At 43.1% G+C, this 57671-nt stretch carries 45 protein-coding genes (2 of these 45 running past the window's edge); 34 read left to right on the plus strand and 11 right to left on the minus strand.

The annotated features are described in order from the left end of the window. The 28 genes from A3CY_RS0114855 to A3CY_RS0115000 all read left to right on the plus strand — a co-directional run. Positions 1-346: the 3' portion of a hypothetical protein gene (locus A3CY_RS0114855; RefSeq protein ID WP_018338724.1), read on the plus strand. 146 nt of this gene lie to the left of the window's left edge; only the last 346 of its 492 coding nucleotides appear in the window; its start codon lies beyond the left edge, outside the window; its stop codon occupies positions 344-346. A gap of 390 nt (positions 347-736) precedes the next feature. Then, on the plus strand, positions 737-2860 hold the full coding sequence (locus tag A3CY_RS23345) for an RHS repeat-associated core domain-containing protein (RefSeq protein ID WP_018338726.1): 2124 nt from the start codon (positions 737-739) through the stop codon (positions 2858-2860). 4 nt (positions 2861-2864) lie between these two features. After that, on the plus strand, positions 2865-3350 hold the full coding sequence (locus A3CY_RS0114870; protein WP_018338727.1) for a hypothetical protein: 486 nt from the start codon (positions 2865-2867) through the stop codon (positions 3348-3350). A 204-nt stretch (positions 3351-3554) separates the two neighbouring features. Beyond that, complete coding sequence (locus A3CY_RS21190; protein WP_240388164.1) at positions 3555-4430, plus strand: RHS repeat domain-containing protein; 876 nt, start codon at positions 3555-3557, stop codon at positions 4428-4430. Between the two features lie 107 nt (positions 4431-4537). Then, positions 4538-4939, plus strand: coding sequence for an AHH domain-containing protein (locus tag A3CY_RS21195; RefSeq protein ID WP_205619918.1), 402 nt, complete (start codon positions 4538-4540; stop codon positions 4937-4939). 10 nt (positions 4940-4949) lie between these two features. Further along, positions 4950-5555, plus strand: a complete 606-nt coding sequence (locus A3CY_RS0114885) for an imm11 family protein (RefSeq protein WP_018338730.1) — start codon at positions 4950-4952, stop codon at positions 5553-5555. 393 nt (positions 5556-5948) lie between these two features. Further along, positions 5949-6815, plus strand: coding sequence for a M23 family metallopeptidase (locus A3CY_RS0114890; protein ID WP_018338731.1), 867 nt, complete (start codon positions 5949-5951; stop codon positions 6813-6815). Between the two features lie 26 nt (positions 6816-6841). After that, complete coding sequence (locus A3CY_RS0114895) at positions 6842-7993, plus strand: 1-deoxy-D-xylulose-5-phosphate reductoisomerase (RefSeq protein ID WP_018338732.1); 1152 nt, start codon at positions 6842-6844, stop codon at positions 7991-7993. Between the two features lie 32 nt (positions 7994-8025). Then, entirely contained in the window at positions 8026-9366 is a 1341-nt protein-coding gene (gene rseP, locus A3CY_RS0114900; RefSeq protein ID WP_018338733.1) for an RIP metalloprotease RseP, read from the plus strand. Between the two features lie 7 nt (positions 9367-9373). After that, positions 9374-9718, plus strand: coding sequence for a carboxymuconolactone decarboxylase family protein (locus A3CY_RS0114905; RefSeq protein WP_018338734.1), 345 nt, complete (start codon positions 9374-9376; stop codon positions 9716-9718). A gap of 93 nt (positions 9719-9811) precedes the next feature. After that, complete coding sequence (locus A3CY_RS0114910) at positions 9812-12916, plus strand: ATP-binding protein (RefSeq protein ID WP_018338735.1); 3105 nt, start codon at positions 9812-9814, stop codon at positions 12914-12916. A gap of 1 nt (position 12917) precedes the next feature. Next, positions 12918-13940 (plus strand): endonuclease/exonuclease/phosphatase family protein, encoded by a 1023-nt coding sequence (locus A3CY_RS0114915; protein WP_018338736.1) that lies wholly within the window; start codon positions 12918-12920, stop codon positions 13938-13940. Positions 13941-14089: 149 nt separating this feature from the next. Then, positions 14090-15016, plus strand: coding sequence for a magnesium transporter CorA family protein (locus tag A3CY_RS0114920; protein WP_018338737.1), 927 nt, complete (start codon positions 14090-14092; stop codon positions 15014-15016). Positions 15017-15161: 145 nt separating this feature from the next. Further along, positions 15162-16241, plus strand: a complete 1080-nt coding sequence (locus tag A3CY_RS0114925) for an efflux RND transporter periplasmic adaptor subunit (RefSeq protein ID WP_018338738.1) — start codon at positions 15162-15164, stop codon at positions 16239-16241. Between the two features lie 21 nt (positions 16242-16262). Continuing rightward, the gene (locus tag A3CY_RS0114930; protein WP_018338739.1) at positions 16263-19316 is read left to right on the plus strand and encodes an efflux RND transporter permease subunit; all 3054 of its coding nucleotides are present in this window, start codon (positions 16263-16265) and stop codon (positions 19314-19316) included. Between the two features lie 75 nt (positions 19317-19391). Continuing rightward, positions 19392-20720, plus strand: coding sequence for a TolC family protein (locus tag A3CY_RS0114935; protein ID WP_240388165.1), 1329 nt, complete (start codon positions 19392-19394; stop codon positions 20718-20720). 120 nt (positions 20721-20840) lie between these two features. Continuing rightward, the gene (locus A3CY_RS0114940; RefSeq protein ID WP_018338741.1) at positions 20841-21962 is read left to right on the plus strand and encodes an ATP-binding protein; all 1122 of its coding nucleotides are present in this window, start codon (positions 20841-20843) and stop codon (positions 21960-21962) included. A gap of 5 nt (positions 21963-21967) precedes the next feature. After that, entirely contained in the window at positions 21968-22924 is a 957-nt protein-coding gene (locus tag A3CY_RS0114945; protein WP_018338742.1) for a FecR family protein, read from the plus strand. Positions 22925-23336: 412 nt separating this feature from the next. Continuing rightward, entirely contained in the window at positions 23337-23921 is a 585-nt protein-coding gene (locus tag A3CY_RS0114955; RefSeq protein ID WP_240388166.1) for an RNA polymerase sigma factor, read from the plus strand. A gap of 127 nt (positions 23922-24048) precedes the next feature. Beyond that, the gene (locus A3CY_RS21200; protein ID WP_018338745.1) at positions 24049-25224 is read left to right on the plus strand and encodes a FecR family protein; all 1176 of its coding nucleotides are present in this window, start codon (positions 24049-24051) and stop codon (positions 25222-25224) included. Between the two features lie 156 nt (positions 25225-25380). Then, positions 25381-28731, plus strand: a complete 3351-nt coding sequence (locus A3CY_RS0114965) for a SusC/RagA family TonB-linked outer membrane protein (protein WP_051082737.1) — start codon at positions 25381-25383, stop codon at positions 28729-28731. A gap of 34 nt (positions 28732-28765) precedes the next feature. Further along, positions 28766-30226 (plus strand): RagB/SusD family nutrient uptake outer membrane protein, encoded by a 1461-nt coding sequence (locus A3CY_RS21205; RefSeq protein ID WP_018338747.1) that lies wholly within the window; start codon positions 28766-28768, stop codon positions 30224-30226. 14 nt (positions 30227-30240) lie between these two features. Beyond that, complete coding sequence (locus tag A3CY_RS0114975) at positions 30241-30969, plus strand: DUF4843 domain-containing protein (RefSeq protein ID WP_081619476.1); 729 nt, start codon at positions 30241-30243, stop codon at positions 30967-30969. Between the two features lie 20 nt (positions 30970-30989). After that, positions 30990-32609 (plus strand): PKD-like family lipoprotein, encoded by a 1620-nt coding sequence (locus tag A3CY_RS0114980; protein WP_018338749.1) that lies wholly within the window; start codon positions 30990-30992, stop codon positions 32607-32609. A gap of 97 nt (positions 32610-32706) precedes the next feature. After that, positions 32707-33639: an ABC transporter ATP-binding protein gene (locus tag A3CY_RS0114985; protein ID WP_018338750.1), complete on the plus strand. Its 933-nt coding sequence runs from the start codon at positions 32707-32709 to the stop codon at positions 33637-33639. A gap of 6 nt (positions 33640-33645) precedes the next feature. Beyond that, positions 33646-35961 carry a Gldg family protein gene (locus tag A3CY_RS0114990; RefSeq protein WP_018338751.1) on the plus strand — a complete coding sequence of 772 codons (2316 nt, stop codon included), beginning with the start codon at positions 33646-33648 and terminating at the stop codon, positions 35959-35961. A 10-nt stretch (positions 35962-35971) separates the two neighbouring features. Further along, complete coding sequence (locus A3CY_RS0114995; protein WP_018338752.1) at positions 35972-36901, plus strand: ABC transporter ATP-binding protein; 930 nt, start codon at positions 35972-35974, stop codon at positions 36899-36901. A gap of 12 nt (positions 36902-36913) precedes the next feature. Next, positions 36914-39211 (plus strand): Gldg family protein, encoded by a 2298-nt coding sequence (locus tag A3CY_RS0115000; protein WP_026207721.1) that lies wholly within the window; start codon positions 36914-36916, stop codon positions 39209-39211. A gap of 175 nt (positions 39212-39386) precedes the next feature. Here A3CY_RS0115000 and A3CY_RS0115005 read toward each other — a convergent pair whose 3' ends face one another. The 11 genes from A3CY_RS0115005 to A3CY_RS23510 all read right to left on the minus strand — a co-directional run bounded on the left by A3CY_RS0115005 (position 39387) and on the right by A3CY_RS23510 (position 48922). Next, the gene (locus A3CY_RS0115005) at positions 39387-39896 is read right to left on the minus strand and encodes an imm68 putative immunity domain-containing protein (protein ID WP_018338754.1); all 510 of its coding nucleotides are present in this window, start codon (positions 39894-39896) and stop codon (positions 39387-39389) included. Between the two features lie 70 nt (positions 39897-39966). Then, a complete protein-coding gene (locus tag A3CY_RS0115010) occupies positions 39967-40461 on the minus strand; it encodes a hypothetical protein (RefSeq protein WP_018338755.1) in 495 nt (164 codons plus the stop codon). 29 nt (positions 40462-40490) lie between these two features. Then, positions 40491-40922: a DUF6756 family protein gene (locus A3CY_RS0115015; RefSeq protein ID WP_018338756.1), complete on the minus strand. Its 432-nt coding sequence runs from the start codon at positions 40920-40922 to the stop codon at positions 40491-40493. A 100-nt stretch (positions 40923-41022) separates the two neighbouring features. Then, a complete protein-coding gene (locus tag A3CY_RS0115020; protein WP_018338757.1) occupies positions 41023-41307 on the minus strand; it encodes a hypothetical protein in 285 nt (94 codons plus the stop codon). Between the two features lie 61 nt (positions 41308-41368). Further along, positions 41369-41917: a hypothetical protein gene (locus A3CY_RS0115025; RefSeq protein ID WP_018338758.1), complete on the minus strand. Its 549-nt coding sequence runs from the start codon at positions 41915-41917 to the stop codon at positions 41369-41371. A gap of 87 nt (positions 41918-42004) precedes the next feature. After that, a complete protein-coding gene (locus tag A3CY_RS0115030; RefSeq protein WP_018338759.1) occupies positions 42005-42538 on the minus strand; it encodes an SMI1/KNR4 family protein in 534 nt (177 codons plus the stop codon). A 211-nt stretch (positions 42539-42749) separates the two neighbouring features. After that, positions 42750-43583 (minus strand): carboxymuconolactone decarboxylase family protein, encoded by an 834-nt coding sequence (locus tag A3CY_RS23350; protein ID WP_026207722.1) that lies wholly within the window; start codon positions 43581-43583, stop codon positions 42750-42752. Between the two features lie 33 nt (positions 43584-43616). Beyond that, positions 43617-44027 carry a cupin domain-containing protein gene (locus A3CY_RS23355; RefSeq protein WP_051082744.1) on the minus strand — a complete coding sequence of 137 codons (411 nt, stop codon included), beginning with the start codon at positions 44025-44027 and terminating at the stop codon, positions 43617-43619. 287 nt (positions 44028-44314) lie between these two features. Continuing rightward, complete coding sequence (locus A3CY_RS0115045; RefSeq protein WP_018338762.1) at positions 44315-47638, minus strand: golvesin C-terminal-like domain-containing protein; 3324 nt, start codon at positions 47636-47638, stop codon at positions 44315-44317. 22 nt (positions 47639-47660) lie between these two features. Then, positions 47661-47999 (minus strand): carboxypeptidase-like regulatory domain-containing protein, encoded by a 339-nt coding sequence (locus tag A3CY_RS0115050; protein ID WP_018338763.1) that lies wholly within the window; start codon positions 47997-47999, stop codon positions 47661-47663. Between the two features lie 200 nt (positions 48000-48199). Next, positions 48200-48922, minus strand: a complete 723-nt coding sequence (locus tag A3CY_RS23510) for a CPBP family glutamic-type intramembrane protease (protein ID WP_018338764.1) — start codon at positions 48920-48922, stop codon at positions 48200-48202. A gap of 379 nt (positions 48923-49301) precedes the next feature. Here A3CY_RS23510 and A3CY_RS0115060 point away from each other — a divergent pair, with 379 nt between their 5' ends. From A3CY_RS0115060 to A3CY_RS0115085, 6 genes are all read left to right on the plus strand, one after another. After that, positions 49302-49943 (plus strand): DUF6266 family protein, encoded by a 642-nt coding sequence (locus A3CY_RS0115060; RefSeq protein WP_018338765.1) that lies wholly within the window; start codon positions 49302-49304, stop codon positions 49941-49943. A gap of 12 nt (positions 49944-49955) precedes the next feature. Continuing rightward, positions 49956-50585 (plus strand): DUF6266 family protein, encoded by a 630-nt coding sequence (locus tag A3CY_RS22160; protein ID WP_018338766.1) that lies wholly within the window; start codon positions 49956-49958, stop codon positions 50583-50585. Between the two features lie 33 nt (positions 50586-50618). Continuing rightward, positions 50619-51203 (plus strand): RNA polymerase sigma-70 factor, encoded by a 585-nt coding sequence (locus A3CY_RS0115070; protein WP_018338767.1) that lies wholly within the window; start codon positions 50619-50621, stop codon positions 51201-51203. Positions 51204-51260: 57 nt separating this feature from the next. Next, a complete protein-coding gene (locus A3CY_RS0115075; protein ID WP_018338768.1) occupies positions 51261-52433 on the plus strand; it encodes a FecR family protein in 1173 nt (390 codons plus the stop codon). A gap of 85 nt (positions 52434-52518) precedes the next feature. After that, positions 52519-56202, plus strand: coding sequence for a SusC/RagA family TonB-linked outer membrane protein (locus A3CY_RS0115080; RefSeq protein ID WP_018338769.1), 3684 nt, complete (start codon positions 52519-52521; stop codon positions 56200-56202). A 12-nt stretch (positions 56203-56214) separates the two neighbouring features. Continuing rightward, a protein-coding gene (locus tag A3CY_RS0115085) for a RagB/SusD family nutrient uptake outer membrane protein (RefSeq protein WP_081619477.1) crosses the window boundary here: on the plus strand, positions 56215-57671 show its 5' portion. The gene runs 13 nt beyond the window's last position; the window shows 1457 of its 1470 coding nt (coding positions 1-1457); its start codon is at positions 56215-56217; its stop codon lies off the right edge, out of view.

Raw genomic sequence — 57671 nt, forward strand, 5'->3', positions numbered from 1 at the left:
AATATCATCTTTAAAGTCGATCATAAGTATAACTTACAAAATTCTTTTTTGGGAAGAAGATATTAAGATTGAAAAATTTTTAGAATTGAATTTCCCAAATAAAAGATATGAAAAGGTTTTATCTTATAAAAATGGAAAGCGAGCAGGGGTTATTTTTATAGACGATAGAATCTTAGATGAATCTTTTTTGAAATCAGTATTAGATAATCATTTTAATTTTGAGATGGCAAAAGAACCATCTCAAAATTTAAGGGTTCAGATTTGTGTCAATTTGAATAATATTATTATGTTATTAGATATTTATGATGATAGAGGTTTTGATATTTATTATGTCCCTTTGCATTGAGTTTACATTGTATAATCCTAAAAAAGTTTACAGGGTAAATTAGTTAGAGAACCTTTATCTGGTTGGCAAAATCTAGGTTATTATACCGGTATTGTATACCCTGAAAAAAGTTTACTTGTACCGATAACTTTAGGCTGTATACTGAAAGTTTGAAATATCAAGGAGGAAAAAACAGAAACCTTCTCAATATTTATTTTGTTTGGGTTGGCATTATTTTAGAAAGGTGTCACGACAACTTACTGACTCAACGTCTCGGGGAAGGTCATGATAACGGGAACGGTGAAGAGTTGCGTGGCGTTACAAGGGGCGGTGACGGCGAGTGATAACTACATCCCGACGGGGAGTTGCGCTCCCTTGTAATACACGCTGTGTGACAGTTACACGGGTACGGTGGATGTGCTCGTTCTCCTCTTCGAGGCGACGGGAGGGTACGCCACGGGGTATCATAACCTGGTCGCCGGCCTGGTGACGAGCGTGAGGACGAAGGTACTGGGAGTAAACCCGGTGAAATGGTTGACGGTGACGACGTATTACGACGACCGTTGCCGTGTAATCCAGACGGTGAGCGATAACCTGGAGGGCGGTTTGAGCCGTGTGGACATGAAGTACGATTTCGTCGGTAACGTGGTGAAGCAGCGGGAGAGCCATTTTGTTGGGGGGCGGACTGACGTGCTGGAAACGGAGAACACGTATGACGACCGTGGTCGGTTGTTGTCCTCGACGGTGAAGTTGAACAACGGGAGCCCGGCGACGACGAGCTACACGTACGACGCGGTGGGACGGTTGGTGAAAAAGAAACACGGTACGGTGGAGGAAACGCTCTCTTACAACACCCGTGGTTGGTTGACAAGCAAGGAGAGTGTCCCGTTCAAGATGAAGTTACGGTACGAGAACCCGGCGGGAGGCGCGGACGCTTGCTGGAACGGTAACATCAGCGAGTGGGAGTGGCAACACGGGACGGGTGCCGCCTTGATGTACGGTTTCTCGTATGACGGCGTGAACCGGTTGACGGGCACGGTGCAGAAGCAGAAGAGCGGGACAACGTGGTCGGCGTTGACAGGGAGTTATCTTGAAAAGGGAATCACTTATGACCGTAACGGGAATATCAAGACGTTGCAGCGTACGGCTAACGGTACCACGGTGGATGACCTAGTTTACAGTTACACGGGGAACCAATTGACGGGTTTGACGGAGAATGTTCGAACCTCTCCCTCCGGTGATGTTTACTCGTCGGGAAGTGCCGCCGCGGGTAGTTACGTCTATGACAAGAACGGTAACATGATAAATGATAGCCGTCGTGCTTTGAATTTATCTTATAATGTATTAAATTTGTTGAGAGAAGTCAAGACCGGCAGCACGGTGAAGGCGAGTTACGGTTACCTCGCTGACGGTACGAAGTTGCGGGTACGTGACGCGGGGAGCAACGGTTTTGACTACGTGGGTTCTTTGACATACAAGAGTGGGAGTGGCGGTTTGCAACTGGAGTCGGCGAGTTTCGGTGATGGCGTGATCCTGGCGGGCACGGGCGGACAGGAGGTGAATTACTTCCTGACAGATCACTTGGGTAGTGTCCGGGTGATCGTGGACGGCAGTGGCGTGGTGAAGGAGCGGAACGATTACTATCCGTTTGGGGCAAGGCACACGAGGGCGGATTACCCTCAACTAGCTACTAACAGGTTCAAGTTTAACGGCAAGGAGGAGCAGGTAACAGGAGACTTGGGTTACCTGGATCATGGGGCGAGGATGTATGATAGTGGGGTGGGAAGATGGTTTTCGGGAGATCCATTGCAGGAAAGTTATTATCCTTTATCGCCTTGCAGTTATTGTTCTGGAAATCCCGTTAAATTTGTGGACATCGAGGGAATGTGGATAGATAATTACCAGTTGATGGCTGATGGCTCTATTGTATTTCTGGAAAAAACGGATGATGTTTATGATGTTTTATACGCTTCGAACTCGGCTAAAAAGGGAGATGTAAATGTAAATGAATTTGTCACGATTTATGATAGAACAATATTACCTTCTTTAAGTGGTAAGCCTACAAGTTTTGGAACTCATTATGCTTTTACTCGTAATGCCATTGACGCATTCAATTTATTTAAATTTGCGGCAGATAATTCAAATGTTGAATGGGGGTTAAATGGGTTTATGCATGATGGTAAAGAGATTTATTCTATACGAACGAATAATAATGATAGATTCGTTCGTATGGTTTATTATCAATATAAAGAATCTAATATAACATTTAGTTTACATAGTCATCCTTGGGGAGGGAATGAAACACAGAAAGCTTCAGGTTTTTATAAAGATGGATATTTGGGAGATATGGCCACGGTTGCTAGAAGGTATAATGAATTTAAGACAACTGGTAAGAGATATCCGGAAGATTTTCCTCAGCATTATATATATCACAAGGAAAGTCAGAATTTATATAAATATACCCCTTGGAATCCGAGTATTTTTATTCTAAAAGTCCGTTCAGGAAAAATATTGAAAAACAGTATAAAAAAATAGTAAAATGAGAAAATACGTATTTTACATGTTATTCACAACATTGTGTTGTTTCGCTTGTAAACGGCATTCAAGTCTTGATGAAAATAATGGAGGAGCAGAAGCGTTTGCTTTTGTGTTAAAAGATAAAATAGAGGATTTTATTTCTTATGTAGATTCAATTTCTCCTTATAAAAATAAGAATGAATTTTTTTATGTTTTTTTTGCTGAAGAAAATGACAAAATGTTTGTGTTTGTGGGAACAGATTTCTTTTATCGAAAAAACAAAATTAAAGGTTATGCTTTCGTGAATGGAAGACTTGTTGTGTATAATGGTAATGATAGCGATCGAAAGCAATATCTCGTGGATACAACTAAGTTAATCCAATTTGTAGATACAATTCCAGGTTTTTGGAGTGATGATGCTGATTTCCATATGGATTACGAAGTGTTAAGGCGAGAGTTCGTGATACATGGTAAGGATAGTTTAACCTTGACGAATCTCGGATATTAATATGTTTTGTTAAGAGTGTCTTATTCGGAAAAATTGACTCTTAATTTAGTGTATTATTCTAAAAAGGTTTACTCTAAAGTTACTTTAGATATTAGTATGAAATGTAAAAATCATCGAGGAGGAAAAAAATGAAGAACCTCCTCGATTTTTATTTTATGACGGGTCTGGTGAACGAAGGGCTGAGTATGGGTAAAGTTGATGGGTTTGACAGAGAACGTTGCTTCCGTGTTGGCGGACGATGTTTATTCTCATGGAAACGTGGCAAGCGGTAGTTACGGTTATGACAAGAACGGTAACATGATAAATGATAGCCGCCGTGCTTTGAATTTATCTTATAATGTCTTAAATTTGTTGAGTGGAGTCAAGACCGGCAGTACGGTGAAGGCGAGTTACGGTTACCTGGCTGACGGAACGAAGTTGAGGGTACGTGACGCGGGGAACAACGGTTTTGACTACGTGGGTTCTTTGACATACAAGAGTGGCGGTGGCGGTTTGCAACTGGAGTCGGCGAGTTTCGGTGATGGCGTGATCCTGACGGGCACGGGCGGACAGGAGGTGAATTACTTCCTGACGGATCACCTGGGTAGTGTTCGGGTGATTGTTGACGGTAGCGGGGTGGTGAAGGAGCGGAACGATTACTACCCTTTCGGGGCAAGGCACGCGAGATCGGATTACCCCCAGCAGGCGGCGAACCGTTTCAAGTACAACGGGAAGGAGGAGCAGGTAACGGGTGATCTGGGTTACCTTGATTACGGGGCGAGGATGTATGATGGTGCAATTGGAAGGTGGTTCGGTGTAGATCCCCTGCAAGAGAGTTTTCTCTCTCTTTCACCTTACAATTATTGTTCTAGTAACCCGGTCATCTTTATTGATCCCAACGGGGCGCTCAGGACTCATTACGTTGACGAGAATTACAACACGATATTGCAAACAAATGATGGCAGTGATGATGTCGTCATGGTTCCCAACGAGCACGTGGGACTTTTAAAAGTTTCGCGACTTTTTATCAAGACCCGAGTGTTCGGTCTTATTATGATGACGAGAGATGGAATCGTTACTGGAAAAATCAATTTGGATTAGCCGAGCGCCAATTAACGGAGGTAGAGCTGGCGATTAGTAACTGGTACAAGAGTGAAAATGGCAAAAATGAAGCGATAAAGCTCTTCTTGAGTCACAAGGGAAGTCACATGCTGAAGGCCGCTTGGAGCGAAGCTAGTTATCACTTGTTTAGTGTAGAGTCGTGGGCGGATGGGCTTTCTATGACTTTTTGGGTAAAGGGATTGTTCAAGAATTTTGGACAAAAAATGATGAAAACACAAATTCATCATTTTGCAACCAATAAACATAGTTTTTACACAAAAGAGATGGATAAAATAGCGAAACAATTTGGGTTGGATTTGGATGGTGCATGGAATAAGGCTAAAATGCCTCATTCTGGAAGGCATACTCACAATTATCATGAATTTGTATTAGAATATATGCTCAAAGCAGCACGAGAAGCTGGAGGAAGTCAAGTTAAATTCTTACAACTTTTTGACAAGTATGTAAAACAACCAGTACTTAATAATCCCAAACTATTACAACAATAAAAATGATAATATGAATAAATATTTTTTATTTACCCCTAAAAACGCATCTAACATAACAAGTGCGTTCGCTCCAGAAGAAACTAAATTATCTTATGAATTAATTCCAGAGTTAGTTTCTTGTAACAAATTACCTTTTGAATTGAAATTAGTAAAAATAACAATTGGGAAAAAAGGTATAATTACAAGTGATGATTTAACAGGAGTGGAAAATCTTTGGTTTGATTGTGAGTCAAGTAGTCTTGCTTGGCCATTGATGTCAGAACGTTTGAAAGCATTAATTGAAAGTTATTTAACAGGAAAAGAGGGGGTTGATTGGATTCAGGCTATTGTGAAGTATAATGAAGAAAGACAAAAATATTATATTATGCGATTTGCAAAAATGCTAGATGTTCTTGATATGCAAAAAACTCTTTTTAGAGAAGGAACAACAGACGTGCTTCGTCCTGTATTTTCTTTGACTAAAATACGAGATTACGCTGTTTTTTCTCGTCCGACTTCCTATGATTTTTGGAGAATTCCATCGGGAATTTATATGAACGAATCTTTAAAAAGAGCTATACAGAAGGCAAAACTAACGGGAACTTATTTTAAAGAAGTTTTAGTGAAAAAACTTTAGAATTTGTCCTAAAAAATTAGAATAGAGTGTATTTTATTATCGAGGAGGAGTTTTGTATTCCTCTTCGATATAAAAGTAAAAGGTAAACAAGTTCTTTTCAATTTAAGTAAATCACGAAATGTATTCCCCAGAACAGTGCTTACTTGTGCTTATAATTTTAGGCTGTATATTGAAAGTTTGAAATATCGAGGAGGAAAAAACAGAAACTTCCTCGATATTTATTTTGTTAAGTTTGACATTATTCTGATAAAGATGTCATGATAATTGTACTCGGATAACACGGGGAAAGTGTTGCTTGTTAGAACGGTAACATGATAAATCTGAAACTTTCTAAACCTTCGGGGTGGGAAAATAGGATTTTTGTACTATTTTTGAAGGCTTAAAAATAGTCGGATGAAGAGTAAGAAACGGAAATACTGGAATAAATTAAAAAATCGCTACAAGTTGACCATTTTTAATGAGTCTACTTACGAGGAGGTTATGCATCTTCGACTGTCTCCTTTGCAGGTGTTGACGGCGCTGAGTTCGTTGGCGGTAATATTGATTATTTTGACGATCATGTTGATCGCTTTCACGAACCTGAAAGAGTTTATTCCCGGTTACCCGAGCCAGCAATTGAGGCGGCAACTTACCCAAAATGCTTTGCGGGTAGATTCATTACTCAATGAAGTGCAGAAAAAAGATCGTTTCCTGCATTCAATACAGATGATTTTAAGGGATGAAGAGTTAGACACCACGCGTTACGTGGTATCTGCCGAGGATATAAAAGCGAATTATGATACGACGATGCTGGGCGTGTCCCCGGAAGAAGCGGGTTTCCGCGAGACGATGGAGAGGGAGGAACGGTATAATTTGTCGTTGGGACAGGTCAGTTCTTCGGATGATGATTTCTATCATTTCTTTTCACCGTTAAGTGGCATCGTGACGAATCATTTTGACGAGGGAACACGCCACTATGGCGTCGATCTTGTTGCCAAACAGAATTCCAATGTCTTGTCCGTTTTGGATGGAGTGGTGATTTTCACGGATTGGACGATTAAGACGGGATACGTGATACAAGTACAGCATAATGGAAATTTGGTTTCAATGTATAAACACAATTCGGTATTGTTGAAGAAGCAGGGGGATTTCGTGCGTGCGGGAGAGGCTATTGCGGTGGTTGGAAACACGGGGGAGGAAACAACGGGTCCGCACTTGCATTTCGAGTTGTGGCAGGCTGGAAAGCCTTTGAATCCGGAGACGTTTATTAAGTTTAAGTAAGTAGGTGTTTTTACGAGTAGAATTTGATGAAAAATATAGCAATATTAGGATCAACCGGGTCTATCGGGACACAAACGTTGCAAGTGATCGAGGCAAATCCGGAACGGTTTCGCGTGGAAGTGCTCACGGCAAATAATCAGGTGGAGTTGTTGGCGCGGCAGGCGAAACAATTTAAACCGAATATGGTGGTGATTGGGAATGAGGAGAAGTTGGGTGAGTTGCGGGATTTGTTGCAGGATGAAGATATAAAAGTGTACGCGGGAAGCGATGCGATAGCACAGGTCGTGCAGACCTCCACGATTGACGTGGTGGTGACTGCCATGGTGGGATATAGCGGTTTGCTTCCGACGATAAATGCGATAAAGGCGGGGAAGACGATCGCTTTGGCAAACAAGGAAACGTTGGTGGTGGCGGGAGATCTGATTAACCGCCTCGTGGAGGAATATAAAGTTGCCATATTGCCCGTGGATTCAGAACATTCTGCTATCTTCCAGTGTTTAGTGGGAGAACACAATAATCCGATTGAAAAAATATTGTTGACTGCTTCCGGGGGACCTTTCCGGGGGAAAGATTACAACTACCTGAAGACGGTAACGGCGGCACAGGCTTTGAAACACCCCAATTGGCACATGGGGGCGAAGGTGACTATCGATTCGGCTTCCATGATGAATAAGGGGTTTGAGGCAATTGAGGCAAAATGGCTGTTCGGGGTGCAACCTTCGCAGATTGAAGTGTTGGTGCACCCGCAATCTCTGGTACATTCCATGGTGCAGTTTCAGGACGGTAACGTGAAAGCACAACTTGGGGTTCCCGATATGCGCTTGCCGATACAATATGCTTTGACTTACCCGGAGCGGGTACATAGCGATATTCCCCGTTTGGATTTCGGGGGTTGTTCCAGCCTGACGTTCGAGAAACCGGACGTGAAGACATTCCGTAACCTGGGATTAGCTTACGAGGCAATGAACCGGGGTGGAAATGCCCCCTGCGTGTTGAATGCGGCGAACGAGGTAATGGTTGCGGCTTTCTTGCAAGGAGAGATTTCTTTCACGGCGATGTCTGACGTGATCGAGGCAACCTTGGATAAAGTCGATTTCATCCAGCAGCCAACGTTGGAGGATTATATCGCGACCGACCGGGAGGGAAGGAGAATAGCAGAGCAATTGAAAATGAAGTAATCACAGGATAATAATAAATCTAAAATTAGAACATGGATGTATTAGTAAAGATATTGCAGTTTTTGTTGAGCCTCTCCATTCTGGTGATGTTGCACGAGATGGGGCATTTCTTCATGGCGAAGCTTTTCAAGGTGCGGGTAGAGAAGTTTTTTATTTTCTTTAATCCCTGGTTTTCCATATTCCGTTTCAAGAAAGGGGAAACGGAGTATGGGATGGGATGGCTGCCTTTGGGCGGATACGTGAAAATTGCGGGAATGATCGACGAGTCGATGGATTTGGAACAGATGAAGGAACCGCCAAAGCCTTATGAATTTCGTTCCAAGCCGGCGTGGCAAAGGCTGTTGATTATGGTCGGGGGGGTGCTGGTCAATTTCTTACTGGCATTCTTTATATACATTATGGTGCTTTACACGTGGGGTGAGGAATATTTGCCCGCGGAGAACGTGAAGTACGGTGTCGTGTGTGATAGTATCATGCTGGATGCGGGAATGCGTAACGGGGATATTGTCTTGTCGTTCGACAACAAGAAAATCGAGCGGTTTTCCGATATCATGACCCATCTTTTGCTGGAAGAACCGAAGACCATGCAAGTGTTGCGGAATGGGCAGATGGTGAATATAAATATTCCTCCTACTCTGGTGAAGGCAATTCTGGGACATTCGTCCAATAGTATCAACCCGAAGAACTTGCTGGCACTTCGTTACAAGTACGAGGGTGCTATCGAGGCATTTCCCGAGGCTTCCCTCGCGAAGGATGCCGGGATGTTGGCGGGAGATACGATTATCGAGGTGGACGGACAGGGATTTACCTACTATGATGAGTTCCAGAGTCTCGTGCAGAATCATCGGGACAGCGTGTTAACCGCGAGAGTGTTGCGGGGGCAGGATACGTTGACCGTGTTTATCGGAATGGGTGATGCCAAGTTTATCGGGATTTACCCGAAGCTTGTTTTTGATTTTGAGTTTGCGGTGAAGAAATATTCGTTCTTTGCTTCGATTCCCGCTGGTATTGACATGGGGTTGGATAAAATCAGCTCTTACCTGAAACAGTTTAAATTGTTCAAGAATCCGGAAGCGATCAAGTCGCTCGGTGGTTTTGTTTCTATCGGGAATGTTTTCCCCAGCGTGTGGGATTGGAATGCGTTCTGGAATCTGACAGCTTTCTTGTCGTTGATTCTGGGAGTGATGAACTTGTTGCCAATTCCGGCTTTGGATGGGGGACACGTGATGTTCCTCCTGTATGAGGTGATTACCCGCCGCAAGCCCAACGAGAAGTTCATGGAGAATGCCCAGATAGGCGGGATGTTTTTCTTGATATTCCTGTTGTTGTTCGCTAATATAAATGATATTCTGAAACTGGTTGGTTTTTATTAAAAGAGTTATGAGTGAAATGGTTGAGCAATTCCGGGCGTACCGGGAGAAAATGAACGAGAAAATTCTTGCCGCTGACAATAAGGTGATAAAGCGTATCTATAATCTGGATACGAATACATACATGGACGGGGCGTTATCCGCTAAAGTGAAGGAGATGATGGGTTTGGCGACTTCTATGGTGTTGCGTTGCGATGATTGTATCAAATATCATCTGGAGAAATGTTACCAACATGGAGTGACCACGGAGGAGTTGTTCGAGATCTTCTCTGTGGCGAACCTGGTGGGTGGTACAATCGTGATTCCGCACACCCGAAGGGCTTTGGAGTACTGGGAAGAATTGCATATTCATTGAGTAGAATATTTTTTTCTTTAGGTTGATTTTAAATTGTTTGTTTAAGGTATATTTTTGTACCTTTGCACAGTTTATGGATAAAGGCTAGTGTGTATGTTGTGGAATAAAATACTTAAAATCAGCTTGCTGGGAATTTGTTTCCTTGTCGTTTTTTCGGTTAGGGGGAATGTACGTGATCGAGGATACGTATTGGTGATTAATTCTTACACGGACGGCACGATATGGTCGAATTATGCCATTGACAGTATTAGGAAAGATCTTACCGTTAAGGAAGATATTGTAGTGGAGTCTCTTAACACGCTGTTGTTTGAAGATGAAAATAGCTTACAGGAAAGAAAAGATTACATCTTGGAAAAATACCCCGAGCAGCCGAGGGCAATCGTTTTACTTGGGAGTAGCGCATGGAGTTTCTTTGAGGAGGAAGTGCGTGGAATATGGAAAGATATACCAGTGATCCTTTGCGTGCAGGCTGATTATGTGGGGTCAGTAAAGTCTGTGCTGGGAAAAGGTGAAATAGTTCCGGGAGAGGTTATTCCTTTGGAGAAATCATTGTTCCGTGATAATGTTACGGTCATCGAGTGCCCGGTTTATGTTCGGGAAACCATAGAGGAAATGAAGACTTTGCTCCCGAAGATGGAGAAGATCGTGTTGATTTCCGACTACCGTTACGTCAGTACTCAAGTGCGTTATAAGTTTCAGCAAGAATGCCAAGAGTATTTTCCAGAACTTAAGGTTGCGTATTTCACAGAGGGGAAGATTACTTTGGATCAGATGCTTGATTCTATAGCGTCTTATGATATAGAAAAAGTCGGTTTACTTTATTTTTCATGGATACAGCGAGAGGAGATGGCTGGTAGCAAATATCTGACGTCTAATAATCACAAAACGATTTGTACGTTTGATAATCATCCGATTTTTTGCCTTGAAGATGTGGGTGTTGCCGACGGGGAGATGGCGGGTGGTTATTTTTATCTTGGAAAAGATTTCGGGCATACAGTTGCAAAGACTCTAAGGAAGGTCATAGGGGGAACAGACGTGAAGGATATTCCTTGGCAAAAGGCAGGAAAACCGGGCTACTATTTGTGTTATAATGTATTGCAGAAAGCGGGGATTGCTTCTTCCTTGTATCCTGATAATGCAATTTATTTCTTTGCACCGGAAACATTTTGGGCTAAATACAAGTATTTATTATTCGTGATTATAGGATTAGTACTTTTGCTTTACGTGTTGTTGGTTCGTATACGTTTGTTGAAGAAGGAGAGGGCATTGCATGATAAGGAATTTTCGTTGTTGAAAAAATACGAAACTCTTTTCAATAATATGCCTATTGCTTACATGAAACACCAGCTGATATATAACGCCAAAGGGGAGTTGGAAGATTATCGGGTTCAGGATATAAACCCGATGTTCAAGAAATATTTCGTGCAGGGGGATGTATTTATCGGAAAGAAGGGAAGCGAGATACCGTCAAGTAGTTATAAGGAATATCTCGTCCTGTATAAAAGAATGCTTGCGGAAAAGAAATCTTTGACAATAGAATATTATCATAAACGAACACAAAGGTATTACGAAGTATTGTTTATGATTTCGGCAGAAAAAGATATGATGGATATTTTCTGTGTGGATATCACGGATCTTCGAAAAACGAAATCTATGCTGGAATCTGTTAATTACAAGCTGGCAATGGCTTTGGATGTGGCGAGTATAACGCCATGGCGTTGGGATTTGGAGAAAAAGACGATGTTGTGTGACGTGAATCGCCCGATTGAATTAAAGCATTTTGGAGGTGATGAAGATGCCCTGGCAGTTCCGGAAGAACAATATTTCGCGAAAATTCATAAAGACGACCGGGAGAGGGTGAAGGCTGCTTATATATCATTGATAGAGGGAAAAGTATCGAAAATAAAGGAAGAATACCGTGTCCTGGATAAAAGTGATCATCATTATTCATTCGAATGGGTTGAGGCACAAGCTACCGTGGATAAAAAAGACAAGAACGGAAAAGTGGTGTCTTTAGTCGGGTCTTCCGTGGTGATAACCAAGCGCAAGCGAATGGAGTTGGATTTGAGGGAGGCTAAGGAGCATGCGGAAGAATCGAATCGGTTGAAGTCTGCATTTTTGGCTAACATGAGCCATGAAATACGCACTCCCTTGAATGCTATCGTGGGTTTCTCGAATATTCTGGCATCGGCAGAGGAAGAGGACGAGAAAAAAGAATATATCAATATTATCGAGAATAATAACACGTTGCTTTTGCAATTGATTAGTGATATTCTTGATCTTTCCAAGATAGAATCCGGTTCGATGGAATTCAATTATTCCGAATTTGACTTGAATGCTTTGATGCGCGAGCTGGAACAGACTTCACGGTTAAGATTGACAACCTCGGCGGTGGAAATTATTTTCGAGGAGAGTCTGCCGGAATGTTGTATCCGGTCGGAAAAGATCCGGTTGACACAAGTCGTGTCTAATTTGATTAATAATGCGATTAAATTTACCAAGCAAGGGAGTATCCGTTTCGGGTATCACCCGTTGGAGAGAAATTCGCTTTATTTTTATGTTTCGGACACCGGGTGCGGGATTGAGTCGGCGAAGAAGGATTCCGTGTTTGAGCGTTTCGTGAAATTGAATTCATTTGTTCAAGGTACGGGGTTGGGATTGCCTATATGCAAGACCATTATTGAACGCCTGGGAGGGAAGATCGGTGTCGAGTCCGAGATCGGGCAAGGTTCCACGTTCTGGTTTACCATCCCTTACGTGGCGGTGAAGATACATAGGGAAGAAATCCAAGAGGAAGAATTTGTTCCGCAAGTTGTAGAGAAAAACAAATTGAAGATACTGATCGCTGAGGATAATTCGAGTAACTATATGCTTTTCGAGTCTATACTGAAGAAGGATTACCATTTGATTCACGCTTGGGATGGGATGGAAGCCGTACGGTTGTTCAAGGAGCATGAGCCTCATTTGGTGCTGATGGATATTAATATGCCCCAGTTGAACGGGTATGAAGCAGTACAAGAGATTCGGAAAATATCTTCTTCGGTCCCAGTAATTGCCGTGACGGCTTATGCTTACGCTTCTGACGAGGAAAAGATCATGGCAAGCGGTTTTGACGGGTTCACGTCGAAACCGATTAATGCTAATGTGTTGAGGAGTAAGATTATCTCTTTGTTGGAGAAGAGGCTTATTCTGTTATAGTATGCTTTCGAGAAGTTTCGCTGGGGCGTTTATTATCGTGTCCTGTCTTATTTGTGGAATAGCCGGGGGACAGGGACGTGTCTGTTTTCGGGTCGTGTTCTATAATGTCGAGAATCTATTCGATACCCGAAAGGATTCGGTAAAAGCGGACGGGGATTTCACTCCGCGGGGCAGGCTATATTGGACAAAGGAACGGTATAGTCGGAAATTATTGCATATCTCGAGAGCTTTAATTGAGGCGGGAGGCGCAGTGTTGCCGTCTGTTATCGGGTTGGCAGAAGTTGAGAACAGGCACGTGTTGGCGGAGTTAGCCGGGAAGACCGGGCTGGCGGATGGTGATTACGGGATTGTACACGCGGATTCGCCGGACGTGAGAGGAATTGATGTTGCGTTATTGTACCGGAAAGCGGATTTTAAGGAATTGCGTAGTCGTTTCTTTCCGGTAGAGTTGGAAAAAGGGGAAAGGACACGGGATATCCTGTATTGCGAGGGGGTATTGGGTGGAAGTGATACTTTACATTTTTTTGTTTGCCATTTTCCTTCCATGCGAGGGGGTGAAGCCCGGAGCGAGTGGAAAAGGATAAAGGCGGCTTCCGTGGTAAAAGCGAAGATCGATTCAATACGGTTGTGTCATCCCGAAGCGAAGATCGTGGTCATGGGCGATTTGAACGGCAAGGCAAATACTCGTGCCCAGCAAGTGCTGAATACGGAAAATGCCGAAAAACGGGCGATTGTTTCCAGTCAGCTTTATAATACGGGATATTATTTGTTAGGGAAGCCCTGCGGGAGTTATCGTTACCGGGGGGAGTGGCAGACGTTGGATCACCTGATTGTTTCCGGAACCTTATTGGATGGCTCGCGTGGTCTGCAATCATCGGTACGAATGAAGGTCGTGGCATCCGATTTTTTGTTGGAGGAAGAGAAAGGGAGTTATGGCAAACGACCGAAACCGACCTATCGGGGACAAAGGTATATCGGGGGATATAGCGATCATCTACCCGTGTTCATTGATCTGCAAAAATAAAATTCGACAAAAAAGATTTTCCTGAAAATAAAAGACTATTTTTGTGCAAAATTCATAGAAAAAGATATGGACGATTATCATCAACGGTATTAATCTGGATAGGGGTTCTCGATAACGACCTCTATTCATAAAATGAAGGAGGATTTATTATGAGAACTTTCCTAAGGGGTAAAGTGGGGTTTGTGGAGAAAAAAGTGTGGGAACCTAATTGCTGGATTAATGTTATTTCACCTACTCAAGAAGACATTCGGTATTTGCTTGACGAGAAAGGTGTTCCGGAAGCTTTTATTGACGACATCGAGGACGTGGACGAGCGTTCCCGTCTGGAAGTGGAAGAGGGATGGACCTTGATGATTATGCGTATTCCTTTTAAATCAATTGATAACAGTATCCCTTTTATCACGGTGCCGCTGGGTATTATCGTGAAGGGGGATGTGTTCGTGACCGTGTGTTTCCATCAGACGGAGATGGTGCCGGATTTTATCAATTACGTGATTCGGAAGAATCTGGAAATCGAGAATAATTGGGATCTGGTATTTCGCCTTTTCCTGTCTTCGTCAGTTTGGTATCTGAAATACCTGAAACAGATCAATGCCCAGATGCACATGGCGGAGGTGGAGTTGGAAAAATCTATCCGTAACGAGGAACTGCAACGATTGTTGAAAATTGAAAAGTCTTTGGTGTTCTTCATTACTTCCTTGCGGGGGAATGACAATCTGTTGATCAAGATGAAGACGTTGAAGACGCAACGGCAATTCTTTGATGAGGATTTGGTGGAAGACGTGGAGATCGAGTTGCGCCAGGCACAGGATTCCGCTCGTATATACAGCGATATATTGAGCGGGACTATGGATGCTTATGCTTCCGTGATTTCCAATAATTTGAATATCGTGATGAAGCGAATGACAAGCATTTCAATCATATTGATGTTGCCGACGTTGATTGCCAGCTTGTACGGGATGAACGTGCCGAATTCCCTAGAGGAGAATCCTTATGGATTTTTGATTGTAATTATAATATCTATCTTGTTTTCCTTGTTCGGGTATGCCTTTTTCAAGTGGAAGCATTGGTTCTAAAATTAATTATAAAATTGCCGTTATTTTAACAAACTCTTAACGGTTTGACAATAAACTTTTGAAGATATTTGGTGTCTTAACTTTAGTGTCGTGAACGCCTGTGTACAAACGACACAATGGATAATTGTATGTAATAATTTTTAATATGAACAAAGGGTTAAAAAGAGTTTTACAGATAGGAATACCCGTTGTGGTAGTGGGTGTTATCTTAATCCCTCGTTTAGATTTTTCTTCAAAAGACGATTCCGGTGATCTTCCCCCGGTGACGGCATCGAAAGGGGCAGCATCAAGAGGTGCATTGCCGGTGACGGGCATCGTGGCTTCCTTGTCAACTTCTTCAAACGGTATTCCCGTGACGGGAACTTTGGTCGCCAACGAAGAAGTCGAACTGGTTTCGGAAACAGCGGGAAAGGTGGTCGAAATTGCCTTCGAGGAAGGGGCTTCGGTGAAAAAAGGCGCCTTGCTGGTGAAAGTGGATGATTCGGATTTAAAAGCCCAGCTGGAGCGGTTGGAGTATCAGCAAAAATTGTTGGAAGCGAAGTTGGAGCGTCTGCGGGTGTTATTGGAACGGGAGTCTGTTAGTGTGGAGGAATTTCAGCAGTTGGAAACGGAATACAATATGAATTTGGCGGATATTGAGCTTCTGAAAGTAAAGATCAACCGTACTGAAATCCGTGCTCCTTTTGACGGGCGGATGGGATTCCGCTACGTGAGTGTGGGAAGTTACCTGCAACCCAGCACGAAAGTATCGACTATTGTGGATAATTCTTTTTTAAAGGTTGAATTCGTTATACCCGAGAAATATACTGTGGGAGTCCCGTTGATCGGCAGAAAGATTACCTTTGAGGTCGCTGGGTTGGAGCATAATATTAACGCGGAAGTTTACGCTATTGACCCGCAGATAAATGATCGGCATGCGGCTACTTTGCGTGCCCGTTACCGTAACACGGACAATTTGATGGCGGGAATGTTTGTCAAGGGACAATGGAGTACGGCGGAAGGATTGAAATTTATTCTAATCCCGACAGAAGCCGTGGTGCCCGAGATGGATGGCAAGCGCTTGTGGGTGATGAAAAACGGGAAGGCAACCAGCGTGGCAGTGCAAACCGAGAGCCGGGACAACAAATTTGTTGAGATAACGTCTGGTATCCAGATTGGGGATACCGTGCTGACCGGTGGTTTGATGCAGTTGAGAGAAGGAATGCCCGTGAAGCTAAACAATTGAAAATTTAAAATCTAAAATTAGATGAGTTTATCTTCGACTTGTATAAAACGTCCCGTGTTGGCTACCGTGTTAAACCTGCTTCTGGTGATTGTCGGTTCCATCGGGCTGTTGTATTTGGGAGTACGCGATTATCCGAGTGTCGACCCTCCGGTGATTTCGGTGTCCACGTCGTTCGTGGGTGCGAATGCCGACGTGATCGAAACGCAGATTACCGAGCCGTTGGAGTCGGCGATTAACGGTATCCAGGGAATCCGTTCGCTGAGTAGTACCAGTCGTGACGGGCAGAGTCGGATCACGATAGAATTCGAGTTGGACGTGGATTTGGAAACTGCCGCCAATGACGTGCGTGATAAGGTTTCCGGTACTTTACGTCGTTTGCCTAGTGATATAGATCCACCCACGGTGTACAAGGCTGACGCGGATGCCCAGCCTATTTTTGCCATTTCATTACGAAGCGGACAACGTTCTTTGATTGACTTGAGCCGTTATGCCGAACGTTATTATAAAGAACGGTTGCAGACGATACCCGGAGTCAGCAGCGTGGAAATCTGGGGAGAGAAACGCTATTCGGTGCGTTTGCGAATGGACCCGGCATTGTTGGCGGCTTACAAGTTGACTCCGATGGACGTGCAAAATGCCGTGGAGAAAGAGAATATCGAATTGCCTTCCGGGCGTATCGAGGGGGATAACACAGAATTGACCATTCGTACGCTGGGGCGTTTGATGTCGATAGAGGATTTCAATAATCTGGTGATCGCCCGAAACGGGCAACAAATCATCCGATTCAGCGATATCGGAACGGCAGAGGTCGATGCCGAGAATACACGGACGATTGCCAAACGGAATGGCGTGCCGATGGTGATGTGTGCCTTGATCCCGCAGCCGGGAGCGAACTATATTGATATTGCCGACAGGGCATACGTGGTGATGGAGGATTTGGAGAAGGATTTGCCGGATGATATCGATGCGGCGATCGCTTTTGATAACACGGTGTTTATCCGTAGTTCTATCAACGAGGTGCAGGATACGATTTTCGAGGCATTCATCATGGTGGTGCTGATCATATTCCTGTTTCTGAGAAGTTGGCGCACGACGTTGATTCCCGTGCTGGCAATCCCGATTTCCTTGGTGGCGTCTTTCTTTATCATGTATATAGCCGGTTTCACGATCAATATTCTGACATTGCTCGCGGTGGTGTTGTCCATCGGTCTGGTGGTGGACGATGCGATCGTGGTGATGGAGAATATATTTACCAAGATCGAACAAGGGATGAGTCCCTTGCAGGCAGGGTTTAAAGGAGCGAACGAGATATTCTTTGCCGTTATCGCTACTACCGTGGTGCTGGTGGCGGTGTTCTTCCCGATCGTGTTCCTGGAAGGTACTACCGGGCGCTTGTTCCGGGAGTTCAGTATGGTAATTGCCGGGGCAGTCTGCGTGTCTTCGTTTGTGGCATTGACGTTTACGCCTATGATTTCCACGAAGCTATTGACCCGGGATGCCGCGAATAATTGGTTTTACAGGAAAACCGAACCTTTCTTCGAGGGAATGACGAACCTGTACAGGCGGTGGTTACAGCGGTTTTTGAAAATACGTTACGTGTCTATTATCATACTCGTTGCTTCCGGGGGTGGGATTTATTGCCTTTGGTTGTTGATCCCGTCGGAGATGGCGCCTTTGGAAGACCGTTCCAACATCCGTTTAAATTCCGTGGCACCGGAAGGGGCTACTTTCGAGTACATGAGCCGATACGCGGATGAGATTTCGACTTTCGTGGAGGATTTTGTCCCGGAGCAGGAGAAAGTGATCGAGTTTATCGGGGGTGGACAGACCAATCGGGCGAGCTTGCAATTGTGGTTGGTGGATGCGGACGACCGGGATCGTACACAACAAGAGATTGCGGATGAACTAGCCCTGAGAGTAAGGCAGTTTACCGGTGCACGTACTTTGGTTTCTCAACAACAGACCTTCGGCGGACGCCGTGGCGGTCTGCCCGTCGAGTATGTAATACAAGCAAAGAATCTGGAAGATTTGAAAGAGATGTTGCCCGTGTTCATGGATGAGGTGAACAAAAGCCCGTTGTTCTCGGCTTCCGATTTGAACCTGAAGTTCACGAAGCCGGAGTTGACCGTGAATATAGACCGGGATAAGGCGGCGGCAATGGGGGTTTCCGTGCAGGATATAGCACAGACCTTACAATTGACGATGAGCGAGCAACGCGTGGGATACTATATCATGGACGGGAAACAGTACCAGATATTGAGCCAGTTGGAACGTAAGGATCGGAATAAACCGAGTGACCTGCAAGGTATATACGTGAGAAATGCCGATAAGGAGTTAGTACATCTGGATAACTTGATATCGATCAGCGAGAGTTCTACGCCTCCGCAGTTGTACCGTTATGACCGTTTCGTGTCGGCAACCGTGTCAGCGGGGTTGGCAAAGGGCGTGACGCTTTCCCAAGGGTTGGATGAGATGGACCGGATTGCGGATCAAGTGTTGAATGATGACTTTAAGACTACCTTGTCCGGAACGTCGAAGGACTTCGTGGAGAGTTCTTCCAGTTTGATGTTTACCTTCATGCTGGCGCTGGTGTTTATTTACCTGGTGTTGGCGGCACAGTTCGAGAGTTTCCGCGACCCGTTGATTATCATGTTCACGGTGCCTTTGGCATTGATCGGGGCGATGGTTGCCCTGTGGTATTTCGGGCAGACAATGAATATTTTCAGTCAGATCGGTATTATCATGTTGGTCGGGTTAGTATCCAAAAATGGTATTCTGATCGTGGAATTTGCCAACCAGCGTAAAGCGGCAGGCTTGTCCATGCGGGAAGCTATCGAGGATTCGGCAGTGGCTCGTTTGCGCCCGATTCTGATGACGAGTTTGTCGACCGTGCTGGGTATATTGCCGATGGCAATGGCTACGGGTGCCGGGGCGGAAAGCCGTATAGCCATGGGTATTGCGGTTGTAGGTGGTATGGTATGTTCCACGTTATTAACGCTTTTCGTGATTCCCGCTATTTACACGTACTTGTCTGCAAAGAAAGTCCGGATAATAGAAGAAGAAATTGAAAATTAATATATCAATGAGTTTTGGAAAGAAATAAAACGAGTGAATATGGTAAAGCAAGGATTACGATATAAAAAAATGATGATGAGATTAGCACTTTTATTGCTCATTTTCAATTTTCAATTTTCAATTTTCAATTGTTCCGCCCAAGAGCGAAAGACTTTGCCGGAATGTATAGCGCAAGCGTTGGAATCGAATTATTCCATCAAAATTATTCGGAACGAGGCGCGTATGGCGAAGAATGATTTGAATTATTCTACTTTTCTGCCTACACTGGATGCAACGGCAAAGCAAAATCAAACTCGGAATGACTCGAAGACAGAGGATAATACGGGTGTCGTGAATAAAATGTCCGACGTGAAGACGGATAATTATTCCGCCGGGGTAGCATTGAATTGGCGATTGTTCGACGGTTTGGAAATGTTTACCACGCACGAGAAACAAAAGGAATTGTTGGCAATGGGAGAACTCGCTGTGCAACAAGCGGTCGAGAATTTGATCGTGAACGTGAGTGCTGCTTACTATAACGTGTTGGTACAACATCATAAGTTGCAGGCAACTTTACATTCATTGGAGGTATCTACCGAACGCTACGAGGAGGCGCAGGCGCGTTACGAGATCGGTAATCGTTCCGGTTTGGAGGCTCAACAAGCAAAAATCGATTTGAATGCCGATAGTTCAACTTACATGAAACAGAGAGAGGCGTTGAAAAGTGCCTATATCTCGTTGAACAAGTTGATGAATACTGATTTGCAATCGGTGGAGTACGTGCGGGACACGATATTGCTGGGACCTCTTTTGTCATTGGGTGTACTGGAGCAAAAGACTTTGCAGGGTAACACGATGTTATTAATGGCGAAAAAAGACCAGAGAATATCTGCCTTGGATTTGAAAAATTCTCGTGCCGTGTTGTTCCCGACATTGGATTTTAATTCCGGGTATAATTATAATAAAACGGAAGCCCCGTCCTCCAATATTACTTTGAACCGAACGAACGGTTTTTATTGGGGATTTTCGTTAAATGTTTCCATATTTAGCCGTTTGCAGAATCGCACGAAGATCAAAAATGCAAAAATAGAGTTGGAGAATACCGAACTTTCTTATCTGGAGGCGGAGAAAGAGACCCTCGGTGATTTGGCGTTATTGTATAATACTTACGAGAATAACCTGTTGATGGTGAATTTCGAGAACGAAAGTGCCGATGTCGCTGCCGCCAATCTGGATGCAGCTTTGGTAAAATACAAGATCGGTTCTCTGTCCGGGATTGAATTTCGAGAATTTCAACGTAGTTATATCGATGCGGTCGACCGGAAATTATCGGCTATATACCAGGCAAAGGTATCAGAATTGTCTTTATTGCTGCTGAGCGGGGAGATACGTGATTCTATGATCGTAGAATACGTGGAGGAATAAGCGTTGTATTCCGAAAAAGTTGAAGAATTTTTGGAATTGATTCCGAAAAAGTTGAAGAATTTTTGGAATTGATTCCGAAAAAGCTGTATTTTTGAGGAATACATTGAAAATGAAATGGTCATGATTAAGCGAAGATTAGAAAATATTATTAGTGAAAAATTGTATGACGGTAAAGCAATTTTGTTGATGGGACCGCGCCAAGTTGGGAAAACTACCTTATTGAAGATGCTTTTTACCGGACGGGATGATGTTTTGTGGTTGAACGGGGATGAATTGGATGTTCAACGATTGTTCGATAATGTTTCGGCAACCCGTTTGAAAGCCATATTCGGAAACAAAAAAGTGATCGTTATTGATGAAGCCCAACGTATCGCGGATATAGGCTTGCGAGTGAAGTTAGTAACCGATCAAATACCGGATGTACAGTTGGTCGCCACGGGAAGTTCTTCGTTTGATTTGGCAAATAAGATGAACGAACCTTTAACTGGACGGAAATGGGAATACAAAATGTATCCGTTATCTTTCGGTGAAATGGTGGATGAGCATGGTTTGTTGGAAGAAAAGCGTATGATTCCTCATCGTCTGGTGTATGGTTATTATCCGGAAGTGGTAATGCATCCCGGGGAGGAACAAGAGATATTGCGGTTGTTATCAGATAGTTATTTATATAAGGACATTCTAGCTTTAGACCAGATTAGTAAACCCGATAGTCTGGTGAAGTTATTACAAGCGTTAGCTTTTCAAATCGGATCGCAAGTTTCTTATAATGAATTGGCTCAATTATGTGGGTTGGATTCCAAAACGGTCGAGAAATATGTGATTTTACTGGAGCAATCTTATGTAATCTTTCGGTTAAATTCTTTTAGCCGGAATCTGAGAAATGAATTAAAGTCAAGTAAGAAGATATATTTTTATGATAACGGAATACGAAATGCCCTCGTGGCTAATTTCAGCCAGGTGGAGAACCGGACAGATGTCGGTGCCCTGTGGGAGAATTTCTTGATTTCCGAGAGAAAAAAGTTTTTGCATTACACGAAACAGTGGAACAATAGTTGGTTTTGGAGAACGAAAGAGAAGACGGAAATCGATTTGATTGAAGAACGGGATGGGCAGATTATGGGATATGAATTTAAATGGAATCCGGGAACAAAAGTAAAATTGCCCCGATTGTTTTTGGATACTTATGCCGGGAGTGATTTTGAAGTGATTCATCGGGATAATTTTGAGGATTTTTTAATCTAATTGTTATGGAATATACAGATGAAGATATAGAATTTGCCAGACAGATATTAACTCACAGGGAGGAGTTGGAAGATGCGCTTGTAGAAAAGTGGATGGAGGATGAGGAACACATGCGATTGTTGGATGAGTTGGCGGCAGAGAGGAAAAATTTGTCAGAGGGTGATTTTGAGCGGCAGGAAACCGAAGAACTGGCAAGTTTGGAACAGGCGGAGGCAGACCGGAAGAGTCGTCGGATGACGTTGCGCTGGTCTGTGGCGTCATCTATTATTCTGATTGTGGCATTGTATGTCGGTCGGGGTGTGGATGAATGGAGAAATCTGAACGAAGAAAGATTAATGGCTCAAGCAGAAAGAACACTGCCGGGAGGGAGAAGAGCCGAATTGATTCTTGCCACAGGGGAGAAAGTTCAGTTGGGGCAAAAAAGTGAAATAATCTCCGGGAAAAAGGAAACGGGTATCCGGAATGATTCTTTGACCGGGTTGGATTATACTTTAGCTGGATTGCAGGAGAACACGAGAGAGGTGTACAACACGTTGGTGACTCCTATCGGGGGAGAATATTCCCTTGAATTATCCGATGGGACGAAAGTATTCTTGAATGCTGCTTCCGAATTGAGATTTTCGGTGGTATTTATTGGGGATAAACGGGTGGTAGACTTGAAAGGGGAAGCCTATTTTGAAGTTACTAAGGACACGATCAGACCTTTTGTCGTTAGAGTAAACGGGGCGGAAGTGACCGTTTTGGGTACGTCTTTTAATGTAAACACGTATGGCGACGACGGACAAATTTACACGACCGTGGTGAACGGGAAAGTACAAGTGTCTTCAAAGAGAAATGGTCAGAAAGAGATATTGAATCCGGGAATGCAGAGCGTGATGGACATGAAGACCGGGAAACTTGTGGTGCACGAGGTGGATGTGGAGCCATTCGTTGCATGGAGGGAGGGAAGGTTTGTCTTCTGAACGATGACGTTGGATTTTATCCAGAATTTGAATATTCAGGCTAATATTGATGATGTGTCGTATTATTTCACAGAATTGGAGAAGCAGTTGTAAGATTATTTGTTTTGATCTGTTTTCCACCGCCTTGTTGCAAGGTGCTTTTGGGCACGTGTGTGTTAAAAAAATGAGTCAAGTATTGAAACAGAATGTTTTTTTTGATACTTTTGAGAATTAATAAATGAACGTTTAATTATTCTCCCCCCGATGTATTTGTAAATATTATTCTACAATTTTCTTTCCCTGCAATCTATTGTAGAACAAATTCTTATAGACGGTTGCTTTTTGAAAAACATTTTCTATCCAAACTATCAAAAAACGTTCGTTTTTTGATAGTTTGGATAGGTTTGTATTTATGTAATGTAAAATATTGAAATTGAACGATTTTTTAGATGAAGATGATATTCAGGGATTACGAAAGAGAGATCCCAAAGTTTATGAGATCGTATTCAAGAAATACTATCCTAAACTTGTTGTATTTGTTTGTCGTCAGGTTGGAGATCAGGATGTTGCAAAAGATGTCGTTCAAGATATTTTCTTTAAGTTATTCGAGAATAGCTATTCTTTACCGGATGGATTTAATCTGAAATCTTGGTTGTATAAGGTTGCCCGTAATGCGACAGTGGATTATTTACGGCATTTACAGGTAGTGGATCATCATAAATTCCTGATGGGGGAAGCGATGTTGGTTTCGGAGGAAATGGACGAAGAGATCGACGAGGACGTATACAATAGAGTGAATCGGGCTATTGAAAGTTTGCCGGAACAATGTCGCCTGATTATTAAATTGAATGTGATTGAGGGAAAGAAATATCTGGAAATAGCGGAAGAATTGGATATATCCATCAATACAATCCGTACACAAGTTTCTCGCGGGTACAAGAAATTGAGGGAAATATTGTCGAGTGAAGTTAATACTCTTGTCCTTTGGTTAGCTTTTGGGAAAAGAAAAAGTAAATAATATCATTTGTAGCCTTGTATGTAATTAATTTCAAGTGTCGTATATTTTTTTTTTCGAAAAAAAGAAAAATTCTTGTCACACAAAAAAGAAGGTTCCCCGTTATAGTATTGTATTTGAAAGTTGAATTATGGGAAATAAACAAATATCAACCCGTTTGATATATCGAAAAATAGAAGGAAACCTTTCTCCGGGTGAAGAGAGGATTTTCGACGAATGGTTGAATGAAGATGTAACACATCGTCGTTATTACGAGGATATGCGGGAAGAATTTTCACGAGAAGATAGATTGAGTTTGTCAGAACGGGAAGTTCAGAAGGCGTGGTCTACTTTTGATTTCTGGATGCAGAAACAAAAGAAGACTGCAAGAAAACGTAATGTTGTGTGGGGAACGGGAATAGCGGCTTCAATTATTGTTGTACTTTGTTGTTGCTTGTTCTTGTATATGACGAGGCGTGTAGATCGGGAAGTATTACCTGCTGCTCATGCTATTGTGCCCGGGCAGAATAATGCCGTACTGGAAATGGCTGATGGCTCCGTGTATTATTTAGGTGAAAAGAATTTTTCAATTCGAGAGAAAACGGGACGTCGGGTTGTTGCCGATAGTGCGAAGCTGAGTTACGTGTCAGCTTCTGGAGAAGAACAAGTCACGGAAGAAATCGTGTACAATAGATTGAGAGTTCCTAGAGGGGGCGAGTATAAAATAGAGTTGGAGGATGGGACTAGAATCTGGCTTAATTCTGCATCCTTGTTGCAATACCCGGTCAGTTTCGCGAAGGATAAAAGAGAGGTTTATTTGGAAGGAGAGGCTTATTTTGAAGTAAAGCGGGACACGGCAAGACCTTTTGTCGTTCATGCCGGAGCACAGGAAATCTCTGTTTTGGGTACGAGTTTCGGGGTTACGTGTTACGAGGGGACGACTGATGATTATACGACCTTGGTTTCCGGTAAAGTAAAAGTAAAATTTGAACGGGTAGATAAGAGTTGCGTATTACAACCGGGCATGCAGGTAGCTTATAACAAGGCAAGCGGCGTGGTGACCGAGCGTAATGTGGATGTTTCGGAATATGTGGCGTGGAAAGATGGCATATATGTATTCAAGCAAAAGCGTTTGGAGGATATTCTTACCACTTTGTCGCGTTGGTATGATTTCCAAGTTTTCTATCGAAACGAGGACGTGAAGGATGTTATGTTTTCCGGGGAAGTGAAACGATTCGGGGATTTCAGTTACCTGTTGCGCTTGATAGAACGAACAAGTGACGTAAAGTTTATAATAGATAAAAAAGTAGTACAAGTTATGAGATAAAAAATGAAACAGGAGAATACGGCTATATTCCCCTGTCACACGATAAGCCGGCAAGCTTATCCGATTGTTTAATTTTTACAACACAAATCTATGAAAAAAAGAGGTAAAATGTGCACGCCTTTCAAAAAAAGGTGGTGCCGGAAAATTATTTTATCAATGAAACAGCTTTGTATTTTTATGCTGGTATTTAATTTTGGATTAAATGCCGCCGTTCATTCTCAGAATCAACGGGTCACAGTTGATTTGAGAAATGCGGGAATCGAAGAGTTGATTACCGTTATTAAGAGTCAATGTGACATGGGTTTTTTGTATGATTACAACAAGATCAAAACCGTGAATAATATCACGGTAAAAATGCAGAATGCCTTGTTGTCCGAAGTTCTTGTAAATGCTTTGAAAGGAACCGGGTTTGTTGCCGAGATTGAAAATAAGATGATTATTATCAAAGAGGCTCCCAAGGATGAGAAAAAAGAAGCCAAAACGATTACAGGAAAAGTTACGGATCAGAAAAAGGAAGCACTTCCGGGTGTGACCGTTTTGATTAAGGGAACTACGGTGGGTGTCGTGACTGATACGGCAGGTATGTATAAAATTACTTTACCGGAACAGAAAGATATTATCCTGGTATTTTCGTTTATCGGTATGGTTTCCAAGGAAGTGAAATTAACGAACCAGAAGGAGATTAACGTGGTGCTGGAGGAGGATGTGGAGAACTTGGAGGAAGTGGTCGTGACGGGGTATAATAATATTAGAAGTACCAGTTTTACGGGTAATTCAGTAACTGTGAAACGGGATGATTTGTTGAAAGTTTCCAAAACGAACGTTATTAAGGCTATTCAAGTATTTGATCCTTCTTTCAGAATCAAAGAGAACAATCGTTGGGGATCAGATCCGAATGCTATTCCTGAAGTTTATATTCGGGGAGAATCGGGAATTACGGGGACGAAACAACTTGATCGGGATCCGTTGGATAAGTCGAATTTGAAAGATAACCCGAATCTTCCCACGTTTATCATGGACGGGTTTGAAATTAGTGTCACTAAATTATATGACTATGATCCTAACCGCATCGAGTCGATTACTATATTGAAAGATGCCGCCGCAACGGCAATGTATGGTTCTCGTGCTGCTAACGGTGTAGTTATTATCACGACGGTGACTCCTAAAGCAGGGCAGATGAATGTGTCTTATAATTTGGTCGGGGATATTACTATGCCGGATTTGAGCGATTATGATTTATTGAATGCAGCTGAAAAATTGGAAGTAGAACGTTTAGCGGGATATTATGTGTATGATCCAGAATCAACTTATCAAAGAAATGAATTTGAATTAGAACAAGAATACAATGAAAAATTGGCGAATATACGAAAAGGTGTAGATACATATTGGTTAGGTAAACCGCTCCATACGGTATTTAATCATAAACATAGTTTGTATATTGATGGTGGAAATGAAAATTTTCGTTTTGGTTTGGATTTGCAGTACACGGGACAAGATGGCGTGATGAAAGGATCTGCACGCAATGTGATGGGGGCTGGTCTTTTTGTTCAATATATTTATAAAACGTTGTCTATAAAGAATAATATCTCGTTTATGAGTACAAAGTCCAAAGAATCTCCTTATGGTCTTTTTTCGGCGTTTGCAAAACAACTGCCATATAATGAATACAAAGATGAAAATGGTAATTATTTGGAAGCCTTAAAGGATTGGGGAGGAGGAAGTTTTACGCATAATCTTGTAAATCCACTTTATGAACCTAGTTTAAATAATTTCGATAAATCTTCAACAGAAGAATGGACTAATAATTTAGCGATTAATTGGAATATTTACCCGAGTTTGTTATTAAAGGGACAAATTAGTATCGCACGTGCGTATGGTAATACAAAGAAGTTTATAGATCCTTTGTCTAAAAATAATACAAATAAACTTTCTTTGACGAATTTGAAATCAGGAGAGTTGCATTTATCAAGTAATGATCAGTTCACGTATAATATGTATTTTTCTCTTTCCTATAATGGATCGGTTGGAAATCATATGATTAATGCTTTGGCTGGATTTGAATTACGCGAGTCGGAGTCTAATAATGAAAGTTCTTCTTATTATGGTTTCCCCTCGGGTGAATTGTCTTCACCTGAATACGCGGAAGATCAGCCGAATAAAACAAATCATGGAGAATCTACGAGTCGTTCTATCGGCATGAATGGTTCTGTAAATTATTCTTATAAGGATATTTATTTATTGGATGCCTCTATCCGTGTTGACGGTTCTTCTGCTTTCGGTAAAGATAAACGTTTTGCTCCTTTCTGGTCTGCTGGTGTCGGTATAAATCTTCATAAATTTGATTTTTTCGAAAGTGTCGGTTTTATTAATCAGTTGAAGCTTCGGGCTTCGTTCGGACAAACCGGTAAAGTAAATTTTCCTGCTTATGCGGCAAGAACGAGTTATCAGGTGTTTACCGACGAATGGTATAAAACGGGTTACGGGGCAACTTTAAAAGCTTTGGGGAATAAAAACTTGACTTGGGAAACAACGAATACGTTGGATATCGGTGGGGAAATATCGTTGTTTAATGATTTTATTTATTTTAAAGGTAGTTATTATGACAAGAAGACGATTGATTTGGTGACGGATGTAACGGTACCGAGTTCGACTGGTTTTACTTCCTACCGGGATAATATCGGGGAGATATCTAATAGGGGATATGAATTGGATTTTCGAATTCATGCTATCAAAAATCGTGATATGAATTTGGTTGTTAACGCAAATTTAAGTCACAATGTAAATAAAATATTGAAGATTTCAGAAAGTTTGAAAGCCTATAACAGAAGAGTACTTGAAAAATTTGAGAAAGCCTCGAACTACGATAATGAGGTGTCTATGCCGTTTTTGCAATATCAGGAAGGCGGATCCTTGAACTCTATTTGGGGTATTCGTTCCATGGGAATTAATCCGGCTGACGGAAAAGAGGTATATATTAAAAAGAACGGGCAATTGACAAATTCATGGATCGCTTCAGATCAAGTTGTATTAGGAAATGAAGATCCGAAGGCAAAAGGAGCAATAGGTATAAATTTTGTTTATAAACAATTTTCTTTATTTACCAGTTTTATGTATGAATTTGGTGGAGACCGTTATAATCAAACGTTGGTCGATAAGGTTGAGAACGTGAATGTTTATACATCGAATGTTGATCGGCGGGTGTTGACAAGTCGTTGGAAACAACCGGGGGATAAGGCAAAATTTAAAGCTTTAACAGCGGATAGAGGCTCTGTTCAAGTAACACGTCCGACTTCTCGTTTTGTACAGAGGTATAATGCTCTGTCTTGGAGCTCTATTGAATTAGGGTACGATTTTGATTCGATGCTAATAAGTAAGTGGGGTATCAGTATGCTTCGCTTAACTATGGGAATGAGTGATATAGCTCATTTTTCGAATGTAAAGCAAGAACGAGGGTTAGATTACCCTTACGCTCGGAAGGTAGAATTTTCTGTGAAGATGTCGTTTTAAATAAACTAATGTGAAATCTGTAATAAAGAATATCATGAAAATAAGGAAATATTTATTCCTATCGCTGATCGTGTTCATGTCTTCATGTTCGGATTGGTTGGATGTGAGCCCTAAGGATATTGTAGATGAGGATGATTTGTTTACATCTTATTTGGGATATCGGAATGCGCTTAATGGTGTTTATAAGCAAATGGGATCAACAGGGATGTACGGTAAGGAACTCTCTTGGGGCTTTATAGATGTACTAGCGCAATCTTATTACAGCGGAAGAGGTTATATCGGTCAAAATAATGATTATAATGATGTAATGGAACTTAAATATACAGGTGATAAAGTAAAAGCGTATATTGAAACGATATGGACGGAAACGTATAATGCAATTGCAAATTGTAATAATATTATCGCAAGAATTCAAATGGAAGATTCTACTATGTTTCCGCTAGGGAAGTATGAAAAGAATTTGATCTTGGGTGAAGCGATAGGACTTCGGGCGTTTTTACATTTTGATATGTTGCGATTGTTTGCTCCGGCACCAATTGTGGATGACCATAAACTGTATATTCCATATTTTGATAAGTTTCCATCCTATGGAGAGAATAATTGCACGGTAAGCGAAATGCTTGATTATATTACGGCTGATTTGAAGATTGCGAAAGATCTAGTAGCATCTTATGACACGCTTAATTCGGAACATGTTCTTCGTTTGACGAAAGATGGTGGTAATTTTATATTGGGGAGTAATTATAACCCGGATGATGTATTTTATGCTTTTCGTGGTTACCGCATGAACTATCCGGCCATTGTTTCTATTATGGCTCGGGTATATAACTATGCGGGGAAGCATGATGAAGCATATGTGGCGGTAAAAGAGGTTTTAGATTTAAGAACGATGTATGATGCTGAATATTATAATTTTACTCCGGATGCCGATGTGAGTTCGGATAGAAAAATGAGAATGGATTTGATTTTTGCGGTGGCTTCAAAGAATTTGTTGGAGAATTATCTTCCTTATTCAACACAATCAGGAGGAGGTTCGGGTGATGCGCGGCTTGTATTGAAAGATTGGTACACGTTGTTTGATGATGCGGCGGATTATAGAAAGACGAAATTGTCAACCTCTGTGAATGGAAGCACGAGATATTTTATGTCTAACCGGAATATTCAGATTAGCACGGAAGAGAATGATGTTTGTCCTATTATCCGGCTGAGTGAATTGTATTATATTTTGGCGGAGTATTATATGTCAAAAGCGGATTGGCAAGAGGCTACCAATCAGTTGGATATAGTACGTGCCGGACGGAATTGTACTAAAGGGCGTCTTTCTATAACCGATGAAGAAACATTTAAGGCTGAATTATTGAAAGAGGTTAGAAGAGAGTTTGCTTCAGAGGGTCAAAAATTCTTTTATTATAAGAAATTCAACGAGAAATTTTTAAGTAAGATGACCCAGAGTGATTTTATTTTGCCGTTGCCTGAAAGTGAAAGTATTAATTAATAACGTGTACGATAATGAAAAAATATACCTTTTTGTTTGTATTATTTACTTGCTATGTATGTAGCTTATGTATACAAAGTTGTAGTACTGAAGGTACAGAGGTCTACGGGCAAGAAAGATTTTTGTATATCGAGCGTCAAGTGAAGCGTGGAGAGGGAATTAACTGGGAATGGGTAAGGGTAGATACTGCTGTCGTTTCGATAGCTCATCATCCTAATACAGAGCGGATAGAATACCCGTTTCGGATTTGCTTGATTGGGGATACATTGAGTGCAGATGCCGAATATAAGATGACTATAGTGGACACGTTGACTAGGGTGGGAGATGGAATGGTGACATTACCGGATAAATTTGTCTTTAAGAAAGGGGTTGTTTCCGATTCTTTATGGTTGACGATTCATACGGATAAGGTGCCGGAAGATGGAGAGTTTTATATTACACTTCGGATTGTCGAGAATGAAAATTTTGGGGTCGGGTATAAAGGTTATACGGATGTAAAGTTATGGTTTAATAATATGAACACGAAGCCTGATTGGTGGGATAGTCGTATTGTTGATGTGTATTTAGGAGAATGGTCTCCGGAGAAGTTTAATACACTGGTGCTTGCCACGAATGGAATTACGAGCTTCGAAGGGTTGGCTGCTAGTGAAATGAGGTTATATTCATTAATGCTGAAGAACTATATTGAAGAAAAAGGTGTGACTGAAGCGAATGGAGATCCTATGGTTGTTCCGATTTATTAATTGATTAAAATGTACCATGTATGAAAAAAGTAAATTATTTCTTTATCTTTTTGTTTATATTCTTTATTAGTTGTTACGAGGATAAGGGAAATTATGATTATAAAGATATTCAGAGTATTGAGATTGAGAAATTTCCTGATATTAATAAAACAATGGGAGATACGGTGCGGGTTGAGCCGAAGTTTAATATAGAAATACCAGAAGATGCTTCGTATCTTTCGTTTGAATGGAGTATTGGTGGGGAAACTCGTCCGGATGATCCTAATTGGAATAGTCGAAACTTTTTTTGGATCGCGGATAGATTGGTGGAAAATTTTGAGGGACTTGTTCTAAAGATTACGGATTCCCGTTATGGGGTAAAGTATATGAAAAAAGGTTATTGTACGATTGCTGGGGAGTTTGATGCGTGGTTTTCTTGGACAATTCTTGCAGAGAAAAATGGTGAAGCTTGTCTTTCATTTTTTAAGACGGAAGAAACAGAATGGTCTTCTGATTGGTCGGTGGCAACGATTACCAAGTGGAAAGAGTATGACGATTTGTATTCTTCTAGGAATGGGGGACAGAAATTAGGACGTGGGGCTTTATGTATGCGAGAGCATTATTGTACGGGGGAGGATGCTGATGTAGGACAGTATTGGATATTTACAGAAGATGGGGCAAAGGATCTGGAAGGAATCGGTTTCACGAAAGATATTGATTTGAATCAGACGTTTATGGGAGGAAGTGTTCCTGCCGGAGCTGTCATTCAAGGAGGTGTATTTATGAAAATTGCGGATATCCTCTATGATCAAAACGGGTGTTTGTATTCACGTGTGAAATCAGATCCGCAACTATTTAATTCAGATTATTTCTTGGATGATCCGATAAAATACGATGGCAAAGTATTGGAAAAATGTGAGCCTGTCTTTGGGAGATATACGCAATATTATGGGAATTATATTCCAATTATAGATAGAAAGAATAATAGGTTATTGGCATTTTTGGATGGAACGCCTACTTATGGATTTGATGATTTGATAGGTGCGGCTCATGTTATGGAATTGCCGGAACCGACTCTTGAAAGTGGGGAAAAATTGCCGGATAATTATATTCCTTTGAATAATTTTGAAGGATATGAATTGCTTCATATATGTTATAAAAAAGTAACGACTAGTGGATTTCCCGGTTACTATGCTTTGTTTAGGGATGCGACGGGGCATTTCTATCTGGAAGAGTTCGCTTTAAGATCTTATATAGATGTTGTTCAAGGACCTTATCTGAAACTTTCCAATATAAAAGTATTTGATTTTGGTGGTAAATTGACACAAACACCTTCCTTGATGTGTGTTCCCCCCAATACAGCGACGGATTACGTGTTCTTTGCCGTGGATAATATACTTTACATGTATGATAAGGATACGGAAATATGGAGTGAATATCTCCGGTTCGACGCTCCGATTACTGCGATGGATGGGGATAATCATTTCAAAAATATGTTATTGGCGGTTGGTTTGGAAAATGGCGAATTTCATGTTGTGAATATTGTCAATGCGAAAAATAGACCTTTGGAAGAGAGGATTATGTGTACCGCTAAATCGCGATTTGGAAAAATTATTCAGATAAATTGGAAAATAGGTAACGGTTTTAGCAGTTGGACTTGACCGTAGCGTGTTGATTTCGGAAAGTAAGGCTCGACCTTTGTTGAGCCTTATTTCTTAAAATGCTTTTAATCAGACCTTGTTTTTAAGGATAAATTTTATGGGAAATAGTATTGTAAAAGTATGTGATTTGTCCCATCGGTACAGTGTGCAGTGGGCTATACAAGAGATTAATTTTGAAATTACGGGAAACGGTGTTGTCGGGTTGTTAGGTTCTAATGGGGCAGGGAAGTCTACCACGATGAATATCATCTGTGGGGTATTGAATCAGACCCAGGGAGACGTGTATATTAATGGGATTAATTTAAGGGAGAATCCGGTTGAAGCTAAAAAGTATATCGGTTTTTTACCTCAACAGCCCCCGTTGTACACGGATTTGACCGTGGGTGAATATTTAAAGCATTCGGCGTTTTTGCGGTTAATGCCGGCAGAGGAAGTGGAGAATGCTGTTGACCGGGCTTTGGAACGTTGTGCGATAACTCATTTCAAGGATCGTCTGATCAAGAATTTGTCAGGAGGTTACCAGCAACGCGTGGGGATAGCACAAGCGATTGTGCATAACCCGAAATTCGTGGTATTGGATGAACCCACGAACGGGTTGGACCCGAACCAGATCGTGGATATCCGGAATTTGATCAGGGAAATAGCCAAGGATCATGCAGTTTTGTTATCCACTCATATTTTGTCTGAAGTACAAGCTATTTGTGACGAGATCAAAATGATTGAAAATGGAGAATTGGTGTTTTCCGGGACTATGGAGGGTTTTGATAATTATATAGCTCCCGAGAGTTTCGTGATAGAATTGGGGCGATCTCCCGGTAAAGCTGTGTTGAGTTCTTTGTGTGAGAATAGTGGAATAGAGGAATTGGAAAAAGGGCGTTTCCGAATTTATTTCAAGGAAGATGCCGAGATTACAGAGAGATATATAGAGGCGAGCGTGGCGAACGATTGGGATTTAAAAGATTTGCTAGTAGAACGTTGCTCGTTGGATGAAATTTTTGCTCAATTATCAGGAAAAAAAACAAAAATGTAGGATATAATGAAATTAAACAATAATATAAAGACAGCCATTCGTGTTGCCAAGATAGAGCTTAATTCTATGTTTTATTCTCCCGTGGCTTGGCTCGTGTTGGTTATTTTCGGGTTCCAGATTGGGATGGCTTTTGCACAAGTATTTGGGGAGCAGTTACGTTATCAGGATATGGGGTACGAACTATGGCAGGTTACTTCAGCCGTGTACAATAGTCAAATGAAAGGAATACTTCCCCCGATTCTGAGGTATATTTATCTTTATATTCCGTTGATTACAATGGGATTGATGAGTAGGGAATATCAAAGCGGTTCTATTAAGCTTCTATATTCTTCCCCGGTCAAAAATGCGTCTATTATCATGGGTAAGTTTATGTCCATGATGGTGTATGGAGCTGCGTTAATGGCTGTTTTGGGGGTATTCGTGTTGTTTTGTGCGATTACGGTAGTGAATTTTGATTATCCAATGGTGTTGACCGGAATGTTGGGATTGTATTTATTGATACTGGCATATTCTGCTATTGGGCTTTTTATGTCATCTGTAACTCGCTATCAAGTAGTTGCGGCTATCGGAACGTTAGCAATTCTTGCTGCATTGAATTACATTGGACATGTGGGACAAGATTATGAATTTGTTCGTAATATCACTTATTGGTTGTCTATCACGGGGCGTTCGTATCCTTTTATAGAGGGATTAATTGCCAGCGATGATGTGTTTTATTTCTTGATTGTTATAGGATTCTTTCTTGCTTTGTCAATATTGAAATTGAACACGGAGAAAAATATCATGTCTTTCAAAATGAAAGTGTTGAAATATGGTACGATTGTGGTAGTGACGATGTTGTTAGGGTATATATCTTCCACCCCGTACACGAAATATTATTATGATGCTACTTACACGAAATCCAATACGTTGACTAGAGAGAGTCAGGATATTATGAAGAAAATGGATGGAGGTTTAAAGATTGTCACTTATGTCAATTTGTTAGATGAAACTTTTTATTCCGGGTTACCGCGAAATAGAAATCGAGATTTTGAACGTTACGAAAAGTATTACCGTTTTAAACCGGACATGAAAATGGAATATGTCTATTATTACGATAAGACCCATAATTCTAGTCTTGAGTGGAGGTATCCTGACAAAACGGATGAAGAACGGGTTGACCTACTTTGTAAGGCAAATAAACTTGATCCGAATATGTTTATGAAACCGGAGGAGATCAGGAAAGTTATCGATTTAAAACCGGAAGCGAACAGATTCCTTCGTATTGTGGAGAGAGAGAACGGGCAAAAAGTATATTTGCGCACGTATAATGATAATTCGAAACACCCGGAAGAGGCTGAAATTTCGGCAGCATTGAAACGTCTTGTATCGCCATCGCCCCTTGTTGCTTTTTCAACAGGATACGGGTCACGTGAGATTGATAATTACGGGGGGCGCGGTTTTTATCTATTCGCGGAAGATAAGTGGTTTCGTCAGTCTTTGTTAAACAATGGGTTTGATACCAGAACAATCGATCTGGACCGGGAGGATATCGATGAATCGATAAAGATTCTAGTAATATCTGATTTGCGTACCCCTCTCTCGGATGTTGCCATGACTCGAGTACAGAATTATATTGATAAAGGAGGAAATTTATTTATCCTTGGAGATTACGGGAGAGAGGATAATATGAACCAGCTTATGGCTTCTTTAGGTGTCAAGTGTATGAGCGGAGTTTTGGTGAATGAAAATGAATATACCTCACCAACGGTGCTTGTTGCCTATTTTACACCAGAAGCGGCAAAGAGATATCCTATGTACGAGAAATTGCAGAGATACGGGTATGTTGTGGCATTGCCTACCGCTCAGGCTTTGGATTATTCGGGGGTTAAGGATTTCGAGATTACTCCCGTGCTCGTGTCGGATAAAGATGCTTGGATAGAGAAAGAAACAACAGATTTCGTGGATGGAGAATTTGTGTTTAATCCGGAGGCTGGGGAGATGAAAGGAGAGTATTCGCCATTGATTACTTTGAGCCGAAAAGTGGGAGATAAGGATCAGCGTATCGTGATTTCCGGAGACGCGGATGTCATTGCTAATGAAGCGTTGACTTCGCAATTCACGGGTATTAATGCCTCGAATTACAGTATTATTAATGGTTCGTTCCGCTGGCTATCTTATGATCAATTTCCCATTGATACCAGGAGGGCTAGTTATATTGATTCAAGGATACGGCTTCCAAAAGGTTGTCGCTCATGGGTGAACACCTTCTGTATGGGAATATTCCCGCTCAGTATCGCCTTTTTAGGTATAATGACAATACTTCGTAGAAAACGGAAATAAGAAGAGGATTATGGCAAATAAGATAGTTGAAGTGAAAGCTCTTTCACATCGTTATAGCGTGGAGTGGGCTATTAGAAATATAAATTTTGAGATCAATTCGAAAGGCGTTTTCGGTTTGTTGGGTTCCAATGGTGCCGGTAAGTCTACGACAATGAATATTATATGTAACGTGTTGACTCAAACAGAGGGACGTGTTCTTATTAATGGAATTGATTTACGGAAAGATCCGATAAAAGCTAAAATGTATATCGGTTTTCTCCCCCAAAAAGCTCCCTTGCACACGGATATGACAGTTGATGAATATTTATATCATTGTGCGGATATACGATTAATTCCTAAAGCCGATATCCCTGCAGCAGTAGAGAGAGCCAAGGAAAAATGCGGAATATCTCTTTTCAGTAAGCGGGTTATTGCCCATCTTTCCGGAGGCTACCAACAACGTGTGGGCATAGCCCAGGCTATTATTCATGATCCGTTGTTTGTCATTTTGGATGAACCCACGAATGGCTTGGATCCGAATCAGATCGTGGAGATTCGTCATTTGATACGGGAGATTGCCGAGGAGCGTGCCGTGTTGATTTCTACACATATACTTCCGGAGGTTCAGGCTGCTTGTGATTATATCATGATGATCGAGCACGGGAATATGGTGTTTGAAGGTACAATCGAAGAATTTAATCATTATATGGAGCCTAGTGTATTGTTGGTAATTATGCATAATGCCCCCGAGGATGATACGGAACTTTTAAATATTGAGGGGGTGAAACGGGTTGAACGATTGACCCGTACCCGTTTCCGTTTGCATTTTGAAGGAGATAGTTCCATCGTGGATAGAGTTGTAAACAAGTCAGTTCGCGATAATTGGCATCTTCGGGAAATATCGATGGAGAAAGAAGCGTTGGATAAAGTGTTTGCTAAATTATCAGGAAAATCATTCTAAAAGAAAATATTGATGAGAACAATAATGAGAATAATGAAGACAGAACTTAGAGTGATGTTCTTCTCCCCTATAGCTTGGATGGTTTTAATTGTTTTTGCGTTTCAGGCGGGCTTGACTTATTGCGATGAAATGAGCGATCAATTGCGGCATTTAGCCATGGGGTATCGTCCCTATAATGTTACGGTAGCTTTATTCGGTTATCGCGGAGTACTGGCAGAGATGTTGAATAATCTTTACTTGTATATTCCTCTTTTAACCATGGGGTTGATGAGTCGGGAATTGAGCAGCGGATCGATAAAATTACTTTATTCATCCCCTGTTTCTAATTTTCAGATTGTTATGGGAAAATACTTTTCTGTCGTGGTGTACGGGGTAATGTTGATTTTTATCTTGTTGATACCAGTGGTTTTCACGATATTTACAATTAAAGATCCGGATATCCCTCTTATGTTCACGGCGTTGTTGGGTGTTTTTATCACGATATGTGCTTATGCCGCTATTGGATTATTTATGTCCACGATCACGAAATACCAAGTGGTTGCGGCGATAGGGACATTGGCGATATTGGCTGTGTTGAATTTTATCGGAGGAGTGGGACAGGATATTGATTTTGTTCGTGATATCACTTACTGGTTGTCTATTTCCGGGCGTTCCAGAATCTTTTTAGAAGGAATGATTTGTAGTCGTGATATCTTGTATTTTATACTTGTGATCTTTATGTTCTTGGCTTTCACATTTATAAAATTGCAGGGAGAACGATTGAAAAGATCTGTCGTGACAACGAGTATAAGTTATCTTTTGGTTCTTGCATTTGTATTATTGGCTGGATATGGTTCTTCCCGTCCGGCAATGATCGCTTATTATGATGTTACTGCCACGAAAGTGAATACGTTGACACCCAATAGCCAGGAGATTATGAAAAAGTTGGATGGAGGTTTAACCTTGACCACTTATGTCAATCTTTTGGACGACACGTGGTATAATGGTTCGCCGGGATCCAAGAATTATGATATGAAGCGCTTTGAACGTTACGTGCGCTTCAAGCCCGAGATGAAGATTGAATACGTGTATTATTATGGAAAGGGAACAAGTCCGCATTACGATAAGGTTTATAAAGATTTGTCCACCGAAGAACGTTTTCTGAAAGTTTGTGAAGGAAGCGACTATAATCCGAAGATGTTTATCTCGGCGGAAGAGGTGAACAAGACCGAGGATATTTCTGCCGAGAACGGGCGATTCGTTCGGGTCTTTAAACGAGATAACGGACAGAAAGCATATTTGCGAATTTATAATGACCAATATGTTCATCCTTTCGAGAGCGAGATTACAGCAGCTCTTAAAACATTAGTGGGTAAATCGCCTAGAATTGCTTTCGTTACCGGTCACGGGGAGCGTGGTTGTGGTGACTATGGGGATAGGGGATATGCTGCTTTTGCTAAAAATCCTGCTTTCCGTAATGCGTTAATCAATCAAGGATATCAGGTGCAGGAATTAACCTTGGATAAACCCGTACCTGAGAACGTGGATGTCGTGGTTATATCGGATATGAAATCTTCTTTTACTTCAGAAGAATTCGAGAATTATCGTTCTTTTGTTGATCGGGGTGGGAATCTGATTATTTTAGGGGAATCTAGACGTCAGGCTTTCATGAATCCTCTTGTGGAAGAGTTAGGTTTACGTTTTTCTGATGGAATATTAGTGGCTCCTTCCAAGCAGTATTTAGCTGATATTATAGCGGCGAATATCATGGAAGGTGCGTTAAACGTTTCACCCTATTTTGCCAATATGATAAAGCGCAATAATACAGTGATAACACCTTCCGCATGTGCCGTGCAAGTGATCGATTCCATGAAAGGGTTTACAATATCGGAGGTTTTGGCAACTCGCCCCCAGGGATCTTGGATTGAATATGAAACCACTGATTTCCTGAACGAAACCGTGACAATAAATCCGAATAAAGGAGAGGTGGAACAATCTAATTCCGTGATGTTGTATCTGACACGGGATATTGCGGATAAACAGCAACAGCGGATTTTTGTAATCGGGGATTCAGATTGTTTGTCCACGAAAGAGTTGTCGACAAGTAGAGCCGGGCTTAACGGGGCGAATTTTGAATTGATAACAGAAATGTTCCGTTGCTTGTCTTACGGTGAATACCCGATAGAAACCAGTCGGGTTCGTCCTCCGGATGACAATGTTTATCTTTCCCAAAATTCACTGATCTGGCTGCAACTCCTGTTTATCTGCTTGATCCCGTTAGGTATTATGGTTTGGGGAATTACATTTTTGATAAGAAGAAAAAGAAATTAGTATAAAATTGTAGATGTGTTTTTGAAAAAGGAATCCTGTTCTTTTCGGATTCCTTTTTTTATTTCAAATAATATCCTATTTAGTCTCGGACATATGAAGGGAGATTTATTTTATTTACGTTATCTGCTGTAAGTTGTATCCTAAATATGCCGCTGTTAGGCGGCACAGGTACCTGTTATTGTTGCATTTGGTTAATGCAATCGGTTAATATACTGCTAATCTCCTTGCAATCATTAACTAGCTCCTCTAATTCGCTTTCATCCATAAAGTTTGCCAATTCATATTCCTCTGGCGTATGTATAAATTTGTTCAAAGCGTTTAGAAGCAGCATTGCATCGTCTTTCGATGTGGAAATAGAGAATTTATTAGAATATTCGCTACTCGGATCTAATTTTTTTATATCCACCTCTCCATTTTTGATACTTTCCAATAAAATGGCTGATAAATCTATTACCACATCAATAGCCATATCAAAATGCGGTTCTTTCGATTCATCTATACTGAAATAGACATCTCCTCCATTTACCGCATCTTCTTTTAGCGGAGTATTCAAATGGATATCAGATAAAATTTCGCTTAACTTGAAATTGCTTTGCTCTTGAGTTCCGAAATAATCCAGCAATAGAAGGGAATCATCACATCCACCTACATAATTGCCCCACCATTTTTTAATGTAGAGTTCCATATTCTTTAGTTTGTAATTTATTTATTTGACGATAATGGTTGTTTTGCCCACGTAACCTGCGAGTTAACAATTATAACGTAATTTTGTATGTTTCAATTGTTTTCGTAGCATTGAACATTTTTACGGATGTATCCATCATCTCTTGTATATAATCTCCGGAATTCATTGTTGAAAAGAATAGAATATCCTCTCTTTTGAAACCGTTTTTCAAGAATATTTCATCGGGAATTTGTCTGATACTTCTTTCCAATACAGAAAGTAAAACTTGCGCAAACGCCCACTTTTCATCAGACGGATTTAAAAAATCAATATCCTTGCAATCTTCAACAATGTCGACAAGAGGCTGATAAAGGAAATTCGGTTCAAGTCCGTTTTCCCAATCGTAATACTGATCAATGTTATTACTGCAATCCCATGTCAGATAAAAGCCATAAAAATCATCTGTTGTTATAAAGCCAATGGCACATGTGTTTTTACCTTTGGCAGTATTCAGAATCTTGTCGATTTCATGAGGTAACTCCAGGGAACACCTTTTGCTAAATTCCTCCAATTTTGCTATATCCATCTTTTATTATAAATTTTCTTGGTTATTAATTAATCAGATACTTTTTTATTTTTCCTCACATCAATATGAAGTAAATCATCGTGGTCTGTAATACTGTATAATTCCATAAAATCCAACGTCATCAGATAAAATTCATCCAGACCTTCACAATCACCTATGAATACATGTATGTCGGACATCCTTGCTTTATAAATAACAAAATCTTTGTTCCAATAGTTAATGATGAAATAAAGAACCGTATTCTTGTCTATGACATCCAGTAAATGCCAATAGGGATCTTCCCTATTGCAATCAATGCTATATGGTACATATTTAAAGTTTAACCATAATGCACGGGGATTACCAACCACAAAAGTATCATATAGTCTTTGTATTAACCACTCTTTATCAGCATTTTCTATTTTCTGAAATAAAAGATTATTATCCTTGATTGTTCTTTCTATTTCTTTATAATCAAACATGGCATTTTGTTTCGTCGTTTATGGAATTAAGCTAACTGCATTTAGTCGTTGAGTTGATTGTTATCAATGTTTTTATATTATTGTCTTATGACATCAGGTACTAATATGCTGCCTTCCCAATATGTTTTACCTCTTTATTATCAATCTTACAACACCATTTTACATGTGTGAAGTTTTGTATATTACATACAGTTACACATCCGCTTGCCAATAAATCATCTCTGTTGCCTGTTTCATCGTAATCGATTTCGCAAATTTCAATTCTTAAGCCTTCTGCCAGAAAATGTTCATTTCCACAAACATCTTTCCTTACATCAGATTGAGATAATAAGACCAGATCATCTTCTAGCCATTCATTAAAATCAACTTTAAACCTTGGTGTCATATTTCATTGATAATGGGATGCAGCTTGCCGCCGTTAGGCGGTACAGGTGCTTGTTATCCAACTACGCAATTTGTTCTATTCGGCATTTCTGACATAAGGGATAAGAAGCAATGAATGGTTCTATTTTTTGTTTCATTTCAGCAAATGAAATCCCATAAAAATACAAAGCTGTCCATTCATTCCCTTCCCAATAACTATAAAAGCGACCTATGCTCTCCATAGCTGATTCCATCTGCTCAATGACATGATTAATGTCACAACTCTCATAAACTTCATCCGGCAATTCCGTTCCATTGCCGTAATAAGCCAATCCCTCCAAAGTTCCTACTTCTATCTTAAATTCAGGTGTCATACATAATAATGCTGAACCTTTGGGAATACCTATTTTATTAACAAGTTCTACCAAACGGTTTATGCTATCTTGCTTATCATCATTTAGGTGAATCTCTATATCACAGGAGATAATCTCTCCGGTTTGTGGATTTTGTAGCGTTCCTCCACCCATTACTTCTCCCAATTTTTCCTTTTCAAGAATTTCTTGAAGTGCATCTTCCAAATCATGTCTGTGCATGGGTTGCAAACGTGAGTTCAAATTCAATGTTAGTTCCATATTTTTTATTATTTTATTTGTTGGATAATGTCCGGCAGATAATCAACCGTTAGGGGAGATTCATCCGTTTGTTATGTGCCTTATTTATCATTCTTCTTCGTATTCTTCAGCACTTTTAAGGCCTCGTATGAAGTCCTCAAAATTTTCTGCTAAAGGAGTTATTTTGAAATCAGATTCTTGGTCGATATGCACAACTTTTGGTTCTCCGAGTGGACCACATTCTCGATAATCTAAGAAAACCATATCATGCCCTGCACTCGGACAATCACAAATAGCGACTCCAATAGCAGGATAGCCCCATTCATCAATCATAAACTGACTGCCAATTTCACCACATAGTGAATAGTCCTTTTCCCTACCTATACCGTAAATGCCAGTTATAGCAATATGATCTTTAGCCCAATTTGTGGGTGAATCAGTAGGGAAGCATGTATTGAAAGGGATGCCTCCATTATGCTGCTTCATCAGCCATATATAGGAAGCTGGCAACTTGTATCCTAATTCTTTCTCTACATCAGCTATCAGTTCATCAGTTGGGACATCACTGATATACGATTTACGAGCATAGTAATTATCATCCCAGAAGTTTGTAAAATCAAAACCTTCAAATTCTTTTTCCATATCTCATTTTTTATTTTGTGGCACATAATGTAACGCTATCAGCGGATTCCGCTGTTATTTTTTCTAAGTATATTACTTTGCACAAATATAATAGAAGTGCAGTACACGACGAACGGTGTACTGCACTTTTTCCGTATATCGGGTAGGTTTTAATATTTACTGCTTGAATCCCTTGCTTTTCCTTTGTGGTCGGTTGGCGGTGAAGTTTTCTTTACTCTATATCTTTAATAATATGTATTGCGTTCAATGTCTGCGGAAATCCGATATAGGGTAGGCATTGTATCATGGCGGCGACGAGGGTAGCTTTGTCGTTGCCGGCTTTGATATTGCCTCGGGTGTGCGATTCGATTTGCCGGTCGGCACCGAGAGCTGCCAGTACACAGAGGGACAACAATTCACGGGTTTTGACGTCCAGTCCGTTGCGGGTGTAGAAGTCGCCGAAACACATTTCCGTGAGAAGGCGGGGAAGGTCTTCATTCATCCCGTCGGGGAGAGCTTTCAAGCTTTCTTTCATTTTTTCGCCGTAGAGCGGAAATTGGATTTCTTTCCCTTTCTCGAATCGTTCGTCTTCTTTCACGGTTTCTTGGGATTCTAGCGGTAAGGCAATTCCTTTTTCTTTAAATACCTCGTTGATCGTGCTAACTGCATTTAGCGTCTTCGGGAAGCCGATAAACGGGGCGCATTGATAGATGGCTTCACGCAGTTCAACGGGAGTGACTCCCACGTTTAATGCGGCGGCAGCGTGTGCTTTCAGTTGGGGTAAGGTCTGCATGGTAGCCAGCGTCACGCAGGTAATCATCTCGCGGGTCTTCACGTCGAGTTCCCCGATGTGGAATACTTCCCCGAAGATAAATTTTTGAAGAATATTCATTAATTCGGGATCCGAGCCTTGTCCGGTTAGTGCTTCTCCGCCGAACAGGGTGGTGTAATTCTTTTTACATAACTCGATTCTATTCATATCTTTTTCGTTTTTAGGCTTTTCTTGTGCAAAAACCGGTGCCGCGACCGACAGGGCAAATACAAGCATTAGTAACTGTTTTTTCATAAAGTTTTTTATTTCTGAAGATTGTGTGTTGCCCTATCTCACGGCTTCCGAGTATTCTTCGTCTGTCACTTCGCCTATCCATTCCGTCTTATTCTCGCTGACCCTGGGGGTGATCCCGATATGCGTGAAGCGGCTGTCTGGTGCGGCTCCGTGCCAGTGAACTGTGTTGGCTGGGATATTCACCACATCGCCAGGTTGTAAACGTTGTGCCGGTTTACCTTTTTCTTGGTAGTAACCGGTACCTTCCGTGCAAAGTAAAATCTGACCGATCGTGTGCGAGTGCCAGTAATTCCGGGTTCCCGGGGCAAAAGTGACATTGTATACGTTACACTCGTACTCCGGTTGACCGGATAGGTTTTGCAACCAAGCTTTCCCGGTGAAATTTGCTGTGATTGGGGTTCCCAAACCTAATATTGGTTCTGTTTTTTTTTTGGATACTTTCATTGTTAATTTGTTTTGATTATTGTTTTCACTGTTATTACCATCCTTGCATGAATTTGTAAATATCATAATCATGCAAACCATTATTAGAACGCAATTTTTCCTCATATGCTTTCTTATTTTAGGTTAAAATTTTGTTTAATTCTATTCGGTTTCTTTATTACAAAGATATTGTGGTTTGTTTGACGGGATGGAATACGTATTACAGATGTTTGTACCAATTTTACAGGTTGGGAATAAATACACGTAACATTGCGTGCGTGTTTTCAAAAAGAGGGTAGGGGGGAGCCTTATTTTTTAACCCATTTCACGGCATCGGCTACGATAAAGTGTTTCGGGCTGTTTCCCCGGTCGTCCAGGATCACTCTCGCTTTGCCTCGCGGGAAATAGAATTTCCCTATCGAGAACCATCCCCGGTGTTCCCTGGAGATGTCAATCTTGATTTCTTCGCTCTTGCCCTCGCTGTCTTCTATCGTGTAATGGTAGCACGTCCCTTCTGCGTGAGTGTCTATGTCCGTACGCTCCTCCCAGTGTTGTATCACGTAAACCTGCACCTCGCGCATCCCGGCTTCCGGCAATTCCGCTTCCCAGACCGCCTTGAACTTCCCTCGCCCGCGTTGCCTGTAATACGCGCTTCGCACCACGTCCCCGTGTAAATGTGGAGAGATCCATTTCGTCCATCCCTCGCGTCGTTGGACAAAATTGTCTTCCGGGATAACCTCTTCCCTGCCGAGGACCCGTTGCAGCCAACCGGTGGAATTTCCTTCCAGGTGGAACCCGGGATCCTCGTTGTCCACGATAATCTCCCCGGGGGAGACGAGAAACTCTCCCGGGGAAATATCATGAACCCCCACCGTCGTGTCGGAAGTGTGTAAAGATGGCGGTTGCAACGTTGAAGAGTAAGAGGGGGGGGTGTATCCCCCCGGTTTATTCTGGGACAGGCCGAAATACACGTCAGCGCCATTTCCCAGCACGCTGATCTCTTTACATTCCCCGGGCTGGATGTAAAAAATATCAGTAAAATAAATGTCAGCCAGTAACAAAAATCCTCCCTGCCCGGACGGGTTATACACCTTTAACGAGGTTTTGGTCCGGCGGGGGAAAGGTTCTCTCACCACCTCGTACTTGATGTCTTTTATCAAGAAACAGGGTAACTCCCGGGACGTGTACCATCCCGGTAAAAACGGCATCAGATCCACCCCGAGATCCGACTTGATATCCGCCACCAGTTCTTCCAGTGGGATCTCCCGGGGACGTTCCCGGTAATAATCCCTCAAGTAACGATAAAAGTCATCGAACTTCATCCCGTGCCAGCAGACGTAATTTCCCAGTACCACGCCTTTCTGCTCGATGATGGAGTTCAATAAATGGGGATCCATGCCCGGTTCGTTTAATGCGTCTTCTAGGCTCTTGTCTTTCAAGTAATCTCGCACCCCGTTCGGGATGTTGAAATTCATTCCCCCCTTTCGTCTGAGAATTTGCTGCATGGTTCGTTTCAATGCGAGGTCTAGCACGGGGTAATCCGTGGAAATCACCCTCCCTGCCGGGACCTTCATCAAGGGATAACAAGACACCTCGTTGCCCCGGGACGAGGGGATGGAGGAACAGAACAAGTCGTTAACGAACGTGTCGTTATCCCGGCAATAAATATCTAGATCCAGCAAATTACCCACCGCAATTTGTACTGTATTACCCTCGAACCTTTTCACCGATATCTGTTCAGGTCTTCTCGTGGCCGCAAACCGGTTTACGCTGTATCGAAAATCGTACAACCATGCCAGGCTAGCCCCGAGCTCCGGGTAGAACACCATCCCCGGTTGCGATAGCTCGCTCTTTCCCTTGACCGCCCGGAAATAGGAGGTGAAAGCCAGGGGGGTTTCTATCAATCTTAACTTGCCAGACGGGTATTCGAAGTCACCCCTGTCCCCGATCTCTTCCTCTATCAAGTACTCGATCTCGTCATGGCGCAACCTGGTGAAGGCTCCCGAGAAGAAGTCATGCCCCTTGAAGTGATACACCTCTATCGTGAAAGGATTTGACACGTGTTTCTTTTTTCCTCTATTATACGGGTCTATACTCACGTTAAAATCCTTCACCCGTGCGCTTTTCCGCGCGTAATACCCCGCGCACAAGCTGATCCCTTCCAACGGAGTTCCCGTGTCGAAACACCAGTCGCCGCCTTCCCGTCTTGAAACGCCTTGCGAGAGTACGGCGCGATCGCCCGCGTCTTTCACTCGCAAGTGAAAGCGGGTGAAATTCACTCCCGGTACCGGTTTCGATAAAGCCACGGGAGGGATGGTTACCGGGTACCAGATACATTCCGGCAACAACAAGGTGAACTCCTTCCCGGTGTAAGCGTAACGGCGTCCCCAGTGGAACGCGGCGTCAAAACGGCTCGTGTTGTAATAATCCTTGTCGGGGATATCCAAGTAACAAACCCGCTCGTCTATTTTCCCAGAGTAATCCATCTCGAGCACCACGCTGTCCCCCTCCGGCAGGGGAATATCCACGACCAGGGCTTGTCCTTCTCGTTTGAAGGTCACTGCCTTATTCCCGGATTCCACCCGGTTTACCTTCAAAAAGGGATTCAGGTACAGCACCACCCGCGATAAATTCTTCCCCGTCGGGTTCCATACCTCCAGTCGGCTGGAAAGGTTTAACTCGTCCCCGGAGTTGGAGAAAACGATATCGTGTTCCTTCACCCGGGGCGTGTGTTCTCCCTCGTGCTCGAGGTAAACCGCCCGGTATCTCTCCCTTGCCCGCTGTTCTTCCCGGAAAGATTTGTCCCGCGCCCACCCGAAACAAAACCCGACCAGCAACAAGATGCCCCCGAGCCGCGACAAGAAACGGGGACTTGAGACCCGGTTGAACAAACGTCGCGAGAAACAAACGGTCAGCATGAATAACCCGGCACCGCCAAACAGGAAACATGCCCGGTGCAACAGGTAAGCCTTCAAATCCACGTGTCCCATCACGGGAGAGAACAGGTTAGACTGGTGTGTCGCCAGGAAATTGAAGGCGTCCCAGCGCTTTCCCGGCAACACGGTTACCGTCAGGAAAAAGAGGATCATCAACGACAATAGCGACAGCCAGCGGTTGCTTAACGAGAAAACTATAAAGAAGGAGAGCGCCAGCATGAATACCGTGGAAGGTAGAGTCAAGGTGAACCAGTAAAACATGTAAACGGGAAAACTGAACGGGGCGTTGCTGGCAATGCCGTTCACCGCCATGCCCGCTGCCATCACCACGAGGCTCAATAGCGCGAATCCCGAGCCCATGCCGGCAAACTTCCCGGCGATATACTCGAGGTTGCTTTCCGGGTGTACCCGGATCGCGTCAAGCGTGGCAGTACCCCGCTCCCTCGTCCAGAGGTCTAGCACGGCAAAGGGTATAAAAAAGGACTGGAACAGACAAAGAAGAAAAGCGTTCACGTAAGGGATGGAAGAAGGCAAAGCCACCATGCTCCAGCTGTAAACACCGTAAGTACTTTGACAAGCGACGTGGAACGAGAATATTCCCGCCACGAGCAGTAAAGCGTAAACCCGAAACGCCCAATTACGTCCCAGCAACAATAACTCGCTTTTTGCGACTTGATACACGAACGCCCTGTTCATTTTCCCTTGGTATTAAATGTAATTAGTCATCTAGCGGAATCTCATTAAGCCTGATGTCTCCATAAATAATAAGAGCAGGATCATCTTCCTGTATAGTAAAGGTACGTTCAAATGGTTCATAACCTGTCTTTTGGAATGTTACTTTATATGCTCCAGGCGATTTACACGTGAACGAAAATCGATTGCCTGATAATTCATATTCAAAATTTCCATTATCTGGTTGAGTTATTTTACTAACTTCAACGCCTTCCGGGTACACGTCACAAGCACCATAATAAATGCCTTTACTTGGGGCACTTATCATTGCACTCCCCATAAAAAATACTAGAGCCAAAAAAGATTTTAAAACAAGTGATTTCATAGTTTTTCATGTTTAAAGTTTTTGTAATAAAAGTAATCTCATGCACATTTTAAAACTAAAATGACACGTGAAGCACAGCACATTTCGGGTTTTAGACTAATATTGTACAAAATTAAGGAAAAATGTATTTCGTGTATTTTGGAAAAACAAGAAATTATAATTATTTAATATTTTGACTACTAGAAACAACTTTTGCGAAATTAGCTTATCCAAAGGCGAAGGGAAGTTAGCAGGTTCCATAACACGTGTAGAGCGATAACATAACCGAAGCCCAACCGGATTCTTGTGTATCCGAAGATCAAGGCCCCGGCGAAGATGGATAAGAAGAACGTTATTGGCATGTTATAGATATGATATATCGTGAAAAGAATTGCCGATAGGTAAAAAATAACGGTCGGGTGGGTATTCCATGTATTTTCAAGCCTCGTGAGCTGTTTGTTAAATAAACTCGTGATCAGAAAGAGTATTGCCGCGATGAAAAAGATCGTCCCATATAAAAAGAGAATATGAAAGACAAGGTCCGTTCCACAAAATAGCCGAAATTTGTAAACGTATAAAAGGTAAGAGATGTGAAACGATAGAATGAGGCTGAATGAAATTTTAATCTTCGTGGTGTTGAATGAACAGAGTGCATAGCGGTAACTAAATTCTTCAAGAACGGGGGATAATAGAATGACATGAAATATGTTCCATGCTTTCCATTCGTTAGTTAGATGTGTTAATCGGTTTATCGGGTTGGGCATGATTGGTTTGCTGGCAATAATGGTTTGCAATATCATTGATAATATGTTGCACCCCATTACAATCAAGAGCAGCCACATAAATATAGTGAAGAATTTCTTTATCTTGTTGCCGGGATAATCTTTAAAAGATTCGAATTTCGGCTTTGCCAGAAATTGAAAGATGTCTGTTATGGTATTCATGGCTTATAAAGTATATACGATTTCCCAAATATAGAAATAAATTTGAAAATAATCGTGAAAGAAAAATATTTATTACCGGGAGTAGTTCTCCTGTTATTATGGTTTATTGTATAAAATAATATAAAAGACATATCTCAATAAGTTATATTTTAGGGATATTACAGGTATTTTCTAGGTAGCTGCTCCCATTCAAGTCCTATTCTGCTCCTATTTAAAGCCTGTTTTAATAAAACATTTATTGTATTTTATTTGTATTTGAATGAATTTTGTTATATATTTGCTCTATCAGATATTTGTTAAAGATATAGGGGGAAGATAAGATTTCACCCTGACTTCTTTAGGATAACGGTCGGTGTTACACGAGTAAAACAGAGAAGGTATGGCTACATTAAATGATTCTTTATTGAGAGGGGCGTCTGGGAAGCTTGATGGTTACGTGATTTACCAGGTAGGTAAGAAGACGTATATTCGGAAATTGGCGGAGAAGGTGTCTAACCCTCGGACGGACGGGCAGACGATGCAACGTGCGAAGTTGCCGGGAGCGCAGACGATGTATCGTGCCATGCGGGATGGCGTGTTGAAAGACGTGCTTGATGTTGCGGCTCGCGAGGAAGAGCGGCGTTCCGGTTACCATTGGTTCTTGCACGCGAATATGAACGTGTTCGGGAAAGACCACTATATTGATTATTCGAGATTGGAATTGACGGCAGGGAGTTTGCAATTGCCTTTTGAGATGAAAATGGTCGAGGGGAACGAAACGTATGTGTTGTTTAGCTGGATAGACAATTCCGGTTCGGTGACGGCACAGGCGACAGACCGGTTGCTGGTGGCAGCGATATTTGACGATGAACCGTATAGTCCCGTTGTTTTGGAAATGGATACGGCTTGTAGGGCTGACGGGGCGGGAGTCGTGAATTTGCCGGAGGGCACGTGGAAAACGGTGCATTTGTATTGTTTTTTCGCTTCGGAAACGGAGAGGCGTTATTCCCCGTGCCGGTATTTTTGTATTAGTAAATCTTAAAAAGGAACGGTTATGGCTATATTCGATTCGACTATTTTTCGGGATTTGTCGGGGTCCGTGGGAAACGTGACTGCGTATAAATTGGGTGACAAGCAGGTGGTGCGGGCAAAGACTTTTATCGTGCGGGACCCGAAGTCTTTGGCACAATTGAAGCAGCGTTTGCGGATGAAGGTGGTAGTTAAACTCAGGTGGGGATTTGTCGGGGTATTGCCCTTGGGGTTTTGTACTTCGTCGAATAAGGCATGTTTGAATGGTTTCTTGAGAGAGAATATCAAAAAAGTGGAGGTGGATGATGATTTGAACGTGACGTGCGATTTGTTGTCCCTTTCGCTTTCAGCCGGGGAGTTGGCGTTGCCATCGATACGGGCGGAGGTGCGTGTGGAGGAGCGGCAGGTGGTGTTTCGTTGGGAACGGCAGCCGTTGATGCCTTATATGTTCAAGGATGACCGTTTGTACGGGGTGGTGTACGAGAGCGATTTGCGGAAGTGTAGGGGGGTGGAGTTGGGGACGAGGGGAATAAGCGGGGAACTGGCGTGGAAGTTGCCGGAGAAGTGGGATGCGGGAAAGTTGGTGGTGTATGGCTTTGCCGTGAGTGCCGACGGGAAGAAGGCATCGGGGACGTTGGGCGTGTGCAGGAGTTGAACGAGAGGTGGTGGTTTGTAAAGATGTTGTAAGATGGATGATTTTCAGGATAGTGATATGTTGGTGAAGTCCTTGCGGAGCGGTGAGGAAAGGGCATTCGTGTATCTTTTTGATAATTATTATGACGGTTTGGTGAATTATGCCGGGCGTATCGTGAGGGAGGCGGAGTTGGCAAACGATTTGGTGCAGAGCACGTTTTGCAAGCTTTACGAGGAGAGAAAAGGGTTGGATGTACGGCTGTCGATCAAGTCGTATTTGTATAAGTCGGTGTATAATAGTTGCCTGAACGCGATCAAGCATCAAAAGGTGGTGCGTAATTATATCGACCGGGAGATGCTGGATTTTTATTTCGAGGAGGTGGTGCAGCGGCCGGAGGTGGAGGTGGAATTGCTGGAGCAGGATCTGAGAAAGGCGCTTGACGAGGCGGTGGATCGGTTGCCGGAGCGTTGCCGGGAGGTGTTCGTCTTGAGTAAAATGGAGGAGTTGTCGAACAAGGAGATTGCGGATAGGTTGAATATTTCCGTGAAAACGGTTGAAGCACAAATGACTAAGGCTTTATCCCGTTTGCGGAAGGATTTGGAATGGTTACTTTGTGTTATTTTTATTACAAATTTTTGATTCGGGCGTAGGGGTTATCCTTTTCTGGGTTGTCATATAGGTATAAAGGAAAGTACTATGGCAAACGAAATGGATAAATTGATATGGCGAGTGCTTGACGGGAAGGCTTCTCCCGGGGAAGTTCGCCGTGTGGTAGAGTGGGTGAGGGAGCCGGGCAACAGGAAGTATTTTCGGCAGTTGCGGAAGGTGTGGAATCTGGTGAACGGTCCGCGTGTCACCCCGGAGCGGAAACGGGAGGAGTTGGAACGGTTCCGGAATTTCATGCGGCAACAGCCCGGGGGAAAAGAAAGGCGTTTCGTCCGGAGGATGGGATGGTACAAGTACGCTGCCGTGGTGTTTATTCCTGTTTTGATTGTTGTTTATTTGTCGTGGCACGAGTTTGCCCGTGAGGATACGCGGGTGCTTTTGAGCGAGGAACCGGTGTACCCGGGTACCCGTCAGGTGATATTGACTATCGCGGGCGGGGATACGATTGCCTTGCAACCGAATCGGGATGTGGATATACAACTGGCAGGGCAGTTGCGTGTTGTTGGTTCGGGAGAGAGCATCGCTTACGAGTTGGGCGAGGGTGAGAACGAGGGCGAGGAGCGGTATAACACGTTGGCGACGCCGGTCGGGGGCGAGTATCAGGTGGTGTTGTCCGACGGATCCCGGGTGTGGTTGAATGCCTTGACGGAGTTGCGTTACCCGGAGATATTCAAGGAGGATTGCCGGGAGGTGTATTTGAGTGGGGAGGCTTATTTCGAGGTGGAGCACGATCCGGGACGTCCGTTCGTGGTGGTGGCGAACGGGGTGGAAGTGACGGTTTACGGTACGCGGTTTAACGTGAATAATTACGGGGCGGATGTGGTGCGGACCGTGCTTGTCGACGGTAAGGTGGGAATACGGGTTGCGGGCTCGGGCAAGGAGGTTGTGTTGAGCCCGAGTGATATGGCGGAGTGTTTCGAGGGTACGCGGGAGGTGAAGGTGAGGAAGGTGGACCCCTATGTGTACACGGCGTGGAAGGAGGGTAAGTTCGTGTTCGAGGATGAACCTATCGAGGAGATTATGTTGCGGTTGAGTAACTGGTATGGTATAAAAGTTTTTTATACTGACGAACGGGTGAAGAAACAAACTTTCACGGGTGTGATTACCCGTTACACGGAGGTGGGTAACGTGTTGCATTTGATAGGGGAAACGGCTGTCGTGCGATTCCAGTTGAACGGGAATGTCGTGACCGTGGGCACGTGATAAAGATAAAACCGGCAGTTATTGGGCTAACTACCGGTTGTAAATTGATGCGTTTGCATCAAAATGTCAAACAAATTACAAAGTTATGAAAAAATTTGAAGAATCGGGAATTTATGTCGCGAGAGGGTGTGTTTTGCTGTTGTTTTTGTTGTTTTCGACGGGAATTATGGCGCAACACCAGAAGGTGACGATCGACGTGAAAGATGTCGGTGTTCAGGACGTGTTTAAATCTATTAACAGGCAGACGGGGTTGGATTTCGTGTATGGGGCGTTGCAGTTGAAGGAGCTTGGTACGGTGACGCTTCAGATGAGGGATGTGGCGGTGGAGGAGGTGATGGCGAAGTTGTTTGCCGGAACGCGGTTCGAGTACAAGTTTGAGATGAAGTCTATTATTATCAAGGAGAAGGGAAAGAGGAATGAACCGGGGAACTTGAGTTTGAGCGGGAGCGTGAGGGACGAGCGTGGGAACCCGTTGCCGGGGGTGACGGTGGCAGTGAAGGGTATTCGTTTGGGTACTGCCACGGATAAGGACGGGAAGTATAAGTTGGTTTTCCCTCGGGTGGAGAAGCCGGTTATCGTGTTTTCTTTTATCGGGATGGAAACGGTGGAGGTGAAGTACGCGGGCAAGGACACGATCGACGTGGTGATGCGGGAGAATGTCGCTGAACTGGAGGAGGTGTTGGTGCAAACGGGTTACCAGTCGATAGACCCGAGAAAGAATACCAGCGCTGTCACCACGATCAAGGCAGCGGATATTATGGCTCCGGGGTTGCAGACGATAGACCAGATGCTGGAGGGGTACGTGCCGGGGATGGTTTTCATGCAGAACACGGGACAGATTGGTGCCGCGCCGCGTTTGCGGGTGAGGGGGACTTCCACCGTGTTGGGGTCGCAGGAGCCATTGTGGGTGATTGACGGGATCGTGCAGGAGAATCCGGTGAACGTGGATCCCTCGCAAATTAATGATTTGGATTTCGTGAATTTGCTGGGGAATGCCATATCCGGCTTGAACCCGGAGGATATCGAGCAGATCGATGTGTTGAAAGATGCCTCGGCAACGGCTATATACGGTGCCCGGGCGGGGAATGGCGTGATCGTGATCACGACGAAGAAGGGAAAGGCGGGGCCGCCCTCGGTGTCGTATTCGTTTTCCGGCACGTATACCCGTCGCCCTTATTACACGGACCGCGCGGTGAACGTGATGAATAGCGAGGAGCGGATTGATTTCTCGCGGGAGTTGATTGCCAAGCAGACGGTTTACCCGACAATTAAGACTTGGATCGGGTACGAGGAAGCGATCAGGAAGTATTACCGGGGAGAGATTTCTTTCGAGAAGTTCCAGCAGGACGTGGGGTATTACGAGCGGGTGAACACGGATTGGTTCGATTTGTTGATGCAAAATTCATTCTCGCATAAGCACACGCTGAGTTTGTCGGGCGGAACGGACAAGACGAAGTATTACGCTTCCGTGGGGTATAGCGATATGAAGGGTGCCGAGCGAAGGGAGAAAAATAAGTTGTATTCGGTCAGCCTGAAGGTGGATGTGAATTACAACCGTTTCGATTTGCATTTTGATATGAAGGGAAACGTGGGCGAGAAGAGGTACACGCCTTCGGACGTGGGCGTGACGGAGTACGCTTACAACACGACGCGGGCTCTTCCCGCTTACACGGAGTCGGGCGATTACTGGTATTACGCGCGGGAAGGAAACGATAATACGGGTTACGAGCAGTTGTTTAATATCCTGAAGGAGGTGGAGAACAGCACGCAGGATATTGATTCTCACGGGATGACTTTTACCGGGACGCTGGGTTACCGTATCATGGACCCGTTGAAGCTTGCCTTGACGCTTTCTTATTCGGTGAATAACACGGAGCAGGATATCTGGCACGGGGAGGATACTTATTATTGCAGGAGGTTGAGGTCGAATATGCCGGACGGTTCGGAGAATCTTAATTATAATAGATTGCCCGTGGGTGGGGAATTGCAGGAGAAAAACACGAGAAGGAACGCCTATACTTTGAGGGGACAGTTGAATTTCAACAAGTATTTGGATGGTGCACAGGATCACATGATCGTGGCGGCTTTGGGAGGGGAGATGTCTTCTAACAAGTACAAGGGGCTGGAGCAGACTTACCGCGGTTTTTTGAAGGAGCGCGGGTTGCAGATGGCGGAAGTTGATTTGAAGAAGTACGTGAAGTACGCGGAGTGGTTGCAGACGCCGGAAGCGAAGGGGATTCGCTCGGATCAATTGACGAATATGATTTCGGGGTATTTCACGTTGTCGTACAGTTACAAGGATTATTACACGTTGAATTTTAATACCCGCGTGGATGCCTCGAACAAGTTCGGTTCCCGGGCGAATGACAAGTTTTTGCCGATCTGGTCGGTTTCCGGGAGGCTTAATTTGAAGGAGGCGTTCATGGAGCGAGCCAATTGGGTGAACACGTTGGCTTTGCGGGCTTCATTCGGTTACCAGGGGAATATGCTGGATTCGGAAACGGTGGAAACCGTGATAAAGCGGGGAACGCATGATAAGTATTTTGAAGAGTATGCTTCCAGTATTTACAAATATCCTAATCCTTTGTTGAAGTGGGAGAAAATTTCCAGCGTGAACACGACTTTGGATTTCTCGTTTTTAAAGAATAAGATCCGGGGATCTGTTTCTTACTATTACAAGAAGACGAGGGATGCATTCTTGAGCAAGAAGGTTTCGGAGGTGAACGGGATAAACGCTTACGTGGTGAACAAGGGTACGCTGACGAACCGTGGCGTGGAACTCGCGTTGAATTTCATCCCGGTGAACACGTTTGGCGGCGGTTCGAAAAATGGTTTTCGCTGGAGTTTTGATCCCCAGTTCGGGCAGGTGATCAACAAGTTGCTTAACAAAGCTATAAATAACGGCAAGAAGCAGAGTTTGCGCGACGAGGATAATATTACTTACACGGATTATTTGAATGGAAGGGTGGAGGTTGCCGGTCGGCCGTTGAACAGTTTCTTCTCTTACCGTTTCGCGGGTTTGGATCCGGCGGACGGGCGCCCGATGTTCAGCGGCACAGAGGTTAATTACACGGTGAATGGCGAGGAAGTGCTGGGAGAAGATGGTGAGGTGATCACGAACAAGAGCCGTTACGAGGAGATGACGAAGGAGCAGGTGTTCCTGGAAGTGATGGATTATTCCGGTTGCCGCGTGCCGAAGTTGCAAGGAGGTGTCCGCAATACATTCTCTTATAGAGGATTCACGTTTGCCGTGAATTTGAGTTACAGTATCGGTTCCAAGGTGCGATTGTTGAGGATGTACCCGAATATTGCCAAGGAGAACGGAACGTTGGCACCCCAGCCGATGGAGAATGTCCGCCGGGAGTTTTTAAGGCGTTGGAAGAGCCCGGGGGACGAGGCGTACACGAATGTGCCGGGGATTATATCGGATGATGAGTTCGTGAAGTCTTTGACGAACAATTGGTGGCGTAACGCGACCTATTCGTTCGGGTCGAATATCTGGCAAATGTATGATTACTCGGATATCCGTGTCGTGAGCGGGAATTACCTGAAAATACAATCGATGTCGTTGCGCTATAATGTGCCGGCGAAGTTGTGTAACCGGTTGTTCATGAAAAGTGCTTACGTGAGTTTGTCGGGGACAAATTTGTACACCTGGGGGGCGAAGGCGTTGAAGGGGCAGGATCCTTCCACGCAAACGGGTAGTTCGACGAAAATCGCGCAGTCCGTGCGTCCCACGTATTCGTTTAGTTTGAATGTAACTTTTTAATCGTGTAAGGTTATGAGAAAGATGATTTATGTTTTGTGGTGGTGTTTCTTGGGTAGCTTCTTCCCCGCTTGCAGCGGTTTTTTGGAGGAGTACTCGCAGGATTTGACTTATATACAGACCGTGGATGATTTGAACGAGCTTTTGGTGGGAAGTTGTTATTTTTCAAACACGTCGGATTTGTTGCCCATGTTGCACGTGATGGATGACGACACGGAGTACGTGAGAAAGTCCACGACGCCGGGGTATTGGGGGTTCCATTACTGGTTGGCTAATCCTTTCGTGTCGGGCGCGGGGGTGGAGCAGAAGGACGGGGTATGGTCGACGTTTTATAAAAATTTAGCGGCGATTAATGTGGTGATGACGAAGGCGGAGGATTTCGCATCGGAAGGCGAAGCATATAGAAAAGCGAGAGGAGAGGCTTATTTCTTGCGGGGGATGGATTATTTTTATCTGGTGAATTTGTACGCGAAACCGTATGACATCAAGACGGCGGCGAGTGAGCCAGGTGTGCCGTTGAAGTTGACGGAGTACGTGGAGGACAAGCATTATGAGCGGACTCCCGTGGCAGAAGTGTACGCTTCGATTATTTCCGATTTGAAGATTGCGGCTACTTATCTGGATGGGACGACGCAAACGACGAAGAGAAGGGCGAATGTGGATGCGGCACGTGCCATGTTGAGCCGGGTGTACTTGTACATGGCGGGTGAGGAGAACTGGAAGAATTGTGTCGCGATGTGCGATTCTGTCTTAAAGAGTAGACGTTACAGTTTGTTGGATATTAATGACCATGAGCCTAAAAAAGATTTTATTTTTCTGGATTCCCCGGAAACGATATTCACGCAGGGAAAGTGTAGTGCACGAAACCCGATATTCATGGGACAAACCATGGTGGCTACTTATATGCTGACACAGGATTTGCTGGGGAAATATGACGCGGATGTCGATTTGAGGTATTCCCATTGGTTTAATAACGTGAGGAATGTCGGGTGGATTTGGTTGAAATATTCGTCTTTGACGCCGGTTGTTTCGACAATGGTTTCGAGCGAGTTTTTGCTTCGGTTGCCGGAGGTGTACTTGAATAAGGCGGAGGCTTTGGTGATGTTGGGACGCACGGAGGAGGCGGTAGAGGTGTTGAGGGCGTTGAGGGAAAAGCGTTTGGTGGAGGGAACGACGGATGTGATTCCCACGAGCCAGCAGGAGTTGGTTGATTTTGTCCGTCTGGAACGCCGTTTGGAGTTGTGCGGTGAGGGGCATCGTTGGTTTGATTTGCGGCGTTACGCTGTTCACCCGACTTTCCCGGAAGAGAAAGAGATTATACACGAGTACGTGAATAACTCGACACGGGTCGGTTATTACAGGTTGGCTCCTTATTCTGAAAATAGCGGGAATTGGGTATGGCCGATACCGGAGTACGCGATTACTTTTAATGACGGTACGTTGGTCGCAAACGAGAGGGAGGGTGCGCCTTT

This window comes from Butyricimonas synergistica DSM 23225, from assembly GCF_000379665.1.
GTDB classification, from domain to species: domain Bacteria; phylum Bacteroidota; class Bacteroidia; order Bacteroidales; family Marinifilaceae; genus Butyricimonas; species Butyricimonas synergistica.

What these genes read in the sequence shown, in the direction of transcription:
- A3CY_RS0114985 (WP_018338750.1), top strand. Translation starts at nt 32,707, where the DNA reads ATGGGAAATAGTATTGTAAAAGTATGTGATTTGTCCCATCGGTACAGT.
- A3CY_RS0115000 (WP_026207721.1), top strand. Translation starts at nt 36,914, where the DNA reads ATGAGAACAATAATGAGAATAATGAAGACAGAACTTAGAGTGATGTTC.
- A3CY_RS0115075 (WP_018338768.1), top strand. Translation starts at nt 51,261, where the DNA reads ATGGCAAACGAAATGGATAAATTGATATGGCGAGTGCTTGACGGGAAG.
- A3CY_RS0115020 (WP_018338757.1), bottom strand. Translation starts at nt 41,307, where the DNA reads ATGACACCAAGGTTTAAAGTTGATTTTAATGAATGGCTAGAAGATGAT.
- A3CY_RS0114915 (WP_018338736.1), top strand. Translation starts at nt 12,918, where the DNA reads ATGCTTTCGAGAAGTTTCGCTGGGGCGTTTATTATCGTGTCCTGTCTT.
- A3CY_RS0115005 (WP_018338754.1), bottom strand. Translation starts at nt 39,896, where the DNA reads ATGGAACTCTACATTAAAAAATGGTGGGGCAATTATGTAGGTGGATGT.
- A3CY_RS0115015 (WP_018338756.1), bottom strand. Translation starts at nt 40,922, where the DNA reads ATGTTTGATTATAAAGAAATAGAAAGAACAATCAAGGATAATAATCTT.
- A3CY_RS0115045 (WP_018338762.1), bottom strand. Translation starts at nt 47,638, where the DNA reads ATGAACAGGGCGTTCGTGTATCAAGTCGCAAAAAGCGAGTTATTGTTG.
- A3CY_RS0114925 (WP_018338738.1), top strand. Translation starts at nt 15,162, where the DNA reads ATGAACAAAGGGTTAAAAAGAGTTTTACAGATAGGAATACCCGTTGTG.
- A3CY_RS0114885 (WP_018338730.1), top strand. Translation starts at nt 4,950, where the DNA reads ATGAATAAATATTTTTTATTTACCCCTAAAAACGCATCTAACATAACA.
- A3CY_RS0114910 (WP_018338735.1), top strand. Translation starts at nt 9,812, where the DNA reads ATGTTGTGGAATAAAATACTTAAAATCAGCTTGCTGGGAATTTGTTTC.
- A3CY_RS0114890 (WP_018338731.1), top strand. Translation starts at nt 5,949, where the DNA reads ATGAAGAGTAAGAAACGGAAATACTGGAATAAATTAAAAAATCGCTAC.
- A3CY_RS0114990 (WP_018338751.1), top strand. Translation starts at nt 33,646, where the DNA reads ATGAAATTAAACAATAATATAAAGACAGCCATTCGTGTTGCCAAGATA.
- A3CY_RS0114895 (WP_018338732.1), top strand. Translation starts at nt 6,842, where the DNA reads ATGAAAAATATAGCAATATTAGGATCAACCGGGTCTATCGGGACACAA.
- A3CY_RS0114965 (WP_051082737.1), top strand. Translation starts at nt 25,381, where the DNA reads ATGAAACAGCTTTGTATTTTTATGCTGGTATTTAATTTTGGATTAAAT.
- A3CY_RS0114980 (WP_018338749.1), top strand. Translation starts at nt 30,990, where the DNA reads ATGAAAAAAGTAAATTATTTCTTTATCTTTTTGTTTATATTCTTTATT.
- A3CY_RS0114930 (WP_018338739.1), top strand. Translation starts at nt 16,263, where the DNA reads ATGAGTTTATCTTCGACTTGTATAAAACGTCCCGTGTTGGCTACCGTG.
- A3CY_RS0114940 (WP_018338741.1), top strand. Translation starts at nt 20,841, where the DNA reads ATGATTAAGCGAAGATTAGAAAATATTATTAGTGAAAAATTGTATGAC.
- A3CY_RS0115050 (WP_018338763.1), bottom strand. Translation starts at nt 47,999, where the DNA reads ATGAAATCACTTGTTTTAAAATCTTTTTTGGCTCTAGTATTTTTTATG.
- A3CY_RS0114945 (WP_018338742.1), top strand. Translation starts at nt 21,968, where the DNA reads ATGGAATATACAGATGAAGATATAGAATTTGCCAGACAGATATTAACT.
- A3CY_RS21200 (WP_018338745.1), top strand. Translation starts at nt 24,049, where the DNA reads ATGGGAAATAAACAAATATCAACCCGTTTGATATATCGAAAAATAGAA.
- A3CY_RS21195 (WP_205619918.1), top strand. Translation starts at nt 4,538, where the DNA reads ATGCTGAAGGCCGCTTGGAGCGAAGCTAGTTATCACTTGTTTAGTGTA.
- A3CY_RS0114920 (WP_018338737.1), top strand. Translation starts at nt 14,090, where the DNA reads ATGAGAACTTTCCTAAGGGGTAAAGTGGGGTTTGTGGAGAAAAAAGTG.
- A3CY_RS0115025 (WP_018338758.1), bottom strand. Translation starts at nt 41,917, where the DNA reads ATGGAACTAACATTGAATTTGAACTCACGTTTGCAACCCATGCACAGA.
- A3CY_RS0114975 (WP_081619476.1), top strand. Translation starts at nt 30,241, where the DNA reads ATGAAAAAATATACCTTTTTGTTTGTATTATTTACTTGCTATGTATGT.
- A3CY_RS0114905 (WP_018338734.1), top strand. Translation starts at nt 9,374, where the DNA reads ATGAGTGAAATGGTTGAGCAATTCCGGGCGTACCGGGAGAAAATGAAC.
- A3CY_RS21205 (WP_018338747.1), top strand. Translation starts at nt 28,766, where the DNA reads ATGAAAATAAGGAAATATTTATTCCTATCGCTGATCGTGTTCATGTCT.
- A3CY_RS23355 (WP_051082744.1), bottom strand. Translation starts at nt 44,027, where the DNA reads ATGAAAGTATCCAAAAAAAAAACAGAACCAATATTAGGTTTGGGAACC.
- rseP (WP_018338733.1), top strand. Translation starts at nt 8,026, where the DNA reads ATGGATGTATTAGTAAAGATATTGCAGTTTTTGTTGAGCCTCTCCATT.
- A3CY_RS0114870 (WP_018338727.1), top strand. Translation starts at nt 2,865, where the DNA reads ATGAGAAAATACGTATTTTACATGTTATTCACAACATTGTGTTGTTTC.
- A3CY_RS0115060 (WP_018338765.1), top strand. Translation starts at nt 49,302, where the DNA reads ATGGCTACATTAAATGATTCTTTATTGAGAGGGGCGTCTGGGAAGCTT.
- A3CY_RS0115070 (WP_018338767.1), top strand. Translation starts at nt 50,619, where the DNA reads ATGGATGATTTTCAGGATAGTGATATGTTGGTGAAGTCCTTGCGGAGC.
- A3CY_RS0115080 (WP_018338769.1), top strand. Translation starts at nt 52,519, where the DNA reads ATGAAAAAATTTGAAGAATCGGGAATTTATGTCGCGAGAGGGTGTGTT.
- A3CY_RS22160 (WP_018338766.1), top strand. Translation starts at nt 49,956, where the DNA reads ATGGCTATATTCGATTCGACTATTTTTCGGGATTTGTCGGGGTCCGTG.
- A3CY_RS0114935 (WP_240388165.1), top strand. Translation starts at nt 19,392, where the DNA reads ATGAGATTAGCACTTTTATTGCTCATTTTCAATTTTCAATTTTCAATT.
- A3CY_RS0114995 (WP_018338752.1), top strand. Translation starts at nt 35,972, where the DNA reads ATGGCAAATAAGATAGTTGAAGTGAAAGCTCTTTCACATCGTTATAGC.
- A3CY_RS23510 (WP_018338764.1), bottom strand. Translation starts at nt 48,922, where the DNA reads ATGAATACCATAACAGACATCTTTCAATTTCTGGCAAAGCCGAAATTC.
- A3CY_RS0115010 (WP_018338755.1), bottom strand. Translation starts at nt 40,461, where the DNA reads ATGGATATAGCAAAATTGGAGGAATTTAGCAAAAGGTGTTCCCTGGAG.
- A3CY_RS23350 (WP_026207722.1), bottom strand. Translation starts at nt 43,583, where the DNA reads ATGAAAAAACAGTTACTAATGCTTGTATTTGCCCTGTCGGTCGCGGCA.
- A3CY_RS0115030 (WP_018338759.1), bottom strand. Translation starts at nt 42,538, where the DNA reads ATGGAAAAAGAATTTGAAGGTTTTGATTTTACAAACTTCTGGGATGAT.